A 57,317-nucleotide genomic window follows, 5' to 3' on the forward strand; every position below is an offset into this window, starting at 1 on the left:
TAAAGTAATTCTAGCTCAAGGCCCAAAAAAAGTGTTGGTTAAACATTTGAGTAAAGTTGGACAAGATCCGACTAAATTTGAAATGCTACTCGCCAATCAAGAAGGCATTTGGCACATTAGTCGCCCGTTACATACTTTTGCTAAAGATCCCGTTGGCGTGGGCGATTTAACTGCCGGATTGTTTATGGCGAATTTGTTAAACGGAAAATCCGATATTGAAGCTTTTGAACATACCGCCAATGCAGTGAATGAAGTGATGCAAATAACTCATGATTCTGGGCTTTACGAGCTACAAATTATCGCGGCTAGAGAATTTATCGTTAATCCGCGCAGCCATTATCAAGCGGTAAAAATTGCTTAATATAGCATGGATATTTTTGCAAAATTTGAGCATATCGTTAGCCAACATCAACCGACACAAACACATTTTCTCGTCGGTTTTAGCGGTGGACTTGATTCCACCGCATTGCTCTCTTTATTGACAAAATTCTGTCAAAAACGACCGCACTTTTCCCTCAGTGCCATCCATATTCATCACGGTTTAAGCCCAAACGCCGATCATTGGATGACACATTGTCAACACCTTTGTCGCCAATTGTCCGTTCCACTGATCGTGGAAAAAGTCCAAGTCGATCGACGTTTAGGCGTTGAAGCGGGTGCTCGCGAAGCGCGTTACCAAGCCATTCGTCGTTATATGCGTGCAGATCATATTTTGACGACCGCCCATCATCAGCAAGATCAAACAGAAACCTTTTTTTCTCGCACTAAAACGTGGCAGCGGCGTGCAAGGCTTGTCCGCTATGCCGATGCAAAGTGCGGTCTTTTCTGTGCCGATTTTTCGCCCACTGCTCCAATTCACGCGTACCGAACTGGAAGAATATGTTAATAGCGAAAATTTGCCTTGGATCGAAGATGAAAGCAATCAAGATAACCGTTATGACCGCAACTTCTTGCGCCATCAAATTTTGCCCCACTTGTGACAACGCTGGGCACATTTTGACCAAGCCGTACAGCACAGCACGCAACATTGCTTAGAACAACAGCAATTGTTAAACGAATTACTGGCACAAGAATTACAAAAATATCAAAAAAATGACCACACTTTTGACATTAGCCAATTTGCGCATTTTTCTATACCAAAACAAAAAGCGTTACTGCGTTTGTGGTTGGCCAATTGCGATTTACCCATGCCCTCAAGCAAACAATTGGCACAAATTATTCAGGATGTGATCTTCGCCCAAGCCGATCGTTATCCAGAATTTAAATTGGGCGACAAGCTGATTCGTCGCTATCGCCAGCACTTACACATCACACCAATTTATCAAGATATCAGCCATCTTGTTTTGCCGATATACTTAAACCAATCCATTGATTTACTGGATAATTTGGGCAAATTTATAATTAAAACGCAATCTAATGAATGGATTGCAAAATGGCAAGATTACATAGTTCTCCTTCCGCCAACACAAAAACCTATCCATCTTGCTTTTCGCTATTCGGGAACGGTTCTCCACCATGGTATTCATCAAGACATCAAAAAACTGTGGCAACAACATAACGTCCCCTATTGGTTACGCCAACGCACGCCTTTAATTTTTTATGGCGATGAACTTCAATGTGTAGTGGTACACTAATCCCGCAGTCCTCAATAAGTGGTAAAATTTAACCAAACATGAGGATATAAAAATGCGAAGACCTAGAAGAACCTTTAGCGCGGAATTTAAAGCCGAAGCGGTAAAATTGATTACCGAGCGTAAATATTCTATTACACAAGCTTGCAAAGAGCTAGACATCGGTGAAACAGCGTTGCGTCGCCGGCTAAGTCAAGTTCAAGCTGAATGTCAGGGCTATGTGTTGCTGGGTTCAAAGCCAATCAGTCCTGAACAACAACGCATTCGAGAGTTAGAAAACCGTATCAAAGAGCTGGAAGAGGATAAAGAAATCCTAAAAAAGGCTACGGCGATTTTAATGTCTCTCGAGAGCAATGATACCAAGCGGTCACGACGTTAAAATCGCACGGCATTAAGCGTTTATGTGCCTTATTTGGTGTGTCAGAAAGTGCCTATTATGCGCGTTTGAAACGGCGACAAGCGGTCGAAAAACACACCGCACTTGCGATTGAAATCAAGGTCATTTTTGAGGCAAGTCGTCAATCTGCCGGCAAGCGAACTGTTCAATCAGGTTTGAGACAAAAGGGAATTCGAGCTAGTTTGCGGTTGATTCGCAACCTAATGATTCAACAGGGATTATTTAGCAAACAACCACAAAAATGGCATAACCGAAATAAAGAAATAGGGCAAGTTTTTGCTAATCACTTGAACCGAGAATTTACGCCTGATGCACAAACGACGGTGCTTTGTGGCGATACGACGTACATTAAAGTCAATGGTGTTTGGTGCTATTTAGCGGTAGTGATTAACCTGTTAAACCGTCAAGTTGTTGGTTGGAAATTGAGTCGACACCACGATGCACAATTGGTTGTCGATGCGTTAAATCACGCGATGTTGCAGACTAAACGTACGAAAACAATGCTGTTTCACTCAGACCAAGGCAGTATTTATGGGAGTAAGCAATTTACCCAGTGTGTGCAAAAACACAAGCTAACGCAAAGTATGAGCCGACGGGGCAACTGCTGGGATAATGCACCGATGGAGCGTTGGTTTAGAAGTTTTAAATATGAGTGGATGACATATGGTGGTTATGTTGATTTTGAAAGTGCGGTCAACGATGTAAAAGATTATGTGATGTACTACAACCACATTCGCCCACATAGCTATAATCAAGGTTTGCTCCCGATTTCAGCTGAAAAAACTTATCGGGGACTGTTGAATTAGTTGATCACTACAAATTGATGAGCGTTACTACCGTAAGCTGAAAGTGAGTGATTGGCTGAGCAAAGCGGAGGAATGGAAGGGGATAAAATCGGTGTTGGAGGTGTGTCGCAAGCGGTCAGATAATGGCAAAGAATCGCAAGAAAAAGTCTTTTATATCAGTAGTTTGGATGTTGATATTCAAATATTGGCGAAGTGTGTGCGAGGGCATTGGGAAGTGGAAAACAAAGCCCATTGGGTGCTAGATGTGGTCTATAAAGAAGACGAATGTGCTGTGACCGATGAATGGGGTGCGGAAAATCTGGCAATTTTGCGTCGATTAGCGTTGAACTTGGCTCGATTACACCCGAAAAAGCAGAGTATGAAAGGGAAATTGACCACTGCTGGTTGGTCAGATGAATTTCGAGATGAGCTGTTGCTCGGCGTGTAGGTTGAAAAATGGACAACATATGCGGTTGCCCTGCCTATTACACTAAAATTGATATCCTAAGGTTGCTAAAATATTTCTTGTTTTTTGATTTGGCGTAAGCGCACTCTCTAATGCCAGCTGAGCAAAAAAGCCATTGCTAAAATTTACTTGTGAGCTTAAACCTAAGGTCAAAAGAGATGGATTTAGTCTATATGTTTGCGTGAAGTGGCTGTTTGCTATCTCGCTAAATTTGGCGTTGTTACGATAATTTCTACCGCTTAATCTATGTTGATAGATCGCATACGAATTGAACTGAATTTGGGCATTGTCTAATGTGGTTGCATAGTTTAATAAAAGCCCTGCCCCCATAGCCGTTGAGTGATAATTCACGCTGTCGTATGATTTTGTAAAAATCCGACCGCTTTCATTAAATGCATTTTGATGTACAAAATCATAGTTGAAATAAGTCAGTGGCAATAGCGTAAAGTTCTCTCGTTTATAGGATTTGGCAACGCCTAACTGTGCACTCGCAAAGCGGTTTTGATAAGAGCCTGCGATATTTTCTCTTTCTCCCACAATCTGTTTTTCGTAGCGGTTTTGCGAGCCACCCCAATTTATACCACTTAGTAGTTTGAAATGGTCAAAATGCGATACATAATTCAATGCGACATTAAATACCTTTGAACGAGCATTCGCAGAATGGAAAGTGCCTTTGCCCCTTTCATAATTTAGGCTCATTGCAAGCTGTTGTTTATTGTCGATATTTGTCGCTACCCCCATACGCAATCCGTGTGAATTAGCTCTAAACTTATCCGCTTGGGTGATGTGATAGCTTGGTGTCAGGTAGAACATATATTTTTCCTGTGCCAAATTATTTTTGGCTAATTTAGACAAAAACAGATCTTCGCCACCCACTAATTTTTTTATTCCGTTGGTATTGAAACGCTGAACAAAATAGTTTGGGGTTAAGCTAAACAGTAGATTTTGTTGAGCAAAGTGGGTGGTTTTGATAGTGCTGTCGTTGAGCATATCAGGCAAATGATCTTCAGCAATGCTGTTTAACACGGCTTGTCTATTTGCGGTATTATCCAGTTTCACAAAGAAATCTTGATACGCTTGGCTGAGTTCTGTAGATGTTCTTGCAGTATAAACCGCTTCACCGACATCACTATTTGGAATATGAAAAGCCTCTTTTTTAACCTTAACTTCAGCGATAAGTGTCCCTTCTTGAGCAGGTATTGCTTCAGCTTTTTCCTTCTCTTTTTCTATGTTGTTCAGCTGTTCTGTTGATACGGTTTCAGAGCTACTTTCTTCTTTTGCCGTATCATTAGGCTTAACTTCCGTATTTGGTTGTTCCGTTGAAGCTGTTTCAGAAGTACTTTCTTCCGTTACGTTATCACTAGGCTGAACTTCCGTATTTGGTTGCTCCGTTGAAACTGTTTCAGAAGTGCTTTCTTCCGTTACGTTATCACTAGGCTGAGCTTCTGTGTTTAGTTGCTCCGTTGAAGCTGCTTCAGAAGAGCTTTCTTCTTTGGCGGTATCGCTAGGCTGAGGTTCAGTAACAGGCTTTTCTTCAATCGTATCATCATTAATTACCGTGTGATTTGAAGCGAGTTTAAAATCCGCTATTTTAAATTCCGTTGAGCCATTACTTAGAATTTCCACGCTCTCAAAACGATTAAGGCTATTTGCTAATGAGCCTAAATCAATTTGCACTTTCTGCCCTGCGGCATAAAACTGACCGCTTAAAGGACGATAAAGTAATTTTCCGCCTTTAATGTCGTAATTTTGTGCAACTAGCTTTGAATTTCCTTGAGTGTTGAAATTTAACACCAGTTTAGCTGTGCCGTGATGAGTATAGTTTTTTCCGACCGTTAATGTCGCAATATCATCACTGCCAGCAATAACAGTGCCTTTATTGTCTAAATTGTTGGCAATCGTACCGCTTCCGCTTAGAGTCCCGTCTTGTTCCACAAATACTGAACTTTCGCTAAGTGCTGAGCCACTGTTTAGGCGTAGCTCTCCACCACGTACCAAGGTTGCCCCTTTATAGCTGTTGCTACCGCTGAAGGAAAGCTGTCCTTGCCCTTGTTTGATAAATCCAACATTCAATCCTCGCATTTGTTCTGCCGGGGAATTTTTTGCTGTGGCAAGATGTAGGTTGTCGTCCCACATTTTTTGCTCGATATTGTTAGTAAATTCGCCATTTTTCCCTTGGGTATCAATCACATAATAGGCTTCAGTTTTCCCTGTTGGGCTTTGAATATCACCTAAATTTAGGCGGTTTGCATCAAGTGTCGCTACGCCGTTTAAGGCTTTTTGTACATCAAGTATGCCTTGCCCCATTAAATCTTCGCGTTTTAGGCTATAGAGCGTTTTGTTGGTTAAGATTTTATTGAGTGTAACTTTATCTTTATCAGGCGTATCGCTATATCCAAGTTCCGCTATATCTTGCCTGATTTGAGCCTCGTCTTTCGGTATATCCTGATCAATATAGATGACACTAAATGCATCATAGTTTGGTTTCTGTTTGATAATCACCTTAGGCAAGGTGTAATTTTGATTTGCGGTAGATAACAGCACATCGGCGATCTGTTTGCCATTTAAGAATGGGAATTTTTGAGCGACAAGAGCAGCTGCACCGCTAACCATCGGAGCGGCTTGGCTTGTGCCAGTTAAAGGAATAAATTCCTCTTGCTGTTGTCGACCTAACTTATTATGCACATCAAAAAGGGCATTTGCCGAATCAATTTTACTACCAGGTGCCATTAGGGAATAAGCCTGAGAACCTAAAAAGCCGTTGGAATATTTGTGGATACCTTGTAAAGTCAAGGTCCTTTCTCCACCTGAAGAAAGCTGATTTACTCGTTTTTCTTTGATAATAATTTTGCCGTCAGAGGCAATATCTATACCATCAGCATCTAACATTCCCACTGCAATAAATGAGCGAATATCTTCATCATAACGAGGTAAAAGTTCAAACAAAGACGCACTATTTTTCCCATCATTGCCTGAACCAAACACATTTAATACTTTGCGTTCTTTGGCAAGTTTAACTATCCGCTCTACTTCATTTTTGTTGTTATAACCATTGTAAGGATCATTGCTTTCTACGGTTTTTAAGGCTTGTTCATAGTTAGAGATATTTTGTTCATAAGGAAAAACCTTATAGCCCCAACTATGATTGACGATGTGTAATTTTGGATCTTTACTGAAAAAATCAAATAGATTTAAGCCCCAATAATTAAAATTTGAGCTTTCTTTAAACGCAGCTCCATAAAATTTTGCATTAGGGGCAACACCATAAGGATCGCCATCACCTTCAATACTGAAAGTTCTACCCAAATTCTTACCAAGCAAAATCCCTGCAACGTGTGTGCCGTGTCGAAATGTGGCGTTATCTTTTTGTGCTGAACCGATACTACCTGCATCATTTTTATAAATATCATCAAAATTTTTATAACCACCGATTTCAATGGCTTTTCCCTGTAAGCTAGGGTGTTCTGGATTGAATAAAGAATCAACAACACCAACCACCACATTACTACCATCAATAGCAGGGTTCTGCTCTTTGGCTTTTTGTAAGTTTATGATGTTATACGATTTTTCAAGGGTCACAAAAAGATCACTGGCAAAAAGGCTAGGGCTTGATAACACAGCACAGCATTGCAAAGGAAAAAGAAACTTTTTCATATTTGTCTCCTAAAAAATGAATATTGTTTTATGTAGGGCACACTGCGTGTACTCGACCCAACAAAAATCTTAATTCGTATCGGCGGATACCTACATTCACTCTGTTTCGTTATTTATAATGTTGACAATCCTACTCTCAACTCACTTGAAAACATAGAAAAGTCTGTCAACTGGCTAATACCTATTAATATTTAACATATTGTATTCGTATATTGTGTAATCTTTTTCTTGCTAAATCAAATATTGGATGATTATTCTAAAAATTTAGTCAAAAACAAAAATGACGACATTAAGACGTAATGATACTTATACATCTATTTGTCTACTGTGGCAGGTTCTGCATCTCAATTTCGTAACCTCATAAAAATCGAGATGCATTGTATCTATGTTGGAAATTAGAACGGCTGTTATTGGTTAATCCGTCCTTTTAAGAAATCCAACAACTGATCTTTGGCAATCATCTGTTTCTCACCTGTACGGCGGTTTTTATACTCAATTTCTCCATTTTCAAGATTTTTCTCACCGATGACCAGCATATGTGGCACACCGATCAGTTCCATATCGGCAAACATCACACCTGGGCGTTCTTTACGGTCGTCGAAAATCACATCAACGCCTTGTGAACGTAAGGTTTTATACAGATCTTCTGCAAAGGTTTGGACACTTTCAGACTTGTGCATATTCATCGGTACAACCGCAACAGTGAACGGGGCAATCGCATCGGTCGGCCAAATAATTCCGCGTTCATCGTGGTGCTGTTCAATGGCTGCGGCAACAACACGAGTAACACCGATACCATAACAGCCCATAATCATTGTTTGCGGACGACCATCTTCCCCTTGCACTGTCGCTTTCATCGCTTCAGAATATTTTGTGCCAAGTTGGAAAATATGCCCTACTTCAATACCACGTTTGATTAACAGCGTACCTTTACCGTCCGGGCTTGGATCGCCTTCTACCACATTACGCAAATCCGCAATTTTTGGTAAAGCAACATCACGTTCCCAGTTGATATTGAAGTAGTGTTTACCGTCAATATTTGCCCCTGCACCAAAGTCGCTCATTAATGCCACACTTCTGTCGATAATCACTGGAATTGGCATATTCACAGGGCCTAACGAACCGATGCCCGCACCGATTTTCGCTTTAATTTCTGCTTCATCAGCAAATTCAAACGGCTCCGCCACTTCTTCGCATTTCACCGCTTTGATTTCATTGAGTTCGTGATCGCCACGGATCACTAATGCCACTAACGGCTGTTCTTCGCTTGCACCTTTAACAATCAAGGTTTTCACCGTTTTTTCAATCGGTAGATTGAACTGTTCAACGAGTTCTGCAATGGTTTTTGCATTTGGCGTATCTACAAGGGTCATCTCTGCCGTTGGGGCTTGACGCTCGCCGACAGCAATCGCTTCTGCAAGCTCGATATTTGCCGCATAATCTGACTCGGTTGAGAACACCACATCATCTTCACCGCTTTGAGCTAACACCTGAAATTCGTGTGATGCCGAACCGCCGATAGACCCCGTGTCCGCTGCAACAGGACGGAAATCCAAGCCTAAACGAGTGAAAATATTGCTATAGGTTTGGTGCATCACATCGTAGGTTTCTTGAAGCGACTCTTTGCTGGTATGGAACGAGTAAGCGTCTTTCATTAAAAACTCACGCCCACGCATTACCCCAAAACGTGGACGCACTTCATCACGGAATTTGGTTTGGATTTGATATAGATTTAACGGAAGTTGTTTATATGAACTCACTTCACGACGCACTAAATCCGTAATCACCTCTTCGTGGGTCGGGCCTAATACAAACGGGCGATCGCCACGATCTTTAAAACGCAGTAACTCAGGGCCATAATCTTCCCAACGTTCAGACTCAACCCACAAATCCGCTGGTTGCACCACGGGCATTTCCACTTCTAAAGCACCGCTTTTATTCATCTCTTCACGAATAATATTTTCCACTTTTTTCAACACACGCAACCCAGTCGGCAACCAGTTATACATACCTGATGCAAGCGGTCGGATCATACCAGCACGCAACATTAACTGATGGCTAACGACTTGAGCGTCGTTCGGGGTTTCTTTCAAGGTTGAAAAGAGATATTGACTTGTACGCATTTATTTATCCTATTTGTATCAATTCTATAAAACGAAACGGGAGGTATTTTAAATCAAAAAGCGGTCAGATCGGCAAAGAATTTTGCAAATTGTAAAAAAATCCTAAAATCTGACCGCTTGTTTTAGGTAATTTCAGAGAAATGCCGACTCGATCAAAAATCCACTATGGATAATCCCTGAGCATAATGTTAGAATTACCTAAATTTTTCGCTAACCGATAGCGAAACTTAGTTCTGGTGTTGTGGAAAACAAAGGCTGGTTCGACTTGTATTAAAAGGCTTGAATTTAGCAAATTTTCCTTTACACTATTCAACTCTCGCACTTAGCAAATTTATACACATAGGAAACAAAAAATGAGCATTGAAGAACGCGTAAAAAAAATTATCGTTGATCAACTTGGTGCAAAAGCAGAAGATGTAAAACCAGAAGCTTCTTTCATTGAAGATTTAGGTGCAGACTCTCTTGACACTGTTGAGTTAGTGATGGCTTTAGAAGAAGAATTCGATATCGAAATTCCAGATGAAGAAGCAGAAAAAATCACTACTGTTCAATCTGCGATTGATTACGTTCAAAACAATCAATAATCTCCATTTAGAAAAAGCGACTTTTACAAGTCGCTTTTTTTTCTGCCTCTTATTTTTTCTCTAAATATATCCGTTCTTAAATTGCAAAACTAAACCGTTTTAGCTACTATGCACAAGATTATTTTTAGACTTTGAAAGGTTAATTTATGAGCAGAATTTGGGTGTTAGGTGATGCCGTTGTCGATTTAATTCCGGATGGCGACAATCATTATTTGCGTTGTGCTGGCGGTGCGCCAGCGAATGTTGCAGTCGGTGTTTCTCGTTTAGGGGTTGAGGCTGGATTTATCGGGCGTGTGGGCAATGACCCACTGGGTAAGTTTATGCAACAAACCTTGCAAGCAGAAAAGGTTTCAACCGAGCAGATGATACTTGATCCACAACAACGTACTTCGACGGTAATCGTTGGGTTGGATCAAGGTGAGCGTAGTTTTACCTTTATGGTCAATCCGAGTGCAGATCAGTTCTTAGAGGTCAATGATCTGCCAAATTTCCAACAGGGCGAATGGTTACACTGCTGTTCGATTGCGTTAATCAATGATCCTTCACGTTCTACTACGATTGAAGCTATTCGTCGTGTCAAACAAGCGGGCGGATTTGTGTCGTTTGATCCAAATTTGCGTGAATCACTTTGGTCAAGCCTTGATGAAATGAAAAAAGTGGTGAATAGTGTCGTGGCAATGGCAGACGTGTTGAAATTCTCTGAAGAAGAATTGACCTTATTGACTAATACGACAAATCTTGAGGATGCAACGAAAGAGGTTACTTCACTTTATCCAGAGAAGCTGATTATTATCACTTTAGGTAAAGATGGGGCGATTTATCACTTAAACGGTAAGAGCCAAGTTGTTGCCAGTAAAGCCTTAAAACCAGTAGATACCACTGGGGCTGGCGATGCCTTTGTGAGCGGTTTGTTAGCTGGTTTATCGCAAGTGTCAAACTGGAAAGAGAGTGATGCGGTATTAGTTGAAGTGATCCGCAAGGCGAATGCGTCTGGTGCTTTAGCAACAACAGCAAAAGGGGCTATGTCTGCTCTGCCAAATAAGGCTGAGTTAGAGGCGTTTTTAAAATAATCGATTTGATTCTCCTATTGTACAACCCAAATATAATTTACCTTTACTGGGTTGTACCCCCAAAAGGTAGGCGAAGATATGATGAAGAGCCATTCTTACAAACCTTTAGCAAAGGTCTAATGCGCCAATAATGCAGGGGCTTTCTTTTGGCTCTTCCCCCACTACAACAACGATATATATTTCAAAATCCCTTTAATTTTTTGTGAATCGGCAATGTCTAACACATTATCCTGTGATGAAGTTCCCATTCTTGCCGAACTTATTGAATCCATTAGACTTTGACGTTGCCCTTTGGCTGAAAAATGAATTTCAGGCACCTTGGTTTGTTCAATGATTTGTTTAACATTATCTGCATTGACCCCACAGCCAGCCATTACTTGAATACGCCCATTCGCTTGTTTGACTAACTGCTGAATAACAGGAATCCCATCAAAAGCAGTTGCAGCCTGTCCTGATGTCAAAATACGATGACAACCTAAGTCGATAAGTTGTTCAAGAGCAGTAATGGGATCTTTACAGAGATCAAAGGCTCTGTGAAAGGTGATCTCCATACCTTGTGAAGCCTTAACTAATAGTTCTGTTGTTGCTAAATCAATCTCACCATTTGCAGATAACGCCCCAAAAACGACCGCTTGTATGCCAAGCTGCTTGGCAGTTGCAATATCGTTGAGCATTATCTGAATTTCATCTTCGCTATACAGAAAATCACCCGCACGGGGGCGGGTCATCAAGGCTAGGGGAATAGTCGAAATGTGTTGAGCCTGCTGAATAAAGCCTAGATTCGGTGTTAAGCCGCCAACCGCAAGAGCAGAACATAGTTCAATACGGTCAATCGGAAATTGATTTGCAGTGATGACCGACTCTAGATTATCGACACAGATCTCAACTTTCATTTATTCCCCCACGATAAAGCGATAATGAATATGATGTTGATAAGACTCGTTTGCTTTGCTGATTCCGCCATAGTGCCACCATTCTGGGTGGTTTGGAGTATCAGGGAAAAACTCAGGTTCTAGGGCGACCCCTGCATAATCAGGATAGCTTCCGCCCGTCAAATTAGGCTGTCCGCCCAGCCAGTTCCCTGTATAGACTTGCAATGCAGGTTTGCTGGTACTAAGTTCAAGGCGAAGATTATCATAAGTTAAAACAGCATCGGCCTGACAAGCGGTCAGATCTTGGCAAGATTTTGCAAGTAAAAAAGCGTGGTCATAACCTTTAACAGCTTGTTGATCGGTATCAGCCAGTAAATCTTGACCGATCATTTTTGCCGTGCGGAAATCAAAACTTGTTCCTTCAACAGCTTTTAATGGGGCGTTCGGAATGCCATTAGCACCGACAGGAAGGTATTTCTCCGCATTGAGTTGTAGGCTATGTTGATGAATGGTCGGTTCATTAGAAAGATTGAAATAGGCGTGGTTGGTAAAGCAGAGCGGTGTATCTTGAGAGCTTACCGCATTAAATTCAATCTCAAGTTGATTACCGTTCAAACGATAAACGATAGTTGCTGTTACTTCACCGCCAAAGCCTTCTTCACCATTGGCGAAAATTTTGTGAAAAGTGACCGCTTGTTCATCTGCCGATTGCACCTGCCACACACATTTATCCGCCCCGATTTCCCCTCCGTGTAAATTATTTTCGCCATTATTTTTTGCCAAAATAAACTTTTGCCCATTAAGCTCAAAGGTGCCATTTGCAATGCGGTTGGCATAACGCCCTACCGTTGCACCGAAATAGGCTGATTGCTCTTGCCAACGTTCAGACGTGGTGGTTACTAATACTTCTCGTTGTTCATTTGGCAATTTAACTACGCAAGAAAGCCAAGATGCACCAAAGTCAGATAGAGTGATTTTGAGATGATCGTTTTCAAGGGTATAAATTTTCATATTTGCTCTCTTTATGTTGCTTCCCCTCTCCCGCAAGCGGGCGAGAGAAATGATATTATGACTGCATAATTTAAACCACTCTCACCCCATCACTTGCTGTGCAAACATAGAAAGTTTCTTGAATGCCGGTTTGTTTTTGGTAGTTTTCTGCGATAAGTTTACGCAACGCTTCCACTTTTTCATTTGGAACTAAGCAGATAATACAACCGCCGAAGCCACCGCCTGTCATTCTTGCACCGCCATTTTTGCCGATAGCGACTTGAGCTAATTCAACTAAATAGTCAATTTCTGGGATAGTGATTTCAAAATCATCACGCATTGAGTCGTGGGATTCGCCCATTAATACACCTAATTTTTGCATATCGTTGGCTTTCAAGGCTTCAACCGCTTCTAGTACACGATGATTTTCGCTGATAACGTGTTTTGCACGTTTGTAGGCTAATTCATTAAGCTGTTGTAACTCTGCCGCTCGCTCAATAAATTGTTCAGGACTAACATCTCTTAAGGCTTTAACGCCAAAGAATTGTGCCGCAAATTCACACTCTTGACGGCGACTGTTATATTCCCCTGTGACTAAATCGTGTTTGACGTTAGAGTTAATGATCGCAATGAAATAGCCTTGTGGCACGGGGGTTGGGCTAATGTCTAAACTACGACAGTCGATCATCACAAGGTGATCTTTTTGTCCCAATGCCGAAGTAAGTTGATCCATATTGCCACAATTTGCACCGACAAATTTATTCTCGGCACGTTGTCCGATTAGGGCGATCTCCGCTAGACTAATCGGTAAATTACCTAACACTTGGCAAGTTTTACCGATAGAAATTTCAAGAGCAGCGGACGAACTTAACCCTGAAGACATCGGCACATCACTGGTCATTGCAATATCAGCCCCTTGAATAAATTCAGGGCAACGCTCTTGAATATATTTCACCACGCCACGCACATAGTTTTTCCATTTATCTTCACTTTGTGGAATTTCTTTTTTAATATCAAAGGCATCGGTTTCGTTAATATCAATCGCATAGACACGCCAAATGGAGTCGTCACGTTTCGCAAAACTCACGGACATACCGTAGTTGATCGCACAAGGCATCACAAAGCCATCGTTATAATCGGTATGTTCACCGATAATATTCACACGACCTGGAGCAAAAACGGTTTGCTGTGACGCATAACCAAAATGTTGTTCAAATTGAGTTTGAGAGAGTTCGATTGGGGGCATTGTTATCTTCCTTCTTAATTTGTTATTTCGGGGCGGGCACATCTGATCTGCCCCCAAAAAGTTAGACTGATTTAGTTCAAGGACTGAATTCTGTATTCCACAGGGCTTAGTCCTTTTAATCTTACTTGAATACGCTCATGATTGTAATAATGAATATATTCGTGAATAGCTTGTTCCAGTTGCTCAAAGGTCTCAAACCGTTTACCAAAGTAACATTCCGTTTTTAAACGCCCAAAGAAACTTTCCATTGCACTGTTATCCAAACAATTTCCCTTTCTCGACATACTTTGTACGATGCCGCTTTGCTTCAATATCGACTGATAACTTGCCATTTTATTGTCTTTTTCAGCAAGAACGTGCTCCGTTTTAAATCAACCAATTGCAATAAAATCTCAAACGGAAATTGGTGGCGTAGTTCCTTCACGAGGTGTGATTATACTGATTAATCCAATATCTTAATATGGTTTCCTTAACCTGAAAATGCTGACGAGTTAATGAGCGATTTTTATTATGTTGAAGATAAAATTCGATCACTTGTTGTTTAAAAGATTGGGTGTATTTAGCCATAAAAAATCTGCACCTTAATTAGTTGGTTGTTTAGTCCAACTTTTGGGGTGCAGATCACTACACCACGCAACAATTTGTCCGTCTAATTCATAAACCTAAATCGGATATTTAGCATGATTTAGATTGCTGATTAAACCACGTTTGGCGGCTTTCCTTCGTTGCTGGAACTAAATCTGCCGTCACTGTGCGTCTTTCAATCACCTGGTTATAAATTTCAAGAATTCGAGTTAAATCATCTTGTTGTGCTAGGCGGAACATCTCTATCCTTAAACTTGCTCGGTACTTAACTGCCAACCTAGTTGGCGATATTGTTTATAACGTTCCCTCGCTTGGACCTTTTCTGTTTCATCAACCGACACGAAATCAATAATTTGATTGAAGCTGTTAATAAAATTGGGTAATTCTGTTTGTAATGAAATCAATACATCTCGGCGTTGGGCATTGCGTTTGCCTTTCCACGAAATTTCAATCGGGGTCGCATAGGTGGTGACTTCGCCGGACAGATTATGTGGTACAAAATCATCCGCTTCTCTTGCCCAAAGTGCTTCATCAAGGCTGAATGCCTGTTCTTCGGTTTCACAAGCAATCAGCACTCGTTTACCTTGTCGCCACGCTTTTGCCGCTAAATCGCACGCTAGAGCTTCTTGAGCGGAAAGTTCGCCTGCTTGGGCTTGGCTTAATAGATAGAATTGTACTTGCTTCACTGACACACTCTTAGGAATATAGTTAGACGAATTATAACTTATATTTATAATAAAATAGATGTTTGAAAATCTTCAAACTACATTTAATGCAATGTAAATTGAAATTTAAGTTAATGAACGTTCATTATACATCTCCTCAATCTGCTCCCGATAGCGTTGCATAATCACTTTACGACGTAATTTCAGCGTAGGGGTGATTTCTTCCATTGCCGTACTAAAGGCTTGAGGTAAGAGAGTAAATTTCTTCACCTGCTCAAAGCTCGGGAGTTCTTTTTGCAACTCGTGGATACGTCTTTCAAACATCTGAATAATGTCAGAATGTTTAATCAGCTCGATCCTATCCTGATATTTGATATTAAGTTGCTTTGCATATTCCTCAAGGCTATCAAAACACGGCACAATCAAGGCAGAAACATACTTCTTCGCATCTGCAATCACAGCAATCTGCTCAATAAACTTATCTTTACCGATTTTGCCCTCAATGTATTGCGGAGCGATATATTTCCCATTTAAAGTTTTCATCAGCTCTTTCAAGCGGTCAGTAATGAATAAATTTCCGCAACTATCCATTTCGCCAACATCACCCGTGCGTAAGAAACCATCTTCAGTAAAAGCCTTTGCCGTTTCTTCAGGCTTCTTGTAGTAGCCTCGCATTACCATTCCACCACGCACCAGAATTTCATTTTCCTCACCGATTTTGACTTCCGCATTTGGCATTAATGTCCCGATAGAATTTGGGTTAAAGCCCTTATCTTGCCAGCAAGAAACCGTTGCAGTCGTTTCAGTCATTCCATAGCCCAATTTAATGTTGATCCCAATACTGTGGAAAAATGAACCAATAGAGGCTTCCAACTTTGCTCCACCGCAAGGCATCATTTTGATCCTACCGCCTAATAAAGCACGCAGTTTAGTCAGCACTAATTTGTCTGCCAGAGCATATTGCAAACGAAGCCACTGTGAGGGTTGTTCTGTTTGATAATGCTTTTCACCAACACGAATTGCCCAGTTGAACAAGGCTCGGCGATGTGCCGGGGCTTTTTCCACTTTATCCCATACCGCCGTATAAATTTTTTCATAGAAACGAGGCACCGCACACATCACCGTTGGTTTCAGTGTAGTCAAGGCATCACGGACGTGGTTGGTGTCTTCCAAGTAGCAATTTGTCGCACCACGATGAAAAACATAAGCAACCCACGCACGCTCAAAAATATGCGAAAGCGGTAGGAACGAAAGCGACACATCATCTTCATTCACATTTAAGGCAAGATCGTGAGCATTTAATTGATGGGCAAGGTTAGCATAATCCAGCATCACACCTTTTGGCTCACCCGTTGTTCCAGACGTATAAATCAGCGTAAAAAGATCGGACAACTGTTTAGAATTAAGGCGTTTCTCAAATTCCGCTTCATTTGGAACAACATCTAGAAAATCTTCCCAATAACACGCATTTGGCAGATCCCTCAAATCCATATTTGCCTTCATTGCCACAATTTTCATTAATTGTGGACAGTTGTTCGCTATTTGACAGACCTGATCAAGTTGTTCTTGATCACCGACAAAGAGAATTTTAATGTCAGCGTCATTCACAATATATTCCACTTGTTTAGCCGTGTTTGTCGCATAAATCGGCACAGCAACCGCCCTTGCCTGCATTGCCCCAAAATCAGCAATAGTCCAACGAGGCATATTATTTGCAAAAATACCGATTTTATCTTGGATATCAATATGTTGAGCAATTAAAGCATAAGAGAAACGGTCAATTTCCTGTTGAAAAGTTTGCCACGACATTTCCTGCCATTGAGCTTGTTCACGGAAACGCAAAGCGGTACGATTAAGCCATTTTTTTGCTTGCAGGCGAAATCTATTCACAAAATGGAAGTCGAGAGAAGCCATCTTTTTATCCTGTTTATTCAGCTTACAAATGTTCGCTAATATACTTTTTTCATTGAGAAAAAGCCAGAGAAATGCGAACAAATGTAAGCTGAAATATCGTTTGTCTGTATTCTTAAGTAATCGTAATCTGTGCCTTTTGTATCATTGACTGCCTTGCTGCATCTGCCACTTTTACACCAAATGGACAACAGGCTTATCTTCAGGCAATGTGCCAGATATGAGTACGGCTTTACTAAATCACGTCATTGAAATGATTAATTTCGGTGCATTGCAACCGATAGGCGATCTAATTGATAGTATCGGTCGTGATAAGTTTGCTGAAGGTGCAATTTATGAAGGTACAGTTAAAGGGCAAAATTATTCTATTCCGCTCTATTCTCACGCTCAAGTGATGTGGGTACGCAAAGATTTGTTAGCCGCAAATAATTTAAGCGTACCGAAAACGTGGGACGAACTTTACCATACCGCAAAAGCATTGACGAAAGATGGAGTGTATGGGCTTTCTGTTCCAATGGGAAGTAACGATTTAATGGCAACTCGCTTTTTAAATCTTTATGTGAGAAGTGCAGGGGAAAGTTTATTAACCAAAGATCTTAAAGTGAACTTAACCAGCCGTTCTTACAAACCTATAAAATCCTATAAATAGCTGTAAAAAGCTATAAATATAGGACCCTATCCCAAATTCTGTGTAAACACCCATTTCAACTTAACGGTGATCGTCTAAGCGATCACCAAAATCAATCATAAATCGATTCATCGCCAGTTTCCAGTTCTGAATCGGCATTGTCCATTTTTTTGATGCATCTTTACAAGCGGGTATTTTGCCTGCCATTTTTGCGAAAGTGCGGTCAGATTTTCGCGAGCCTGTGCTTCCGTCGGGGCTTGATAAACCTGCTTTAAATCTGCGGTGACGGCTTTGTAATCTTTCCACGAAACGAATTTCAAGCTGTTACGCACTAAATGCACAATGCAAAGCTGAATCTTCGTTTTAGATAACCAAGATGGTCGGTCAGTTCACCATTTAACGCAGCCTCGACGGTGATTTTCTTGAGCATCCGTGAAAATTGATTGAGGTCTTCTGGTGTTTTTAGGTTTTTGGCAAATTCCGCTGCCAAGGCGTGAAGTTGTTTTTCGTTCATAATAAAATACCTGTGTCTGAATGTATTATCTCAGAAACAGGTATTTACACAAATTGTGGGAGAGGCTCTCTATCCGCTTTTTTTGTTCACAGATTTTATCCCTCAGCCCCCATCCCCTTCGCTAACGCTCAGGGACTTCCCCCATAAATGGGGGAAGAATTTTCTCATAACACCGCTCTACAATACTTCCCCTACTTCTCCCCAATACTTCCCCCGCTTGCGGGGGAAGGTGCCCGAAGGGCGGATGGGGGCGAATATGGGGAGTAATTACATTAATCCGAAACAATAAATATCATTTTTCTTTTTATTCGTCCCACAAAACACTCAAAGTGGGCTTTATTGATATAGAGAATATCTCTTACCCAAACAACCTATCCATCTCTTCAATCAACTCCTGACTTGGTTTATCAAAATAAACACCACTATTTGGCTCGCCATTCATTCCTCGTAGGAATAAATAAGCCACGCCGCCAAAGTGTTGCTCGTAATTATAATTTTCCCCTAAGCGAGCGCTTAAGTAGCGGTGAACGGCAAGGGTATAGAGCAAATATTGCAAATCATAGCGGAATTGCCCCATTGTTTTGGCTAATTTTTCGGCTTGATAATCTTGTGGCAAATAGCCTAAAAAATTGGATTTATAGTCAATCACATAGAATTTGCCGTCAATTTGAGCAATACAATCGACAAAACCACGCACAAAGCCTTCTAAGTTATATAAGGTCAAATCAGGCAACTGTTTGGCTAACGGACTATGTTTTTTCAGTAGTTGATTAAGTCGATATAAGGCTTCTTTATTGGATAGGCGTAAATAAAATTGCCATTCGTTCAAGCGTTTATGGGTAAAAATCTGCGTTAAACTGACCGCTTGTTCACCAAATGGGGTTTGGATAACTTGCTCAAACCACGTTGTTAAAGGCTCAAGCCACGCTTCGTCTAAATTAAGTTGTTCACACAATGCCTGTAATTGTGTTTGATCCATCGCTTGTTGAAAATCCCAATGCTCAAAGAATTTATGCAACAGATTACCGACTTTCGTGCTATGTGGGAATTGGTAGCGACTATATGGCTGAGCGTTATCTTCAAGAAAGTCCGAGGCGATGAACTCTGTGCGGTCATAATCTTGAGCTTCGTCACCAAAAGTAGCAAGCGGTATGTTTTGCCCTTTATGTTGCAAACGTTCATTTTGAGCCTGTAATGCCGTGAAGCTGGTAATTTGCCCAACGGTGCGAATTTTGCCTGTAAAGGATTTCGCTTCAATATCAATAGGTTGCACGAGTGTTGGTTGCCAATTGTCTTCAGGCACATCATTATTAACCGTAATCAGCTCCGCTTTAATGCCTTTCTGTGCTAAATAATATTGAGTATTTTGGCTTGGGGCGATGCCACCTGTTCCAATCTCACCATTGCTTAACAAATAGCTTAGGCTATTCCATTTTTCATCAAATTGACTTGGTAAAATCAGGTTTAGCTGATACTTCGCCCGTGTGACCGCAACATAGAGCAATCGCAAATCTTCCGCAAATTCTGCTTTATCAATATATTTTTTGATTTCGTCGGATTGTGAGCCGAAGCTCCAGTGAGCCTTGCCTTCGTCATTTTGATAGATTGTTATTGGTTTACTTTTGGCAGGTTGGCTTGCTTTAGCCACAAACGGCAACCAAACTACAGGGTATTCCAACCCTTTTGAGCCGTGGATAGTCACCACTTTAACCAAACTCTCTTCGCTCTCTAAACGCTGTTTTTGTTCATCGGCGTAGCCATCTGGATTGTCTAATTGCTGTTCATACCAACGTAGCAAGGCGAACTCGTTCTCTAAATTTGGCATTGCCCCTTGTAGCAACTCGGCTAAATGCAACAGATCGGTAATACGACGTTCCGCATTCGGTAAGGCATTGATCCGTTGGATAATATTTTCTTTCACAAAAATTTGGTGCAACATCGGTAAAATCCCCTGATGTAGCCAAACTTGTTGATAGCCGACAAAGTTTTCCACCACATTATCCCACGCTTTTTCATCTTGTTTGATATTAAAAATGTCGGTCGATGTTAAGCCCCAAAGCGATGTGCCAATGGCTGAAAGCAAACTGGATTGACGGTAAGGGTTTAAACACGCAGAAAGAATAAAGCGTAAATCTTGTGCTTCTTGGGTTTCATAGACGCTGTTTCGTTCAGAGAAAAAGACCGATGGAATATGGCGTTTTAATAATTCTGCTCGGATTAAACTGGCTTGTTTATGGCTACGCACAAGGATCGTAATGTCTTTGGCTTCAAGCGGTCTATTCCCCTCCTCTTTTTGCACAAAGAGCAACCCTTGCTCACTTTTTTTCAGCTGTTGTTGAATTTGATAAGCACAATGAGCGGCCACAAGCTGTTCATCAAACTCTGTGCTGATTAATAGACATCTGGTCGCTTGTTCACCCACTAATGTATCTGAAGCCTCTTTAGCTTTAACGGGCTGAAAGGGAATACCGTGATATAAAAATGGAGGATTATCTCCTTCTGGGAACTGAAATAGACGATTACAACTCTCCACCACTTCAGGCACAGAGCGCCAGTTACGGTCAAGTGTTGCCTGTTCCTGAACCTCGTTCTTCGCTTTTAAATAGGTGAAAATATCAGCACCACGGAATTTATAGATCGACTGTTTTGGATCGCCAATCATAATAAAACCTTGCTCGCTGGTATTTTGATCCATAAAGATACGATGGAACACTTCATATTGCTGTTGGTTCGTATCTTGAAATTCATCAATCATCGCAAAGGGATACAAGGCTCTAATTTGCTGGGCTAACGTATCCCCACGCTCTGATTGCAAAGCGGAAAGCAAAAAGCTCAACATGTCGCCAAAACTTTTCTCTTTATGGGTTTGCTTATAATCGGCAAGTTTTTGACGTAGATGGCTGAAGAATTGATAGAGTAAAATCGCTTTTGATTTGCCTTCAAACTGTGTTTGGTAAGCGGTAAGATAATCTTGATTTTTTGCAAAAATAGTGTGGGTAAGCGGTTCTGCCCCTTCTTCCGCTTTTTCATTGATAAAATCCTGACAAAAGCGAGAGAGGCTGTTGGTTGGAAAATAATGGCTACCGCTTGTAGCCCATTCGTTCAGCTCTTTCAGCCAATTTTCAATCCAACGCATTTGATAAGCTCGGCGGCTGAGCGATTTCTTTTCGCCTTTTTTGTAGTTTTTATTGATTTCAGCCACAATCAGGCTTTCCGCTTCCGCCCCCACGGCAAGCCAATGTTGTTTAGCTTCTTGTAACAAGGCTTGATAATCGGCGAGATAGCTTGAAATGCCTTGTGTCAGCCATTGGTTTTCTGCCGCTAAATCTGGAAAATCGCCATAGAGATAACCTTTCACTGCGGTTAATGCGTCAGAAGGCGTTTTTAACTCTTCAGCAACGGCGACAGTTTCTGCAAGTCCCATTGGATAAAATAGTTCACGCCAAGTTTCTTCACTCAAACGAGTTAATAATTCATCTTCATTGCTCAATAAATCAATATCAAAACGAATGCCAGAGCTAAACGCAAACTGAAACAACATCTTTTGACAGAAGCTATCAATGGTGAAAATACTGGCTAAATCAATTTCGCGTTCAGCAATGCTTAAGCGTAAGAGGCATTCATTTAAACGTGGTTGAACTTCTTGATAAAGCGCCGCAAGGAATGGTTCTCGTAACGCATCTTGAGCCTCTTTAGAAGAGGGATCTCGAAACCATTTTCCCACATTGACCAATTTTTCCCTAATTCGATCTCGTAGCTCTTGGGTTGCGGCTTTGGTAAAGGTGACAACCAAGATTTGTTCAACTGTCAATGGGGAGGGACACCGAACACCTAAAATCAACCGCAAATACAAATTTGCCATCGTATAGGTTTTGCCTGTGCCTGCAGAGGCTTCAATAAGGCTAGATTGGTTTAAAGCTAATTGTAGCGAATTTAGTGGATTCATGATTATCAAGGCATGTAGTGATAAATGACACCATTCTACGCTATTTAGTTTTAACGAGAAATCTTTTTAGAACAATCGAAAAGCACCCATATTCGCCTCCATCCGCCCTTCGGGCACCTTCCCCCGCAAGCGGGGGAAGAATTGGATGGGGTGGGGGGCAGTGTTGTAGAGTGGCGTTATGAGAAAATACTTCCCCTCATTTATGGGGGAAGTATTGGGAAAGTGGGGGAGCGAAATGATCTGCACCCCAAAAGTTGGACTAAACAACCAACTAATTAAGGTGCAGATTTTTATGGCTAAATACACTCAATCTTTTAAACAACAAGTGATCGAATTTTATCTTCAACATAATAAAAATCGCTCATTAACTCGTCAGCATTTTCAGGTTAAGGAAACCATATTAAGATATTGGATTAATCAGTATAATCACACCTCGTGAAGGAACTACGCCACCAATTTCCGTTTGAGATTTTATTGCAATTGGTTGATTTAAAACGGAGTACGTTCTTTTATCATCTTGCTGAAAAAGACAATAAAATGGTAAGTTATCAGTCGATATTGAAGCAAAGTGGCATCGTACAAAGTATGTCGAGAAAGGGAAATTGTTTGGATAACAGTGCAATGGAAAGTTTCTTTGGGCGTTTAAAAACGGAATGTTACTTTGGTAAACGGTTTGAGACCTTTGAGCAACTGGAACAAGCTATTCACGAATATATTCATTATTACAATCATGAGCGTATTCAAGTAAAATTAAAAGGACTAAGCCCTGTGGAATACAGAACTCAGTCCTTGAACTAAATCAGTCTAACTTTTTGGGGGCAGATCATAGATTAGCCCCAAATATTATGTGTGAAAATAGCGAAAATACAGTCATATTTTCAACCGCTTGGGAAAAAATGGTAGAAATTCCATCACCTATTATTCTTGTAATGATTATTATAGAAAGATTTATTTTTCGGAATACTGTTGATAATTACGTAAAAACAGTACCATAAGTAATGGGAAAGCAGGAGTGCTAAATAAATAACCAAATTTAACTCTACCACGCTTTCCCTTCAAAATTCTCCAGCAAAAAATCAATTAGTTTTCTCACGGCAAGGGGGAGTTTATCCCTTGACGGATACATCGCATAAATGCTGAATGTCGGCAGTTGCCAGTCGGTTAAAACGGCTTGCAATTTGCCCTGTTGAAGTTCTGGTTCTAGCATATATTTTGGTAACATCGAAATGCCATAACCATCCAGTACTGAGTTAAGTAAAGTTTGGGTGTCGTTGGTGGTGAAACGGCTGTTTAGGTCGAGCAACACTTCCTGTTCCCCTTGCGTACATTTCCACGCTTTGCGGTTGATGTTATGGTGCGACAAATAGTGATGTTGATACAAATCTTCAGGCTGCGTTGGCGTACCGAACTTTGTCAAATATTCAGGCGTTGCCACCAACAATGAATGGCAATCAGCAAGTTTTCGGGCGATAAAATTCGGGTCGGGCGTGTTGGTAATCCGAATGGCAAGATCGATCCGTTCGCTGATTAAATCCATCGTCTGATCGTTAAGCAACAGCTGAATATTCAACTTCGGGTGTAACTGCAAAAAGCGATTGACCATTTGCACTAAATGATACGCCCCGAAAGTTTGGCTACTGGTGACACGCAACGCACCACGCAATTCACCCTGCTGTGCCATCATTTCTTGTTCCATCTCTGCGGTTAAGTTTGCAATTCTTTGGCAAAAAAGCACCGCTTGTTCGCCTGCATCTGTTAGGGCGACTTTACGGGTGGAACGCTGAAAAAGTCGGGCGTTCAGCCATTCCTCCATTAAAGCAACATAACGGCTGATCATCGGTTTGGAAATCTCTAACCGTTCTGCGGTAGCGGTAAAACTGCCTGTTTCGGCAACGGTCAGAAAGACTTTGATTGCGGTGAGTTTGTCCATAGTTATCCTTTTTGTTTCTTAATCGGAAATAATTATATTCTAAAATCGCACTTTTTCTCTCTTTTTATTTCATTAAAATGCACACCATCAATAGCAATCAAGCTGAATGTATAATCCAACAAAAGGAAAACAAAATGAAAAAATTACTTTTACTTTTAACTGCACTTTTCTCATCAACCGTTGCAATGGCACAAACTACGCCAGAGCAAAATAAAGCGAATGCGTTGGCGTTCTATGAAGTGGCGTTTAACCAACATCAATTACAAGACGCAGTGGATAAATATATCGGCAAAGAGTATTTGCAACACAACCCAAGTGTAGCCGATGGTGGTCAAGCCTTTATTGATGCTTTTGCTCCGTTTTTGAAAGAACACCCAACTTCGCGAGCAACAGTTAAACGTGTATTAGCGGACGGCGATTTAGTAGCATTACACGTTCACAGCCAGCTCAATGAAAAAGATAAAGGCGAAGCGGTGGTGGATATTTTCCGTTTCGATGAAAACGGCAAAATTGTAGAACATTGGGACGTAATCCAAGCGGTACCAGAAAAAACAGAAAGCGGACGTGGAATGTTTTAATGAAAATTTATTATTTATTCGATCCCCTTTGCGGCTGGTGTTATGGTGCGTCAGCAACATTGCAAAAACTCAATGAAATCTATCCGCTTGCACTTGCGCCAACGGGGCTGTTTTACCAAAGCGCTCGTAAAATGGACGCCGATTTCGCCCGCTATGCGTGGGATAACGATCAACGGTTGCATATTGTGCCGAGCCAGTTGTTGTATGGGGAAGTTCAAGGGTTGGAAGATTATTTAAAACAGTTGTCATAGAACTTGTAGAAGAGCGGTGGGATTTTCATAAGTTTTGTATTTGCAAAATTTCCTGAAAACCCCACCGCTCTTTTATTTTTCCGCTAAATAGCTTTCCCGAAAGCCTTTTGGCGTACATCGTTCGTATTTTTTGAAGAATTTATTAAAGTGAGTAGCTTCTTCAAAACCGAGTTGTAACGCAATGTGTTTCACGGATTTTTGGGTATGCACCAGTAGGCGTTTGGCTTCAAGTAGCAAACGTTGGTTGATAACCATTTTGGCAGGCAGCCCCGTATGTGCTAAACAGGTTGAGCCGAGCGTTTTTTCTGTGCAACCGAGTTGTTCCGCATAAAATTGGACTTGATGTTGCGTGCAAAAATGTTGTTCCAATAGCTGAGAAAAACCTTGCCAACGTTGATTTTGGTGGTCTTCTTGTGGCTGATTTGCAGCATAAAGGGTGTTGAGCAAGGTCAGAAAGGTGTGTAACTGCGTTTGTAATAAGGGCTGATAATTTTGCCCTTGCCATTCAAAGTAGCGATATTGTTTGAGCTGTTGTAACGCCAGTTGCAGCAAAGGGGCTTGCTCGGCGGTTACAGATTGCTTTTGTGGCAGCTGTTGCCAAATTGAGGCTAAATCAGCAGAAACCCATTCGGCTGGAAAAGATAATCCCCAACCGTCCCAACCTTCCATTGTTTGAAAATGGTGAACTTGCTGTGGGCGGATCAGCAACCATTCGCCTGTGCGTTGCGTAACGCTTTGGAAATCAAGCAAATTCTGACATTCCCCTTCTGTTACCCACAGCCAAACATAAAAATCAAAGCGATGTTGCTCAGCGAGCATTTCCCGTGTTAATTCATCAGCGTGCAAATTGCTTTGGTTAAATTCACTAAATAGACAAATTTCAAGTGCCGATTGCGGTGTCGGGATTGCTTGTGTATTTCCTATTTTTGCCATTATTAAGCCCTTTTTTACCTTTTTCATACTGGTATTTTACGGAATAATACACTTCATCGAAAGCAAAGACAATGAAGGATAAAAAATGAAACAAACAGCATTGATTACAGGTGCATCAAATGGTATCGGTTTGGAACTAGCAAAAATTCACGCCAAAAAAGGCGGCGATGTGGTGTTGGTGGCACGTTCAAAAGAGAAATTGGCCGAACTAGCACACGACTTAGCTAACACATACGGTATTAAAGCCACCGTTATCGCCCAAGATTTATCAGAACCTAATGCGGCACAAGCGATTTTTGCACAGACGGAAGCACAGGGCATTACCGTTGATATTCTAATCAATAATGCAGGTTTTGGCGGACACGGTCGCTTTTTTGAGCGTGATTTAGCCAAAGAACAACAAATGATCCAAGTAAACATCACCACTTTAACCGAGTTAAGCCATTTTTACTTAAAAGGTATGGTGGAACGCCGCTGTGGTAAAATTCTAAACGTTTCTTCAACGGCAGGCTTTTTACCTGGTCCATTACAAGCGGTTTATTATGCAACAAAAGCCTATGTCACGTCTTTCAGCCAAGCCATTGCCGAAGAAGTGGCAGAATTTGGCGTAACTGTAACCGCACTTTGTCCAGGGGCTGTGACAACAGGTTTTGTAAAAAATCTTCATTTTATTTCCTTTTATTTCAGTTGGTTAATAAGTTCGGTGTACGTCTTAGCCTATTTTGCAAAGCGATAGCAACACCATTGTTAAAAAAGCGAGTAGCGACAAGCTGTAAAACGCGAACCCTTTTGGGGTGCGAATGTTTTTTTGTGCCACAACACCGAAAACGATATAGACCACGACAAGTAACAACTTTATCGCTAACCAAGTTTCTGTAAATGGCGACCAAGAGCCGAGTATTTGCATTGTGGTAAATGGCGAGCGTGAAGCGCGGTTGGGAGAGCAATATTTTGGGGGCTGACGTAGATTAGCTAGTATGCTAACCTACAAAAATGAAGATAACTCATTGTAAATTAAAGAAATCTATACAAAAAAATCTCCTTGAATTTTTTGTATTAGAAGTCACTGTCCGTTCTGCGGCAAATTTGTTAGAGATAAATGCTAACTCTGCTGCACTGTTTTACCGCAAAATCCGCGAGGTTATCAGCTATAATTTAGCACTTGAAGCAGATGAAGTATCTGACGGACAAATTGAGCTGGATGAAAGCTATTTTGGTGGACATCGTGAAGGAAAACGAGGTCGTGGGCGGTGGAAAAGTGGCTGTTTTTGGGATATTGAAACGGCAAGGAAAAGTATTTACTGTGGTAGTCAATGATACGCAGACAACAACGCTAATGCCTGTTATATCAAGGAAAATCAAGCCCGACAGCTGGGTTTATACAGATACTTATCGTAGTTATGATGCCCTTGATGTAAGCGAATTTCACCACGAACGAATTAACCATTCGGAGCTGTTTACAGTGAAACAAAATCACATCAACGGCATTGAGAATTTTTGGAGTCAATCCAAGCGGATACTCCGAAAATATAATGGGACTGACCGAAAACGTTTCCCTTTATTCTTGAAAGAATGTGAATTTCGGTTTCACTTTGGAACACCAAAAGAGCAACTTAAAACGTTGAGAAAATGGTGTGAAATTTAGGGCTAATCTACGTCAGCCCCAAAAGTAATATCAAACTTTATAAATGTAATATTTATCCTACTCTAATAAAGATTGGGAATGACTATCTAATAGCGTTCAAAAAAACTCTATTGATGATTACATTCTTGATATGTAAAACACTAAATCGTTTTTTAACATTTATTTAGGCAAATGAAGAAAAATTATTTCATCACGCAAAAACAATAAGATACATAACACTATATTTATAAAGGATTCTTTAAATAAAAATATAGTTGCTAAGAATAATTAAAGTATTCATCAGCAACTATTTTATTTTCTGAACCTAACTTTTAAGGCTAAGCGTAATACATCTCAAATTCCACAGGATGTGGGGTCATATTCAAACGCTCAACTTCTTTACGTTTCATTGCAATAAAGGCATCGATAAACTCTTTAGTGAACACACCGCCTTGGGTTAAAAATTCATAATCTTTTTCCAAGTTATCTAACGCTTCACCTAATGAACTTGACACTGCTGGGATCTCTTTTAACTCCTCTGGTGGTAAGTCATAGAGGTTTTTATCCATTGCATCGCCTGGGTGGATTTTGTTAATCACACCATCAAGACCAGCCATTAACAACGCCGCAAAACATAAGTATGGGTTTGCCATTGGATCTGGGAAACGTGCTTCAATACGGGTTGCTTTCGGGCTAGTTACTGCAGGAATACGGATAGACGCAGAGCGGTTACTTGCAGAGTAAGCTAATAATACAGGTGCTTCAAAACCCGGTACTAAACGTTTGTATGAGTTTGTGGTTGGGTTAGTAAACGCATTTAATGCTTTAGCGTGTTTGATGATACCGCCGATATAGTAAAGGGCAGTTTCAGACAAGCCTGCATATTTATCGCCCATAAAGACGTTTTTGCCATCTTTGCTTAACGACATATTACAGTGCATACCTGAGCCGTTATCGCCTGCGAATGGTTTTGGCATAAAGCAAGCGGTTTTGCCGTGTTCAAGGGCAACGTTTTGAACCACATATTTATAGATTTGGGTTTCGTCTGCTTTTAAAGTTAAGCTATTGAAACGGCTTGCAATTTCATTTTGACCTGCTGTCGCCACTTCGTGATGGTGAGCTTCAATCACTAAGCCCATCTCTTCTAAAATTAAGCACATTTCAGAACGAATATCGTGAGCGGTGTCGATTGGTGCTACTGCACAGTAGCCGCCTTTTTTGAGCGGACGATACGCATTGTTGCCGTCTTCATATTTACGGTTGGTGTTCCACGCCGCTTCAATATCATCAATATGATAAGACACATTGTTCATCTCAGTGCTAAAACGAACATCATCAAAGAGGAAGAACTCAGGCTCTGGACCAAACATTACGCTGTCAGCAATACCTGTTGATTTTAGATAGTTTTCAGCACGAATAGCTATTGAACGTGGGTCACGGTCATAGCTTTGCATTGTGTTTGGGTCGAAGATACTGCAGCGGATAGTGAGGGTTGGGATACGGGCGAAAGGGTCAACAACGGCGGTTTCAGGAATTGGCATTAACAGCATATCGGCTTTGTTAATCGCTCGCCAACCTTCAACCGAGGAACCGTCGAACATTCGCCCCTCTTCAAAAAGGTCTTCGAGGTCATCGGCAACAAGGGAAACAGGCATTGACACCCCGTGTTCTTTACCTTTAATGTCGGTAAATTTCAGTAAGACAAATTTAATATCATTCTCTCGAATGAGTTTTGCAACGTTTGCAATGGCGTTGGTGTTTGACATTGGCTAATCCTCTTAAAATAATAACTACAAATAAAAAAGTGTCTGAGACGCTGTTTAAAATACCATAAGAAAAAGAAATATCAATAAAAATTTTTATGACCTTCATTATTTTTTCTAATATCTTTGTTTGCAAAACAACTTTGTTCTCTATCGACACTATATTGTGATTAAAAATGCTCGTCAATGTATTTCAATAGAGAGATAAAATTAACGTTATACCTAACAAATCGTAGCCGCTCGACTCGTTAAGTACAAATATCAAACCGCATTGTCATTCACAAACTGCCAGTTAAGAAAAACTCCAACATAGTAGTTTAAGTTACATTGAAAATAATAAGAGCGCCTCAATCTCCTCGCGTCTAGGAATTGCTGTCTGTGCCCCCATTCTTGTGACCGAAATTGCCGCTGCTGCATGAGCAAAACGAATAGATTCTTTAGGTGATTTTCCTTCTAATAATGCCGTCACAAAAGCTCCGTTAAATGTATCTCCTGCGGCTGTTGTATCCACTGCATCGACACGGAACCCTGGAATAATTTCACCTTGTCCTTTTTCGCTATAAAACAAACCTTTTGAGCCTAGGGTAATTAAGACCGTTTCGATCCCAAGTTGATGAAAATGGTTGGCGGCTACAGCTGCAGTTTGCTCATTGGTCACTTTAATTCCAGTCAGTATTTCCGCTTCTGTTTCATTTGGGGTGATAATGTCAATTTGTGATAATAAACTGTCCGGTAAAGGTTGAGCGGGAGCGGGATTTAACACCACTTTTACCCCTGCTTTTTTGGCAATTTTTGCAGCCTTAGCCACCGCTTGTAACGGACTTTCCAACTGCATTAGCAAAATATCCGCTTGTTCAATATGTGATTTATGTTGTTCAACTAAAGCCTCTGAAAGATCCGCATTTGCGCCAGCGGAAATTACAATACTGTTTTCACCCGAATCGGCAACCTGAATCATCGCCAACCCTGTTGATTGGTTTTCCATAACAGAAATTGCTTCTGTATTGATCCCGTCTTGTTCAAAGGCTTGCTTCATTGTTTTCCCAATTTGATCATCACCAATTGCACCAATAAAGTGTACATTTGCACCACATCTTGCCGCTGCAACCGCTTGATTTGCCCCTTTTCCACCATAAGCAATTTGATAACCGTAACCTGTTAAGGTTTCTCCTGCTTTGGGGAAGTAAGGTACTCGAATAACGTGATCGACATTGATACTACCGAGAACACAAAGTTTGTTTTTCATTTTGACCACCTATAAAACAACAAGCGGTCAGATTTTGCAAAATTTTTGCTAAAAGTGACCGCTTATTTAAGATTATTTCGTTACAACTTTTAACGGAACTGGGATTTGTGCATCAACTTTTTCACCTTTTAACACTTTATCCGCAGCTTCTACACCTAACTCTCCTATTTTATCAGGTTGTTGAGCAATAGTTGCCGCAAGTTGTCCGCCATTAACTGCTTTTACCGCATCATCTGTACCATCAAAACCAACGACTAAAATATTTTTGCCTGAAGCTTTAATTGCACGCAACGCCCCTAATGCCATCTCATCATTTTGAGCAAATACTGCTTTAGCAGAACCATGGCTGGCAAGCAAGTTTTCCATCACATTTAAACCTTTAGTGCGGTCGAAATCCGCTGGTTGGCTGGCAAGCAGTTCAAATTGGTTAGCTTCCACCGCTTGTTTAAAGCCTTCACCACGTTTACGCGCCGCAGAGGTGCCCGCAATGCCTTCTAATTGAATTACTTTTGCATTTTTACCGACTTTTTCAGCGATAAAGTCACTGGCCATTTTTCCGCCTGCCACGTTATCAGAGGCGATATGACTCACAACATTACCTTTATTTGCACCACGGTCTAAGGTGATAACTGGAATATTCTTCTTATTGGCTACAGCAACGGCTGTACCTACCGCTTCAGAATCGGTTGGGTTAATCAGTAACACTTTTGCACCACGTACCGTCACATCTTCGACATTAGACAACTCTTTCGCTGGATCATTTTGTGAATCCAACACAACTAAGTTATAGCCTAATTCTTTGGCTTTTTTCTCTGCACCTTCTTTCAAGGTCACAAAGAATGGATTATCTAAGGTTGAAATTGCCAGAGCGATAGTTTCCTTTGCCATTGCTGATGTACTGAATGCTAAACCTAATGCAATCCCTAATGAAGTTAATTTTTTCATAAAAATCTCCTATGTAATGAAGAATAATGTCTTAGAACAACTAGACTTTTTTACGACCAATGAAGTTATCTAAGATAACCGCAGCTAAGATTACCAGTGCTTTCGCAACCAGTTGATAGTAAGAGTCAATGTCTAATAAATTCAAGGCATTGCTCAAGAAACCAATAATTAATGCACCGATTAACGTACCGATAATACGACCTTTACCGCCCATAAGACTGGTACCACCCACTACAACAGCCGCTATCGCATCTAATTCATAGCCTGTTCCTGCGGTTGGTTGGGCGGAGCCTAAACGAGAGGTGACGATCAAACCAGCAAGGGCAGCTAATACACCACTGACTACAAACACAAAGAGTTTCACCTTATTCACATTAATGCCTGAAAGTACGGTTGCCGATTCGTTGCCCCCTAAGGCATAAATATAGCGCCCCATACGCGTCTGGGTGAGAACAAACCAACCTAATGCAAATAAGGCAAACATCAGCCAAACAGGAACTGGAATACCGAGCCAAATCCCTGTGCCGATTTCGGCGAAAGCATCAGCATTATCGGAAAAACCTGTGCTAATCGGGCGACCGCCCATATAAATCATCGTTACACCACGCAATAACAGCATCGTAATCAAAGTTGCCATAAAGGCTTGAACTTTACCAAATGCCACCAGCGATCCATTAAGTAAACCGATTAAACAACCAAAAATCAGTACGGTGGGAATCACGACATAAACGGGTAAATCTATTCCAACTAATGTTGCAGCCACAGCTCCCGTCAGAGCAAGTACTGAACCAACAGATAAATCAATACCAGCAATCAAAATCACAAAGGTCATACCAATCGCAATAATGGCGTTCACAGAGGTTTGACGCAAAATGTTGAGCAAGTTATCTGTGGTAAAAAAATCCGGATTTAGAAATGACACCACGACAATCATCGTGATTAATGCAATGATCGACCGTTGGTCGATTAAAAATTTAGTGAAGTTAAACGATTTATTCATTTGCAAATTTCCTATGAGATCTGACCGCTTGTTTTACCGATTGCAGCCGCCAATAATTTCTCTTGCGTCGCTTCTTGACGGCTAAATTCACCGCTGATTCGACCTTCTCGCATCACTAAAATACGGTCGGACATGCCTAAAACTTCTGGCATATCGGACGATACTAAAATAATACTAAGCCCTTCCGCTTTAAATTTATTGATAAGTTGATAGATTTCTTTTTTTGCTCCAACATCTACGCCTCTTGTTGGTTCATCTAAAATCAGCACATTTGGACGGGTCATTAATCCTTTGGCTATCGCTACTTTTTGCTGATTACCTCCAGATAACTCACCAATAATTTTATCGGCATTGGGGGTTTTAATATTAAACAGTTCAATAAAATCCGTGACGACCATATTCTCTCGAACTTTATCAATTCTTCCGTAATGAGAAAGATGGGCTAATGCGGTCAAAGACATATTTTCCTTCATCGACATACCTAGCACTAAACCATCCCCCTTGCGGTCTTCGGAAATATACACGATGCCATTATCTAATCCATCTTGGGCGGTACGGTTATGAATGTCTTTGCCATCTAATCTGACTGAACCCGATGTACGAGGCAATGCCCCGTAAAGCACTTTCATTAACTCGGTTCGCCCTGCGCCCATTAACCCAGAAACACCGAGAATTTCGCCTTTTTTCAAGTTAAATGAAATTTGATGAACACCACTTCCCGTCAAATTATTGACTTCAAGACGTACACTATTTTGATCGGTGTCGATATGCGGATATTGCTCTTCCAATTTTCGTCCGACCATCATTTCAATTAACTGATCTTCGTTTAAATCAGCAACGGCTTTTTCACCAATAAATTGCCCATCACGCAAAACAGTCACATCATCACAAATTTGGAAAATCTCTTTAATGCGGTGGGAAATATAGACAATACCATGACCTTCCGCTTTCAACTCACGAATCACTGCAAATAGAGCTTCAGTTTCCGTATCCGTCAGCGCATCCGTTGGTTCATCCATCACAATCACTTTCGATTCAAAACTCAACGCTTTAGCAATCTCTACCATTTGTCGTTCGCCGATAGAAAGCTCACCAGCAGGAAGTTTACTGGAATGACGAACACCAAGGCGAGCTAACAAGCGGTCGGATTCCGCATACATTTTACGCCAATCAATACCGCCCCAAGGGTGCGTAAATTCACGTCCTAAAAAGATGTTTTCAGCAATGGAGAGATTACCGAGTATATTTAGCTCTTGGTGAATAATACTCAATCCAGCTTCTTGAGAGGCTTTCGGATTAGCAAATTTCACTGCTTGCCCCAGATATTCAATCGTACCGGCATCACGTTGATAAATTCCAGTGAGAATTTTCATTAAGGTGGATTTACCCGCACCATTTTCCCCCATTAACGCCATCGCTCTACCCGCATAGACATTTAAGCAAGCATTTTTAAGAGCCTGAACACCGGAAAGGCTTTATCTATTCCACTAATTTTGAGTAAGTTTTTCATCATATCCACCTAAAATGGTACGCCCGAATAAAGAATAACATTTGCATACGGGCTACATTCTCCCGTTCTAACGACGGCTTTGGCTTGATTACTTTGATGTTTAAATTCGTTATGTGGGATATATTCAATCTTAATGGTATTTTTTTGTTGCACCTCTATTTGTTGAATAACCATTAATAACTGTTGTTCAATTTGAGGATTAATATTCTTGATTTCTTCAGCTAATACAATTTTTTCAATAAATAATTCACTTGATACCGCTTGTAAGACTGAAAGAAAATCGGGGATACCTTTGGTTAAAGCAAGGTCAATGCAATGCTGCTCTGTTGGAATTGGTAAACCAGCATCACAAATTGTGAGTCCATCGGTATGTCCCATTGTTGCAATTACATGTGAAAGTTGAGCATTTAAGATTGTTGTCTTTTTCATCACAAACCGTCCTTTAAAAACCATCGAAACGTTTCGATGACTAAAAGATAGACAAAAAATAATAAAAAAACAACTATGTTATTTTGAAAATGTGAACTACTTCAAAAAATAAGTTTAAAAAGATTCCCGTATGATTAATTCAGGGGTTAGCTTGATCGTTTCTATTTCCGTTTGTGGTTGCTGAATACGTAGAATTAATTTCTCAACAGCAGCTTTAGCTAATCGGGCTTTAGGTTGATGAATAGTAGAAAGAGGGGGATAAAGATATTGAGCAAGTTCGATATTATCGTAACCGATAATCGCAATATCTTGCGGAATCCGTAATCCTGCTCGTTGAATCATTTGATATGCACCAATCGCAATACTGTCACTCATCGCAAAAACAGCTTTAGGACGTGAAGGTAAAGCTAACAATTTTGTCATTGCTTCAATCCCCCCATCATAATGGAAATGGCTTTCAATAATCCATTCGGGGCGAATTTGCAAATTATTCTCTAAAAGTACCCGCTTGTAGCCAGCTAAACGGTTTTGAGCCAACGGTTTTGAAAGTTCACCGGTAATAATGGCTATATCATGATAACCAGCATCAATTAATGCTTTTGTCGCAAGATAACCGCCTAGTTCTGAATTTTCGTGAATGATATCGGCATTTAAAGGTTGTTGCCACCAGTCAATCACAACCATCGGGAGTGTTAAATGGGTAATCGCACTTAAGTCAAAATTTTGAGGTTCTGCACACATCAGCAATAAGCCATCAACTTGCTTTAATAACAACCTCTCTAGATGTTGCTGTAAATTTTGGCTGTTGCCGTCGGTATTGACTAGAATTAGATGATAATGATGGCGTTCGCAATAACGTTCCACATGACGAACTACTTCTGCAAAAAAAGGGTTATTACTTGTGGTAACAATCATTCCTATCGTATTGGTTTCCTTGATCTTCAAACTTCTTGCTACCAAAGAAGGGCGATAATTTAGCTCCTCAATAACTTTTTTGACTTTTAAAGTAATTTCTTCACTGACAAAACGGGAATTGTTTACGACGTGAGAAACGGTCGAAAGTGAAACCCCTGCAATTCGAGCTATATCTTTCATTGTTGCCATAGTGAGCCTTTATAAATTGCTGAGAAATAAAAACGCCCTAATATAAACATATTAAGGCGTTTCTGTATATAAAATTAACGTCTATTCGCTAATTTCGTTTTAGTGAGTTCGTAAACATGCAGTTTAGCAATTTCGCGAGCTAATTTGGCGGTCATATCCGCTTCATTTGTTTTGCTTATTGTTTCTTCTGCTTTGCGTTTTGCTGCAAGGATACGTTGTTCATCGAGTTCTTCACCACGAATTGCAACGTCTGCAAGCACGGTCACAACCGTTGGTTGAACTTCAAGGAATCCGCCTGAAACATAGATATATTCTTCTTTGTTATCTTCCAAAGTGAATTTGACCATGCCGGGTTTAATGGCGGTTAATAGTGGGGTGTGTCCTGCATAGACACCTAATTCCCCATCTACCCCTGAAACTCGAACACTAGTTACTTGACCTTCAAAGATTTTACGCTCTGCACTAACGACTGTGAGTTCAAATGATGTCATTTTGTTCTCCTTAGTTCAAAGAACAATTACATCTTGTTGGCTCTTTCAACCACTTCGTCAATTGAACCTGCCATATAGAACGCTTGTTCTGGGATATGGTCGTATTCGCCTGCTAAAATGCCTTTGAAACCACGAATTGTTTCTTTTAATGGTACAAATTTACCTGGTACGCTGTTGAACACTTCTGCCACGTGGAATGGTTGTGATAAGAAACGTTCAATTTTACGTGCACGAGCAACCACTAATTTGTCATCTTCTGATAACTCATCCATACCAAGAATTGCGATGATGTCTTTCAACTCTTTATAACGTTGAAGCGTTTTTTGTACGCCACGTGCAACATCATAGTGCTCTTGACCAACAACAAGAGGGTCTAATTGACGTGATGTTGAATCAAGCGGATCGATCGCTGGGTAAATACCCAATGATGCGATATTACGGCTTAATACAACCGTTGAGTCTAAGTGAGCAAAGGTTGTTGCTGGTGATGGGTCTGTTAAGTCATCCGCAGGAACGTAAACCGCTTGAACCGAGGTGATAGAACCTGTTTTGGTTGAAGTAATACGTTCTTGTAGTACACCCATTTCTTCTGCAAGCGTTGGTTGGTAACCTACTGCAGATGGCATACGACCTAATAACGCTGATACTTCTGTACCTGCAAGGGTATAACGATAAATATTATCTACGAAGAATAATACGTCACGACCTTCATCACGGAATTTTTCCGCCATGGTTAAACCGGTTAACGCAACACGTAAACGGTTACCTGGTGGCTCATTCATCTGACCATAAACCAGTGATACTTTGTCTAATACGTTAGAGTCTTTCATCTCGTGGTAGAAGTCGTTACCTTCACGAGTACGCTCACCAACACCTGCGAACACAGAGTAACCTGAGTGTTCGATTGCGATGTTACGGATTAACTCCATCATATTTACCGTTTTACCTACGCCAGCACCACCGAATAAACCAACTTTACCCCCTTTAGCAAACGGTGCGATCAAATCGATAACTTTGATCCCTGTTTCTAAAAGTTCTGTGCTGTTAGCTTGATCTTCATAACTTGGTGCTGCACGATGAATCGTCCAGCGCTCTTCTTCACCGATAGGGCCTGCTTCATCAATAGGCTCACCTAATACGTTCATAATACGACCAAGTGTTTTTGTACCCACTGGTACTTCAATCGCTTTATTCGTATTTTCAACTTTTAAGCCACGTTTTAAACCATCAGATGTACCAAGAGCGATACAGCGTACTACGCCACCGCCTAATTGTTGTTGAACTTCAAGGGTTAAACCTGTTTCAACTTTTAATGCATCATAAACTTTTGGTACTGCATCTTGTGGAAACTCAACATCGATTACCGCACCGATGATTTGTACAATTTTTCCCGTTGCCATTACCGTTCCTCTATTCATTGTTAAATTGCTGCGGCACCCGCGACAATTTCATTTAATTCATTCGTAATACTTGCTTGACGAGCTTTGTTATACACCAACTGTAACTCATTGATTAAATTACCTGCGTTATCCGTTGCTGCTTTCATTGCTACCATTCGAGCTGCCTGTTCAGATGCAAGATTATCTACGATCGCTTGATAAACTTGAGATTCTAAATAGCGAACAAGTAAGCTATCTAGCAACACTTTTGGATTAGGCTCATAGATATAATCCCACGAACCTTTATTTTCCAAATCGTCATCTTCAAGTTCTGGCAATGGAAGTAATTTTTGAACCGTTGGTTTTTGCGACATCGTATTCACGAAGCGGTTATAAATAATATAGACTTCATCAACTTCGCCATTACGGTAGTTTTCAATCATACCATTTACAATACCAACTAAATCTTCCATTGCAGGTGTATCACCTAAGCCCGTTACTTGAGCTTTGATTTCCACCCCCATTGATTGGAAAAATGAAACTGCTTTGTTTCCAACCAATCCTAAGACTGAATCCACCCCTTTATCTTTACGTGTTTTTAACTCATTTAAAACGGTTTTAAATAAATTAATGTTTAAGCCACCGCATAGACCACGGTCCGTTGAAACAACAATAAATCCAACTTTTTTGACTTCACGTTCGGTTAAGAAAGGATGTTTATAATCAATACTTCCTTTGGCAATATGGCTAATTACCTTACGAATGGCATCTGAGTATGGACGTGATGCAGACATTCTTTCTTGCGTTTTACGCATTTTAGATGCAGCAACCATCTCCATCGCTTTGGTAATTTTTTGTGTATTACGAACACTTGCAATTTTGGTTCTTATCTCTTTAGCACCTGCCATATTCTTTCTCCGCTAAAGTAGATTACCAAGCACTATTCTTTTTGAAACTATCTAAAATCTCGATTAATTTCGCTTTGATAGTGTCATTGAAATCGCCTGATTTACTTAAATCTTTCATAAACTCAGCATAATTTGCATTTGCATAAGCTAAAAGATTTGATTCAAATGAACCTACACGCTCAACTTCAACATCATCTAAATAACCAAATTCAGCTGCTGCAAGTGATAAACCTAATTGTGCCACAGACATTGGTTCGAATTGTTTCTGTTTAAGTAACTCTGTTACTTTTTGACCGTGTGAAAGTTGCTTACGTGTTGCATCATCAAGATCTGAAGCAAACTGAGCAAAGGCTGCTAATTCACGGTACTGAGCAAGTGCAGTACGGATACCACCCGCTAATTTCTTAACAAGTTTAGTTTGTGCAGAACCACCAACACGAGATACCGAAATACCTGGGTTCACCGCTGGACGAATACCTGCGTTAAAGAAGCTGGTTTCTAAGAAGATCTGACCATCGGTAATCGAAATTACGTTTGTTGGAACGAATGCTGAAACGTCACCTGCTTGGGTTTCAATAATTGGTAATGCGGTTAAAGAACCAGTTTGACCTTTTACTGCACCATTGGTGAAACGTTCTACATAATCTGCATTTACACGCGCAGCACGCTCAAGTAAACGAGAGTGTAGGTAGAATACGTCACCTGGGTAGGCTTCACGACCTGGTGGACGACGTAATAACAATGAAATTTGACGGTAAGCAACTGCTTGCTTAGATAAATCATCGTAAACGATTAACGCATCTTCACCACGGTCACGGAAATATTCACCCATCGCACAACCTGCATAAGGTGCTAAATATTGTAATGCAGCAGATTCTGATGCACTTGCTACTACCACGATAGTATTTTGTAATGCACCATGCTCTTCTAATTTACGTACCACGTTTGAAATTGTAGATGCTTTTTGACCGATAGCCACATAGATACATTTAATACCTGAATCACGTTGGTTAATGATCGCATCAATCGCTAATGCTGTTTTACCTGTTTGACGGTCACCGATGATTAACTCACGCTGACCACGACCGATTGGCACCATTGAGTCAACGGCTTTATAACCAGTTTGAACAGGTTGATCAACAGATTGACGGTCGATAACGCCCGGTGCAATCACTTCGATAGGAGAGAAACCGTCATTGTCGATTTCACCTTTACCATCGATTGGCTGACCTAATGTGTTTACTACACGACCTAATAAACCACGACCAACAGGTACTTCTAAAATACGGCCAGTACATTTCACTTCCATACCTTCTGCTAAATCTGCGTATGGACCCATTACTACTGCACCAACTGAATCTCTTTCTAAGTTTAAAGCAATCGCATAACGATTGCCTGGTAATGCAATCATCTCACCTTGCATTACATCAGCGAGACCGTGGATACGAATAACCCCGTCGCTGACTGAAACGATTGTACCAGTACTTTGTGCTTCACTGACCACATTGAACTGTGCAATACGTTTTTTAATCAATTCACTAATTTCTGTAGAATTTAGTTGCATTTTCTATTCCTCTTACAAGCACAACTCTTGGCTCAAACGATTTAACTGACCACGACTACTACCATCAACGACAATATCATCGTAACGAATAATAACGCCTGCAATTAATGACGCATCGATACTTGTCGTAATTCGAACTTCACTATTTAGCTTTTGTTTCATCGCGTTAGCGATTTTATCTTCCTGTGCTTTTGTTAAAGATGTTGCTGATGTAACAAACACATCTTTAACGGACTCATACTCGGCACGGATTTGATTAAAACTAGCAAATACTGAAGGTAACGCCGAAAGACGCTTATTCTCAGCCATAACTCGAATGAAATTTTGCCCATATTGATCGAGTTGATCACCGCAAATTGCGATAAAGGTATCGGCAACTTGAGTGGCTGCAGAAGATGAATGAATAAAATGTTGCACATCTTCATTTTCAGCAACCAATGCAGAAAACTGTAACATTTCCTGCCATTTATCTAACTGACCTTGTTCTAAAGCAAAATCAAAAGCTGCTTTAGCATAGGGGCGAGCTACTGTTGTTAATTGTGACATCTGCCCCCCTTAATTATAATTCTGCAACTAGCTTATCAATGATGTCATTGTTTGCCGCTGCATCAACAGAACGACCCACAATTTTCTCAGCACCAGCAACCGCCAATGCAGCTACTTTTTGACGAAGTTCTTCTTGAACACGGCGACGCTCATTTTCCACTTCTGCGTAACCTTGCTCAATAATTTTCGCTTTCTCTGCTTCAGCTTCTGCTTGAACAGATTCTAAAATTTCATTGCGACGTTTTGTTGCTAAATCAATGATATGTTGCGCTTCTTCACGAGCTTTAGCGAGCTCTTGCTCAACTAAAACTTTAGTATCAGCTTGTTCTTGCTTCGCTTTCTCAGCACTTGCAAGAGCGTCTGCAATATTTGCTTGACGCGTTTCAATCGCTTTAATAAGCGGTGGCCATACAAACTTCATACAGAACCACACAAACAGTGCGAATGCAATCAGTTGGCCTATTAGTGTTGCATTTAAGTTCACAACGCCCTCCTTAAGTCGGCTAAGTTACTCTTGAGTAACTACGGTTAAAAACAAATCCGACTTATTTCAATAAATCAATGAACGGGTTTGCGAAGATGAAAAGTAAAGAAATACCTACTGCAATCATTGCAATCGCATCAAGAAGACCTGCAACGATAAACATTTTAGTTTGTAAGCTACTTGCTAATTCTGGTTGACGAGCAGAAGACTCTAAGAATTTACCACCTAAGATAGCGAAGCCAATTGCAGTACCTAATGCTGCGAAAGCAAGTAGGATTGATGCACCAATAATAGTTGCTGTAATTACAGTTTCCATAATGTTCTCCATAAAAGTAAGGAAAGTAGCCTTACGGCTAGGGTTAATAAAAAAGTTTCAATAAATATGATCGGGTTTCACAAGCGGTCTAATCTTTGCAAAATTTTGCATAAAAGTGACCGCTCACCAATCCAGTTTGTTTAGTGATCCGCTTTATTATAAGCAATACTCAAGTAAACAATCGTTAGCATCATAAAGATAAAGGCTTGTAACGTAATAACCAAAATATGGAAAATCGCCCAAGCTAAGTGTAACGGCAAACCTAATGCTTGAAGCAAGAAGTTATCCGCCATATACATTACTGCAATCAGGATAAAAATTAACTCACCTGCATACATATTACCGAATAAACGGAATGCAAGAGAAATCGGTTTCGCCAATAACGTTACGATCTCAAGTACAAAGTTTACAGGAATAAATGCCCAGTGGTTAAATGGGTGAAGCGTATATTCTTTAACAAAACCAGAAAAACCTTTCGATTTAATGGTGTAAAAAATAATTAAACAGAACACACAAATCGCCATACCTAAGGTTGCACTAATGTCTGCTGTTGGAACAGCACGCAAATAGTCAATCCCTAATAACTCTGCAAATTGTGGTGGATAATCCACAGGAATTAAGTCGATAGCATTCATCACGAACACCCAGCAGAACACAGTTAAAGCTAAAGGTGCAACCACCTCACGACTACCGTGGAAGTTATCTTTAACCAAACCATCAACCCACTCGACAATCATTTCAACAAAACATTGAAATTTACCTGGTACGCCATCTGTTGCATTCTTCGCCACACGAGAGAAGAAAAAGAGGAAAATTGCACCTGCTACTAATGAGAAAAACAGAGTATCTAAATGCACATTCCAAAAACCGTCCCCTGTTTTCAAGAACGATAAGTGGTGACCAATATAGTCAGCCGTTGTTTGACCAGCCATAGTTTATCCTTTTGAAATTAAAAGAAATTTATTTTGAATGCCACTTCAATGCAATAGGCAGAAGACTATTACAAAGAATTATAAAAAAGAACCCACAAAAAAACGAAACATAGTGCATAGCACCATAACTTTTAAATGCCACTACAATCACAACAATCGTCGTAAGCCATTTCAGCCCTTCCCCACGATAAAAAGCGGTCATATTTTGGGGATTTATTACCGACTGACGAAAAAACACCCAATACACAAACACACAATGCGGAAGCAACGCCGCAATTTCCCCTAATAATAACGAAATAAAGCGATTTAAGCCCAACCCAATCCCCACTACTCCTGCTATGCAGAACAGCAGAATTAACTCGATACCGAGTGCTTTTTGATAAAGTTGTTTCGTTTGTCGAAGAACCGCAGACATTTTTAACTAAAACCTAATAAAAAAGTAAACGATTTCTTTGTGTAAACTAATCTAAAGTTACGCAATCAAAATCTTCCGAATTATACGCAGATTGACCAAAATTGCCAACCTGTAAACCCTGCAAAAATTTCGGTTACTTAACATTTTTATAAAAAAATTAACATTCTTATGCTTTTAGAAATAAATATCCCTGATATTATTTGCGACATAATGTATTTTCATATGCTATTAAGAAAAAGTTAATAATTTTGTTGGTAAAAGCCCAAAGGGCTCTTGTGAACACTTCAATATAACCAATTAAATTCTAGCGAGAGCACCTAATAGAGATATGCCAAATTTTTTAGTGGAATTTGAGAAAACTCCCTGTTAATTTTCTGAAAATCGGTATAATCAAACTGTTGTTCAACTTCCTTGATAATGCTTATGCAACCGATACTTTATTCCCTCCCTGATTTTCTCTTATCGCCACTGTTTTGGGTGCTTGCCTTATTGGTATTTGCAATTTGGCAGTTCATTCGCAATAAATTACGAATGGATATTGTTGCCTTACTCGTTATTGCCTTTTTTAGTCTAAGTGGCATTCTTTCGGTCAATGAGGTGTTTGCTGGATTAAGTGATCCGAATGTGATTTTGATTGCTTTGCTCTTTATTGTGGGTGAGGGACTGGTAAGAACAGGGATTGCCTATCAGGTGAGTGAGTGGCTAATGCGTGTTGCAGGGGCAAGCGAAGTTAAGGTTTTAGTGTTGTTGATGTTATCTATTGCCGGGCTTGGCTCTTTTATGAGTTCAACGGGGATTGTGGCTATTTTTATTCCTGTGGTGTTGGCAATTTGTTCGGGTATGGGGATTTCTCCGAAACGCTTAATGATGCCACTGAGTTTTGCTGGGCTTATTAGCGGTATGATGACCTTAATTGCGACACCGCCCAACCTTGTGGCTAACTCTGAATTAGTTAAAGCAGGACATCAAGGTTTTGGTTTCTTCAGTTTTACACCGATTGGCGTTTCGGTCTTGGTGCTGGGGATTGTTTATATGCTTTTTGCTCGCCGTTGGTTAGATAATGGCGAAACAGTCCGCACTGAAAATAAAAATGGTTCATCAATGCAACAGCTTATTGCGGAATATAATTTAACTGGGCGGGCAAAAATGGTGGTGATCGATGCTGGTTCATCATTGATTGGAAAAACGATCAATGAATTAAATCTCCGCCGCGAGTATGGGCTAAATATCGTTGCTATTCAACGTGTTAAACGTTTAAGAACGCTTTCTATTGCCGCCTATGGTACGGAAACTTTGCAAGAAAAAGATATTCTGTTGATGGATATTAATATTGATTTAGACCGCTTTTTGCAACGGTGTGAGGACTTTGGTTTACGCATAATTGAGTTGAAAGGGGACTATTTCTCAGAACACGCAAAATCTGTTGGAATGGCGGAATTTTCGATTATGCCTGAAGCAGGAAGTATCGGAAAAAGTATTAGTGAACTTAAATTGCGTTCTACCTATGGCTTAAGTGTCGTCGGGTTAAAACGTGGGGATACATTGATTGAAGATAATCTGATTTCAACCCCGTTAGAATTTGGTGATACCTTGCTGATTATGGGGGTATGGAATAATTTGCTCAAACTCGATCACAATAACCGTGACTTCTTCCTACTCAAAGCTCCCGAAGAGAGCAAACACGCAGCACCAGCGATTAGCCAAGCACCTCACGCAATTTTTTCGATTGTCACAATGGTGGTGTTGATGATTACAGGGTTAGTGCCGAATGTGATTGCGGCTTTGATTGCCTGTTTGATGTTGGGCAAATTCCGTTGTGTTGATATGAAAAGTGCTTACGAATCAATCCATTGGCCGAGTATTGTTTTAATTGTCGGTATGATGCCATTTTCCATTGCATTACAAAAAACAGGCGGGATCGATCTGATTGTTCAAATGCTCACTGAGATTATGCAAGGCTTAGGGGTGCATTTTGTGTTGATGGTGTTATTTATTTTTACCGCCATCATCAATGCCTTTATCTCAAATACAGCCACTGCAATTTTAGTAATGCCGATTGCCATTGCTATCGCACAACAGCTAAATTTTTCGCCAGTACCATTTGCAATGATTGTCGCTATTTCAGCCTCAGCCTCTTTTATTACCCCCGTTTCATCTCCTGTGAATACGATGGTACTTGCACCAAGTGGCTATAGTTTTATGGATTTTGTGAAAGTAGGATTACCGTTTACGCTTTTGGTAATGCTGTTAGCAGTATTTTTGGTGCCGATGTTGTTTCCGCTTTGATTATTTTATATTCATTGTTTGATCTTCCAATGATTCACGCTCCCCAAGAGAGCCTCTCCCACAATTTGTGTAAATACCTGTTTCTGAGATAATACATTCAGACACAGGTATTTTATTATGAACGAAAAACAACTTCACGCCTTGGAAGCGGAATTTGCCAAAAATCTAAAAACACCAGAAGACCTCAATCAATTTTCACGGATGCTCAAGAAAATTACCGTCGAGGCCGCGTTAAATAGTGAACTGACCGACCATCTTGGTTATCTAAAACGAAAATTCAGCTTTGCATTGTGCATTTAGTGCGTAACAGCTTGAAATTCGTTTCGTGGAAAGATTACAAAGCCGTCACCGCAGATTTAAAGCAGGTTTATCAGGCCCCGACGGATGATTCAGTTTTCAAAGTGATTTGGCTTGCGATTAAAGATGCATCAAAAAAATGGACAATGCCGATTCAGAACTGGAAACTGGCGATGAATCGATTTATGATTGATTTTGGTGATCGCTTAGACGATCACCGTTAAGTTGAAATGGGTGTTTACACAGAATTTGGGATAGGGTCTAGTTACCAAGTATAACTGATATCTACACCTAAATTTACATTAGAATATTGACTACCATATTTTTGCAATTCTAATGTTGAACCTACTTTCAATCCATTTGAAAAAGCTTTATTAATACTAGTTGCCAATCCATAAATTGTATTATGTGAACTAATTTTATATACATTACTCTTATCATTAGATTGAGATAGTTTCAGACTGTCATTGATGAATGCAATATTTGGTCGGATATTTACATTAATATCATTTATCTTATACATAAGATTCACACCAACATCTCCAGCATAAACTGTTCTCTTATTAACAGCGACATCCTGATCTAACAATGTTCTATTGGAACGAGAAATATAGGCACCAAACGAAGGACTCACACTCAGATCTTCACTCAATCTAAGTTGATAAGCATAGTTCAAATAAAGATCAACATTGTTATTACGTTCAATAAAGTCTTGGTGTTTTACGCCACGGTAACGAATAAAACCAGCAATCTGATGATTATCCAGTTGATATTTTGCTCTCATACCAACATGATAACTTTTTTGATGTTTATTGCCATATTCAAAAAACAATCCAGCCTGAACTTTTTCACTAACCGTCTTATTTCCACCTAAAGAGAGCTTATTATATTTTGAACCTCCACTATAATGAGCAAAAACATCATCAAAGGAGCGATACAAAATATCATGGTTGTATTCATTTAAATGCTTAGCCTGCTCAATATATTTGGTAAAGTCCAATGGATTATTCAAAGCTAAAAACATGGTATACAAGCTATCATATAAATCATGAACACCTAAATAATTGACATTTGTTGTATTCTTAGATTCTGAAATAGTATTAATAGATGCTAATGCATCTTGGAAATTCTTAAGATTGGATGGTAAAGCCTTTTCAAAAGAAACCGCTTGTTGACTTAATGCAAAGCTTTTGAGTTTTAATTCTGACATAGCTTGATCAAGAGCGTTAGACTGTGCTATTGCATTATCATTTGCCCTACGAAGTTTAGCAATCAATTCGTCTTTTTGCCCCTGATTCAAATGCATTAAAGCATTAATTTTTTCAACATCAGGTTCAATTTCATCAGGAAGATTCCATTCAAGGGCTTTAGCTTGAATATCTGTCATATATTGTGTCAAATTTTTTACAGTAATATTTCCATCATCCTCATAAGCAACAAATAAATTTCCCTCTTTATAAGCCAAAGATGAATAACCAGCACCCGCTGCATTTCCAGAACCAGGTCTGATAATAGCCACCTCATATACATGTGATGGATCTTTTGCATCTAGCATCCAAAGAGCAAGGTTACCCCTAGCCCAGTTATCATTATTACCATTAGGTTTTGAAACGAGCAATACTCTCCTACCGTTTGGCAAGGTAACATAAATTGATGAGCCTTGAGTTGGTTGGGCTGTACTAGAACCAAAACTCGCAGGTTCATAAGCATGCCAACTCTTACCCATATCTTCTGTATAGTATGCCCATCGTTTATCTGCTTGAGTTCCTCTTACTCTCTTCTCCCTTCCAACCATAATTAATTTATTCCCCATCTCAAAAACCATATTCTCTAAAGAGCTTTGATTCGGTGCTGGAAGATCCGTTGTTTCTGGCATTTCCCAAGTTTTTCCATTATCTTTAGAATACATAATGGTTGCTGCAATACCATTATTATGAGCAGTTTGTATTGGAAATACTAATGTTCCATTACGCATCACAATACCAGAACCAACACCTCCTAAAAAACTAACTACTGGGTTATTTGGACCTTTACTTACTTTAGAAAAAACATCGGGGTTACTTAATTTACTAAATTCAGCATTTTTCTCCCAAGTTTTCCCTCCATCTATAGACTTATAAATGGTTGTAGCCCAAATATTATTTTGAAAATAGTTGAAACGATCTTGATACCAATTTCTATTACCTGTAGCCCAAGTCCCATGCATAGCATAGATACTACCATCTATACTGTTATACAAAATTGTAGGATCCATAGCTCTTCGCAAAGGCATTTTAGAATCATTAAATGTCCAAGCTGTTTTACTTAACCAAGTATTTCCTCCATCTTCTGAAATGGATACTCCTGGATCGATTCTATCTTGATCATATGCTCTGTTCCATCTTAAATCATACATAACAACCATTTTATTATCATCTGTAATGGTCATTGCTGGAATACGGCTATAATATAGAGGTACTGTTCCAGGAGCCTCTCCATTAGGACCTATACCAGGCCATAATCGTCCTTCTTCAGCTACCGTAAAATTATCCTGACCTACTCGTTTAGTTATATGAGTTAGATTCTCGTTTAAATCGCTTTTCCAGAACGTAGTAGCATGCAAATTAGATGCTAATGCTAGAAAAATCAATGAAGGTACAAAACTGCATTTAACATTTTTAGATAATCTTCTTTTCATTTTTTCGTCTTTGCTTTAAATAATTAAAATTTACGGATACAGCAAAAAAACAACATAGGAATATATGAAAATTAGCTGTACCCCCTCCATATTTTCACAAACGCATTAAACTACTAAATACACTAAAAATCTGTGATATAGTTAACATTTTTGAAATAATTCTCTATATTAATATAAAAATATGTAGCTTTGCTACAAGTTTACTTTATTAAGGAAAACACATAAATGTAAAGAAAAGATACATTTAGCAATCGTGAAAAAAAACAAAAAACCCCAGCATTTCTGCTAGGGGTTTTAATTTTTATTGTTGATTAAGCTACTGCTTTTTCAACAACACGAACTAAAGTATGAGATTTAGTTTTAGAGAGTGGGCGACACTCTTTAACTTCAACTACATCGCCTAATTTAGCTTCGTTATTTTCATCGTGTACGTGTAATTTTGTTGTACGACGGATAAACTTACCATAAATTGGGTGTTTAACTGTGCGTTCGATAGCAACTACAAATGATTTGTCCATTTTGTCGCTAACAACTTTACCTTGTACTGTACGAATTTTATCAGTCATTACTCACCCGCCTTTTCGGTTAATACAGTTTTAACTTGTGCAATGCTACGACGCACTTGTTTTAACTGGTGGGTTTGTTGAAGCTGACCGGTGGCTGCTTGCATACGCAATTTGAACTGTTCACCTAAAAGGTTCACTAATTCACCATTCAGCTCTTCAACACTTTTGTTACGTAGTTCTTGAGCTTTCATTACATCACCGTCTTAGTTACAAATGTGGTTTTGAACGGAAGTTTAGCTGCTGCTAATGCGAATGCATTGCGTGCAACTTCTTCAGATACACCATCCATTTCATAGAGAACTTTACCCGGCTGGATTAAGGCTACCCAGTACTCTACGTTACCTTTACCTTTACCCATACGGACTTCTAATGGTTTTTCAGTAATTGGTTTGTCTGGGAACACACGGATCCAGATTTTACCTTGACGTTTTACTGCACGGCTCATCGCACGACGCGCTGCTTCGATTTGACGAGCTGTTAAACGACCACGACCAATTGCTTTTAAGCCGAATGAACCGAAGCTCACTTCTGTACCGCCCGCGATACCACGGTTACGGCCTTTGTGTACTTTACGGAATTTTGTACGTTTTGGTTGTAACATTCAGTGATCTCCTTATTTACGACCTTTGCGAGCTGGCTTTTTAGGCTGTGCCGCTGGTTCTTTCTCAGATTCAATCACTGCAGCCATTCCACCAAGAATTTCACCTTTGAAGATCCACACTTTAACGCCGATTACGCCGTAAGTTGTGTGAGCTTCAGCTGTGTTATAGTCGATGTCAGCACGAAGAGTATGTAGAGGCACGCGACCTTCACGATACCATTCTGAACGTGCGATTTCTGCACCACCTAAACGACCGCTTACTTCAACTTTGATACCTTTAGCACCTAAACGCATTGCGTTTTGTACCGCACGTTTCATTGCACGACGGAACATTACACGACGCTCAAGTTGAGCAGCAATGCTATCTGCAACTAATTTTGCATCTAGCTCTGGTTTTTTCACTTCAGAAATGTTGATTTGTGCAGGAACGCCAGCAATTTTAGATACTGCGTTTCTTAATTTTTCAACATCTTCGCCTTTTTTACCGATAACGATACCTGGGCGAGCTGTGTGAATAGTTACACGAATGCTTTTTGCTGGACGCTCGATAGTAATACGAGATACAGACGCGTTCGCTAACTCTTTGTTTAAAAATTGACGTACTTTGAAATCGCCTTCTAAGTTATCAGCGAAATCTTGTGTATTCGCGAACCAAGTAGAGCTCCAAGGCTTAACAATACCAAGGCGAATACCATGTGGATGTACTTTCTGACCCATTGCTATTCTCCTACTGATTAACGATCTGACACTACCACAGTGATGTGGCTAGTACGTTTTAAAATACGATCTGCACGACCTTTAGCACGTGGCATAACACGTTTCATGCTTGGACCTTCATCAACGAAAATCTTCGCAACTTTAAGATCATCGACATCTGCACCGTCATTGTGCTCTGCGTTTGCGATAGCTGACTCTAAAACTTTCTTCACTAAAGCTGCTGCTTTTTTGTTAGTGAAAGTTAAGATTTCTAATGCTGCAGAAACTTTCTTACCACGGATTAAATCAGCAACTAAGCGAGCTTTTTGTGCAGAAGTACGAGCGTAACGATGTTTTGCAATAGTTTCCATCTTTTACCTCTTATTTCTTAGCTTTCTTATCTGCGGCGTGACCGCGGTATGTACGAGTCGGTGCAAATTCACCTAATTTATGACCGATCATTTCATCAGAAACATAAACTGGAACATGCTGACGACCATTATGGACTGCGATGGTCAATCCGATCATTGATGGAATGATCATTGAACGACGGGACCAAGTTTTGATTGGTTTTTTATCCCCGCTTTCCACCGCCTTCTCTACCTTCTTCAACAAGTGTAGGTCAAGGAAAGGACCCTTCTTGAGAGAACGTGGCATGGCTTATCCTCTTTAATTAATTAAAAAATTATTTGCCACGACGACGTACGATGAATTTATCAGTACGTTTGTTGTGACGAGTTTTCTTACCTTTGGTTTGAACGCCCCAAGGTGTAACAGGGTGTTTACCGAAGTTACGACCTTCACCACCACCGTGTGGGTGGTCTACTGGGTTCATCGCAGTACCACGAACGGTTGGACGAATACCTCTCCAACGGTTTGCACCTGCTTTACCAAGTACGCGAAGCATATGCTCTGAGTTACCTACTTCACCGATGGTTGCAGAACACTCAGCTAATACTTTACGCATTTCGCCTGAACGAAGACGTAAAGTTACATAGTTACCTTCACGTGCGATAATTTGCACATATGCACCAGCAGAACGAGCGATTTGACCGCCTTTACCTGGTTTTAATTCTACGTTATGAACAGTAGAACCTACTGGGATATTACGCATTGGTAATGAGTTACCTACTTTAATTGGCGCTGAAGCACCCGCTTGGATCGTATCACCTGCAGCTAAGCCTTTTGGTGCTAAGATGTAACGGCGTTCACCATCTTTATAAAGTACTAATGCGATATTCGCAGAACGGTTTGGATCGTATTCTAAACGCTCAACAACAGCTGGAATGTCTAATTTGTTACGTTTGAAGTCAATTAAACGGTAGTGTTGTTTGTGTCCGCCACCGATGTGACGAGTAGTGATACGACCTAAGTTGTTACGACCACCTGTTTTAGATTTAGTATCTAAAAGTGCTGCAAAAGGTTTACCTTTGTGAAGCTCAGTATTAACAACTTTAACTACATGACGACGACCAGCGGAGGTCGGCTTACATTTAACGATAGCCATAGTTTTCTATTCCTCCGAAATTACTCTGCCGCACCTTCAACGAAGTCAAGTGATTGACCTTCTTGAAGAGTTACATAAGCTTTTTTCCAGTCACTACGACGACCTGATTTTGCACCGTGACGTTTAGTTTTACCTTTAACAACCACTGTACGAACAGAATCTACTTTAACTTCGAAAAGTTGCTCAACCGCGTTCGCAATTTCCACTTTGTTAGCGTCTAATGCTACTTTGAATACGATTGTGTTGCCTTTTTCTGCGTTATTTGTCGCTTTCTCAGAGATATGTGGTGCTTTAAGCACTTTTAGCAAACGTTCTTGTTGAATCATGCTAACATCTCCTCAATTTGTTTTACTGCATCAACAGTGATAACCACTTTATCGAAAGCGATTAAGCTTACTGGATCGATACCTTGTACATCACGTACATCAACTTTGTATAAGTTACGTGCTGCTAAGAATAGGTTTTCATCTAAGCTTGCAGTGATGATAAGAGCGTCAGTTAACGCCATATCTTTTAATTTTTGTACTAAAACTTTGGTTTTTGGTGCATCGATTTCGAATTTATCAACAACCACTAAACGGTCTTGACGAACTAATTCAGAAAGAATGCTTTTAATTGCACCACGGTACATTTTCTTGTTCACTTTTTGGCTGTGATCTTGTGGTTTCGCTGCGAAAGTTACACCACCTGAACGCCAGATTGGTGATTTGATATCACCTGAACGAGCGCGATCTGTACCTTTTTGACGCCAAGGTTTTTTGCCTGAACCAGACACTTCAGCACGAGTTTTTTGTGCGCGTGTACCTTGACGAGCACCTGCTGCATAAGCAACAACTACTTGGTGGATTAACGCTTCGTTAAACTCACGTCCGAAGGTAGTTTCAGAAACGCTGAGTGCTGTCGCACCTACAACTTGTAATTCCATCTCTATCTCCTAGACTTATGCTTTAACTGCTGGTTTAACAATAACATCACTATTAGTTGCACCAGGTACAGAACCTTTAACTAATAATAATTTACGCTCAGCATCTACACGAACAACTTCAAGTGATTGAACGGTTACACGCTCAGCACCTAAGTGCCCAGCCATTTTTTTACCTTTAAACACACGGCCTGGAGTTTGGTTTTGACCAATAGAACCAAGTACACGGTGTGATAAAGAGTTACCGTGAGTAGCATCTTGAGTACGGAAGTTCCAACGTTTAACACCACCTTGGAAACCTTTACCTTTTGATGTACCAGTAACATCTACTTTTTTAACATCTGTGAAGATGTCTACGTTGATTTCTTGACCTAAAGTGAATTCTTCACCTTCAGTACGAAATTCCCATAAACCGCGACCAGCTTCAACACCTGCTTTAACGAAATGACCTGCTTCAGGCTTAGTTACACGACTTGCTTTTTTAGAGCCAGTAGTAACTTGAACTGCAGTATAGCCATCGTTTTCAAGAGTTTTAACTTGAGTCACACGGTTGGCTTCGATTTCGATAACGGTAACTGGAATTGACACGCCATCTTCATTGAAGATACGGGTCATACCAACTTTACGACCGACTAAACCAATCATTGTAATAACCTCTTAATTAACCTAGGCTGATCTGCACGTCAACGCCGGCAGCCAAATCTAAACGCATTAATGCATCAACAGTTTTTTCTGTTGGCTCTACGATATCTACTAAACGTTTGTGTGTACGAATTTCGTATTGGTCACGCGCGTCTTTGTTTACGTGTGGAGAAATCAACACGGTGAAACGTTCTTTACGAGTTGGTAAAGGAATCGGACCACGAACTTGTGCACCAGTACGTTTAGCTGTTTCTACGATCTCCGCAGTAGATTGATCAATTAAACGATGATCAAATGCTTTTAAGCGGATACGGATTCTTTGGTTCTGCATTAGACCAGAGCTCCATTAAAATTTAGCTAATAAAAAACTGAACCACCGCTTAACAAATTAAATTAAGGGGGGCACAGTCATACCTTGTTATAGTTTCCAAATCGGAAACATTGTTACGTACTACCTTATCGGTAATACCACTTGATAAATGATTACACCAAGCGACTTAGACTACAATGTCAAAAGTGGCGAGATTCTACCTAACTCTTTTATCTTTTGCAAGTGAAATTTGCCCAACAGCCTTAAATAACCATAAATTTACAAACACGAAAAGCTCAAAATTCAAACAAATAGGTGTTTTTTTATTCTAAATATTGGTTTTTTTTCTGATTTTTCGACGAGTGTCACAAAAATATTCTTGTTATTTCATTGCATTATTTGGCTGAAAAGCGATTATCTTATTTGAGTGTAAATAACGCTCATTTCCTAATCAAGATGTATAATTAATTGAGGTGTATATGAAATACATTGATGCAAAAACACAACATATCCGTAATCTTCTTTACCCAATCATTGGCGAAACGAAAGCAAAAACCTATTTTTCCTATTATGGAATAATGAAAGATAAAGCTATGTTTGCTTTATACAAAGATGATAAATTCTATCTACACATACCAAATCATTGCTTAGAGGAAAACATAGCTAAAAATTTATCTCTTCTTCTCGACTCTCAGACTGGCATTAATCTAAAATCCTTCTATTTAATCCCTCCCGATCTACTTAATGACTTACAACAAGTTTCACATTGGGTCGTCGAAAGTGTGAAAGATATTCTCCATACGAAACAAAATCAGTATATGGAAAAGAAAAAATGTATTCGGACGCTGCCGAATATGACAATACAACTCGAAAGGACATTAAAAAAACTAGGTGTCTACTCTATTGATGATTTAGTAGATAGAGGCGAGATTGATATTTTCGTCAACCTCCTTAAAATAGGTGTTGATGCTGATCAAGCTTTATTATTTCGACTTCATGGAGCAATAAATCGACAATATATCTATACGATTTCAGACAAAACAAAGCAGAATTTACTCAATGATGCAGATAATGCCTTGTATGCTGCTGGACTCCGAAAGCGATTTAATACTAGATAAAATATAATTCCATATTGGATTTATGATCCATATCACAAAAACTAAAAAAACGGACAAGGAATGGAGCAATTTCCATTCCTTTCTTTTTCCTAGAATGCTAGGATTTACTCATTGATTTTATTATTTTATTCCACTAGGAGAAAACAATGACATTCCGTATTGAAAAAGACACCATGGGCGAAGTGCAAGTACCAGCTGATAAATATTGGGCTGCGCAAACAGAACGTTCACGTAACAACTTCAAAATCGGCCCAGAAGCATCAATGCCGAAAGAAATCATTGAAGCATTCGGTTATTTGAAAAAAGCAGCCGCTTACGCAAACCATGATTTAGGCGTACTTTCTGCTGAAAAACGTGATTTAATCGCTCAAGCCTGCGATGAAATCCTAGCAAACAAATTAGATAATCAATTCCCGCTAGTAATCTGGCAAACAGGTTCAGGTACGCAATCTAATATGAACGTGAATGAAGTGGTTTCAAACCGTGCGCACGTTTTAAACGGTGGTAAACTTGGCGAGAAATCGATTATTCACCCAAATGATGATGTGAATAAATCACAATCTTCAAACGACACTTACCCAACAGCGATGCACATTGCTGCATACAAAAAAGTGGTTGAACATACCCTTCCTTGCGTAAAACGTTTACAAAAAACTTTAGCTGACAAAGCAGCAGCATTCCAAGATGTGGTGAAAATCGGTCGTACTCACTTAATGGACGCAACACCATTAACATTAGGTCAAGAGTTCTCTGCTTATGCAGCACAATTAGCTTTTGGTATCAAAGCGTTAGAAAATACGTTACCGCACTTAGCAGAATTAGCATTAGGTGGTACAGCGGTAGGTACAGGCTTAAATACACCAAAAGGCTACGATGTGAAAGTTGCAGATTATATTGCGAAATTCACAGGTTTACCGTTCGTGACTGCACAAAACAAATTTGAAGCACTCGCAACACACGATGCAATCGTTGAAACTCACGGTGCATTAAAACAATTAGCAGTTTCACTTTATAAAATCGCTAACGATGTACGTTTATTAGCATCTGGCCCACGTTCAGGTATCGGCGAAATCTTAATCCCTGAAAATGAACCAGGTTCATCAATTATGCCGGGTAAAGTAAACCCAACTCAATGTGAAGCAATGACAATGGTTTGCGCACAAGTGTTAGGTAACGATGTAACAATTTCATTTGCTGGTACACAAGGTCACTTCCAATTAAACGTGTATAAACCAGTAATGGCGTACAACTTCTTACAATCTGCGCAATTATTAGGCGATGCGTGCGTATCATTCGATGAACACTGTGCAATCGGTATTGAACCGAACTATCCACGCATTAAACAGCAATTAGATCAATCTCTAATGCTTGTAACTGCATTGAATACCCATATCGGTTATGAAAATGCAGCGAAAATTGCGAAAACTGCACACAAAAACGGTACAACACTCAAAGAAGAAGCGATCAACTTAGGTTTAGTAACAGCTGAACAATTTGATGAGTGGGTACGCCCTGAAGATATGGTTGGAAGTTTGAAATAACTGCTTCCATAGCATGGGTTTGATTTTAAAGCAAATTTATATTTAAAACATTTTTAAAGGCATTTTTATATTAATTCCAATATAGAAATGCCATTTATTCTATCAATATTTCCAAATTTCGATTAGAATCTCACCGCTTACACATTCTTATTATAATTTGTTCAAATTTAGAGGAAGAACTATGTCCAAACCAATGAACTTTGTGATGATTTCCCCTCACTTTCCAACCAATTTTGAAACCTTTGCAGTAAGATTGCGTGAAAGTCGGTTTAATACTTTGGGAATTGCAGACACACCTTACGAGCAATTAAGCGAAGGCTTACGCAACTCACTGACTGAGTATTATCGTGTGGATAATATGGAAGACTATGAGCAAGTTTACCGTGCGGTCGGTTATTTTGCGCATAAATACGGTCGTATTGACCGTGTTGAGTCGCACAACGAATACTGGCTTGAGTTAGACGCAAAATTGCGTACCGATTTCAACGTACCTGGCTATAAAAATGAAGATATGTTGGCAATCAAAACTAAAGATCAGATGAAAGAAGTGTTCCGCAAAGCTGGCTTAAAAGTGGCGAAAGGCCGTGTATTTAAAGATGATGAAGATGCACGCAAACTGGCTAAAGAACTCAAATTCCCTGTGATCATCAAACCAAACTCAGGTGTTGGGGCGAGCGATACCTACAAAATCAAATCTGCAGACGAATTAGAAGCTTTCTTCGGCTATAAAAATGCTCACGTTGAATACATTATGGAAGAGTTTATCGAAGGCGATATCGTGACTTTTGACGGTTTAACCGATAAAGACGGCAATATCGTGTTCTACTCAAGCCTTGAGTATTCTGAAGTGGTATTAGAAACGGTCGAAAAAGATAACGATATGTTCTACTACATTCCACGCGAAATCAAAGAAGATTTAGTTAAACTCGGACAGAAATGTGTGGACGCATTCAAAGTTCGTGAACGTTTCTTCCACTTTGAATATTTCCGTGTGAAGAAAACTGGCGAATTAATGCCACTTGAAATCAACTGCCGTCCACCAGGTGGTTTAACTATTGATATGTGGAACTATGCAAACGATTTTGACGTATTCAGAGAGTACGCGAATATCGTTAAAGAGAACAAATTCTACTCAAACATTACACACCCTTGGAATGTGGTTTATATCGCACGTAAAGCGAATAAAAACTACAAACACACCATTGATGAAGTATGCCAAAAATACGCAGGTAATATTATCAGCGTTCAAACTGTACCAGGTGTTTTCGCTAAAATTATGGGTGAACACGGTATTTTGGCTCGCACTGAAACAATGGAACAAATGCGTGAAATTGCACGCTTTGCTCAAGAGAAGCAGTAATTTATCTCATATTTTCCTTTCCTAAGGAAAATTATCAAGTAGCAACTGTGTTTACACACAAAAAAGTTATTCAATTTTGACCCACAGATTCTGTGGATAAGTAGCGTGTAGCGTCCCATTTTTCATTGCGTCTAACCAACGCATTCATAATGGTTAGCAGTTTACGCATACACGCCATAATAGCGACTTTCTTCGCTTTGCCTTTTGCAACCAATCGGGTGTAAAAGGCTTTAAAAACAGGTTCAAAGCGAATTGCCGATAGTGCTGCCATATATAAGGCATTACGAACAATCGCTCGACCACCATAGCAAAAGGATTTTCCTTTCCATTGACCGCTTTCCTGTGGATGCGGAATAACGCCAACGAGTGAGGCAATTCT

57 protein-coding genes and 8 pseudogenes (2 of these 65 only partly in view) are annotated in these 57,317 nt (G+C 40.1%); 20 read left to right on the top strand and 45 right to left on the bottom strand.

What is annotated here, in order from left to right:
- The 5 genes and pseudogenes from pdxY to J1G47_RS11070 all read left to right on the top strand — a co-directional run.
- Nucleotides 1-361 carry the end of a pyridoxal kinase PdxY gene (gene pdxY / locus J1G47_RS11050; protein WP_005713507.1) on the top strand. 500 nt of this gene lie to the left of the window's left edge, so only the last 361 of its 861 coding nucleotides appear in the window; its start codon lies beyond the left edge, outside the window; the stop codon is at nt 359-361.
- Nucleotides 362-367: 6 nt separating this feature from the next.
- A pseudogene (gene tilS, locus J1G47_RS11055) lies at nt 368-1,634 on the top strand (tRNA lysidine(34) synthetase TilS).
- A gap of 52 nt (nt 1,635-1,686) precedes the next feature.
- A complete protein-coding gene (locus J1G47_RS11060; protein ID WP_075592781.1) occupies nt 1,687-2,010 on the top strand; it encodes a transposase in 324 nt (107 codons plus the stop codon).
- 38 nt (nt 2,011-2,048) lie between these two features.
- Nucleotides 2,049-2,834 (top strand): IS3 family transposase, encoded by a 786-nt coding sequence (locus J1G47_RS11065; RefSeq protein ID WP_081378211.1) that lies wholly within the window; start codon nt 2,049-2,051, stop codon nt 2,832-2,834.
- Nucleotides 2,835-2,877: 43 nt separating this feature from the next.
- The gene (locus J1G47_RS11070; protein ID WP_234923272.1) at nt 2,878-3,261 is read left to right on the top strand and encodes an ISAs1 family transposase; all 384 of its coding nucleotides are present in this window, start codon (nt 2,878-2,880) and stop codon (nt 3,259-3,261) included.
- Nucleotides 3,262-3,303: 42 nt separating this feature from the next.
- Here the strand turns inward: J1G47_RS11070 and J1G47_RS11075 are convergent, their stop codons facing one another.
- Both J1G47_RS11075 and proS read right to left on the bottom strand, forming a co-directional pair.
- A complete protein-coding gene (locus J1G47_RS11075; protein ID WP_207326640.1) occupies nt 3,304-6,933 on the bottom strand; it encodes a S8 family serine peptidase in 3,630 nt (1,209 codons plus the stop codon).
- A 407-nt stretch (nt 6,934-7,340) separates the two neighbouring features.
- The gene (gene proS / locus J1G47_RS11080) at nt 7,341-9,056 is read right to left on the bottom strand and encodes a proline--tRNA ligase (protein ID WP_005713523.1); all 1,716 of its coding nucleotides are present in this window, start codon (nt 9,054-9,056) and stop codon (nt 7,341-7,343) included.
- A 353-nt stretch (nt 9,057-9,409) separates the two neighbouring features.
- Between proS and acpP the strand changes: the two genes are divergently transcribed.
- Both acpP and J1G47_RS11090 read left to right on the top strand, forming a co-directional pair.
- Nucleotides 9,410-9,640 carry an acyl carrier protein gene (gene acpP, locus J1G47_RS11085; protein ID WP_006249478.1) on the top strand — a complete coding sequence of 77 codons (231 nt, stop codon included), beginning with the start codon at nt 9,410-9,412 and terminating at the stop codon, nt 9,638-9,640.
- Between the two features lie 146 nt (nt 9,641-9,786).
- Nucleotides 9,787-10,710, top strand: a complete 924-nt coding sequence (locus J1G47_RS11090; protein WP_010786521.1) for an aminoimidazole riboside kinase — start codon at nt 9,787-9,789, stop codon at nt 10,708-10,710.
- Between the two features lie 161 nt (nt 10,711-10,871).
- Here J1G47_RS11090 and J1G47_RS11095 read toward each other — a convergent pair whose 3' ends face one another.
- From J1G47_RS11095 to J1G47_RS11130, 8 genes and pseudogenes are all read right to left on the bottom strand, one after another.
- On the bottom strand, nt 10,872-11,603 hold the full coding sequence (locus J1G47_RS11095) for a copper homeostasis protein CutC (RefSeq protein WP_207326641.1): 732 nt from the start codon (nt 11,601-11,603) through the stop codon (nt 10,872-10,874).
- Nucleotides 11,604-12,593 (bottom strand): galactose-1-epimerase, encoded by a 990-nt coding sequence (locus J1G47_RS11100; protein ID WP_075592726.1) that lies wholly within the window; start codon nt 12,591-12,593, stop codon nt 11,604-11,606.
- Nucleotides 12,594-12,663: 70 nt separating this feature from the next.
- Nucleotides 12,664-13,818, bottom strand: coding sequence for a galactokinase (gene galK, locus J1G47_RS11105; RefSeq protein ID WP_005713533.1), 1,155 nt, complete (start codon nt 13,816-13,818; stop codon nt 12,664-12,666).
- A gap of 71 nt (nt 13,819-13,889) precedes the next feature.
- A pseudogene (locus J1G47_RS11110) lies at nt 13,890-14,153 on the bottom strand (transposase); the annotation flags it as partial.
- Nucleotides 14,154-14,238: 85 nt separating this feature from the next.
- On the bottom strand, nt 14,239-14,385 hold the full coding sequence (locus J1G47_RS11115) for a helix-turn-helix domain-containing protein (protein ID WP_010786526.1): 147 nt from the start codon (nt 14,383-14,385) through the stop codon (nt 14,239-14,241).
- Between the two features lie 108 nt (nt 14,386-14,493).
- Nucleotides 14,494-14,643, bottom strand: a complete 150-nt coding sequence (locus tag J1G47_RS11120; RefSeq protein ID WP_010786527.1) for a GNAT family N-acetyltransferase — start codon at nt 14,641-14,643, stop codon at nt 14,494-14,496.
- An 8-nt stretch (nt 14,644-14,651) separates the two neighbouring features.
- A complete protein-coding gene (locus tag J1G47_RS11125; protein ID WP_005713539.1) occupies nt 14,652-15,089 on the bottom strand; it encodes a DNA polymerase III subunit chi in 438 nt (145 codons plus the stop codon).
- Between the two features lie 105 nt (nt 15,090-15,194).
- Entirely contained in the window at nt 15,195-16,982 is a 1,788-nt protein-coding gene (locus J1G47_RS11130) for an AMP-dependent synthetase/ligase (RefSeq protein ID WP_005713540.1), read from the bottom strand.
- 217 nt (nt 16,983-17,199) lie between these two features.
- Here J1G47_RS11130 and J1G47_RS11135 point away from each other — a divergent pair, with 217 nt between their 5' ends.
- Nucleotides 17,200-17,628, top strand: a complete 429-nt coding sequence (locus J1G47_RS11135; RefSeq protein ID WP_005713541.1) for an ABC transporter substrate-binding protein — start codon at nt 17,200-17,202, stop codon at nt 17,626-17,628.
- A gap of 60 nt (nt 17,629-17,688) precedes the next feature.
- Here J1G47_RS11135 and J1G47_RS11140 read toward each other — a convergent pair.
- From J1G47_RS11140 to recB, 3 genes and pseudogenes are all read right to left on the bottom strand, one after another.
- Nucleotides 17,689-17,972, bottom strand: a pseudogene (locus J1G47_RS11140) (transposase); the annotation flags it as partial.
- Nucleotides 17,963-18,121: pseudogene (locus J1G47_RS11145) on the bottom strand (IS256 family transposase); the annotation flags it as partial. The pseudogenes J1G47_RS11140 and J1G47_RS11145, both read right to left, overlap by 10 nt.
- 358 nt (nt 18,122-18,479) lie before the next feature.
- Nucleotides 18,480-22,067: an exodeoxyribonuclease V subunit beta gene (recB, locus tag J1G47_RS11150; RefSeq protein ID WP_207326642.1), complete on the bottom strand. Its 3,588-nt coding sequence runs from the start codon at nt 22,065-22,067 to the stop codon at nt 18,480-18,482.
- Nucleotides 22,068-22,359: 292 nt separating this feature from the next.
- Between recB and J1G47_RS11980 the strand changes: the two genes are divergently transcribed.
- Both J1G47_RS11980 and J1G47_RS11985 read left to right on the top strand, forming a co-directional pair.
- Nucleotides 22,360-22,506, top strand: a complete 147-nt coding sequence (locus tag J1G47_RS11980) for a helix-turn-helix domain-containing protein (protein WP_010786526.1) — start codon at nt 22,360-22,362, stop codon at nt 22,504-22,506.
- A gap of 95 nt (nt 22,507-22,601) precedes the next feature.
- Nucleotides 22,602-22,865 (top strand): annotated as a pseudogene (locus tag J1G47_RS11985) (transposase); the annotation flags it as partial.
- Nucleotides 22,866-23,106: 241 nt separating this feature from the next.
- Here the strand turns inward: J1G47_RS11985 and J1G47_RS11160 are convergent.
- The gene (locus tag J1G47_RS11160; RefSeq protein ID WP_207326643.1) at nt 23,107-23,997 is read right to left on the bottom strand and encodes a LysR family transcriptional regulator; all 891 of its coding nucleotides are present in this window, start codon (nt 23,995-23,997) and stop codon (nt 23,107-23,109) included.
- Between the two features lie 134 nt (nt 23,998-24,131).
- Here J1G47_RS11160 and J1G47_RS11165 point away from each other — a divergent pair, with 134 nt between their 5' ends.
- Together J1G47_RS11165 and J1G47_RS11170 are read left to right on the top strand one after the other, a co-directional pair.
- Nucleotides 24,132-24,575: a nuclear transport factor 2 family protein gene (locus J1G47_RS11165; RefSeq protein ID WP_015939865.1), complete on the top strand. Its 444-nt coding sequence runs from the start codon at nt 24,132-24,134 to the stop codon at nt 24,573-24,575.
- On the top strand, nt 24,575-24,826 hold the full coding sequence (locus J1G47_RS11170) for a hypothetical protein (protein ID WP_041603170.1): 252 nt from the start codon (nt 24,575-24,577) through the stop codon (nt 24,824-24,826). Before J1G47_RS11165 ends, J1G47_RS11170 begins: the two co-directional genes overlap by 1 nt.
- Nucleotides 24,827-24,898: 72 nt before the next feature.
- Here the strand turns inward: J1G47_RS11170 and J1G47_RS11175 are convergent, their stop codons facing one another.
- A complete protein-coding gene (locus J1G47_RS11175; RefSeq protein ID WP_160405218.1) occupies nt 24,899-25,759 on the bottom strand; it encodes an AraC family transcriptional regulator in 861 nt (286 codons plus the stop codon).
- 85 nt (nt 25,760-25,844) lie between these two features.
- Here J1G47_RS11175 and J1G47_RS11180 point away from each other — a divergent pair, with 85 nt between their 5' ends.
- The gene (locus J1G47_RS11180) at nt 25,845-26,495 is read left to right on the top strand and encodes an SDR family NAD(P)-dependent oxidoreductase (protein WP_015939864.1); all 651 of its coding nucleotides are present in this window, start codon (nt 25,845-25,847) and stop codon (nt 26,493-26,495) included.
- On the opposite strand, the gene J1G47_RS11185 is transcribed toward J1G47_RS11180, so the two are convergent.
- Complete coding sequence (locus tag J1G47_RS11185; RefSeq protein ID WP_015939863.1) at nt 26,472-26,666, bottom strand: SirB2 family protein; 195 nt, start codon at nt 26,664-26,666, stop codon at nt 26,472-26,474. The two genes, J1G47_RS11180 and J1G47_RS11185, sit on opposite strands and share 24 nt — an antisense overlap.
- 86 nt (nt 26,667-26,752) lie before the next feature.
- Between J1G47_RS11185 and J1G47_RS11190 the strand changes: the two are divergent.
- Nucleotides 26,753-27,404, top strand: a pseudogene (locus J1G47_RS11190) (IS1595 family transposase).
- A 317-nt stretch (nt 27,405-27,721) separates the two neighbouring features.
- Here J1G47_RS11190 and glnA read toward each other — a convergent pair.
- The 16 genes and pseudogenes from glnA to J1G47_RS11270 all read right to left on the bottom strand — a co-directional run bounded on the left by glnA (nt 27,722) and on the right by J1G47_RS11270 (nt 42,415).
- A complete protein-coding gene (gene glnA, locus J1G47_RS11195) occupies nt 27,722-29,149 on the bottom strand; it encodes a type I glutamate--ammonia ligase (RefSeq protein WP_020457503.1) in 1,428 nt (475 codons plus the stop codon).
- A 319-nt stretch (nt 29,150-29,468) separates the two neighbouring features.
- Nucleotides 29,469-30,392: a ribokinase gene (gene rbsK, locus J1G47_RS11200; protein ID WP_207326644.1), complete on the bottom strand. Its 924-nt coding sequence runs from the start codon at nt 30,390-30,392 to the stop codon at nt 29,469-29,471.
- A gap of 72 nt (nt 30,393-30,464) precedes the next feature.
- The gene (gene rbsB / locus J1G47_RS11205) at nt 30,465-31,337 is read right to left on the bottom strand and encodes a ribose ABC transporter substrate-binding protein RbsB (protein WP_207326645.1); all 873 of its coding nucleotides are present in this window, start codon (nt 31,335-31,337) and stop codon (nt 30,465-30,467) included.
- A gap of 40 nt (nt 31,338-31,377) precedes the next feature.
- Nucleotides 31,378-32,337, bottom strand: a complete 960-nt coding sequence (rbsC, locus tag J1G47_RS11210) for a ribose ABC transporter permease (protein ID WP_207326646.1) — start codon at nt 32,335-32,337, stop codon at nt 31,378-31,380.
- Between the two features lie 11 nt (nt 32,338-32,348).
- Nucleotides 32,349-33,847 (bottom strand): annotated as a pseudogene (gene rbsA, locus J1G47_RS11215) (ribose ABC transporter ATP-binding protein RbsA).
- 9 nt (nt 33,848-33,856) lie between these two features.
- Nucleotides 33,857-34,276 carry a D-ribose pyranase gene (gene rbsD / locus J1G47_RS11220; protein WP_005713620.1) on the bottom strand — a complete coding sequence of 140 codons (420 nt, stop codon included), beginning with the start codon at nt 34,274-34,276 and terminating at the stop codon, nt 33,857-33,859.
- Nucleotides 34,277-34,390: 114 nt separating this feature from the next.
- Nucleotides 34,391-35,380 (bottom strand): substrate-binding domain-containing protein, encoded by a 990-nt coding sequence (locus tag J1G47_RS11225; protein WP_005713622.1) that lies wholly within the window; start codon nt 35,378-35,380, stop codon nt 34,391-34,393.
- Between the two features lie 74 nt (nt 35,381-35,454).
- Nucleotides 35,455-35,871, bottom strand: coding sequence for a F0F1 ATP synthase subunit epsilon (locus J1G47_RS11230; RefSeq protein ID WP_005713627.1), 417 nt, complete (start codon nt 35,869-35,871; stop codon nt 35,455-35,457).
- Nucleotides 35,872-35,897: 26 nt separating this feature from the next.
- Entirely contained in the window at nt 35,898-37,271 is a 1,374-nt protein-coding gene (gene atpD, locus J1G47_RS11235) for a F0F1 ATP synthase subunit beta (protein WP_005713629.1), read from the bottom strand.
- 20 nt (nt 37,272-37,291) lie between these two features.
- Nucleotides 37,292-38,158, bottom strand: coding sequence for a F0F1 ATP synthase subunit gamma (gene atpG / locus J1G47_RS11240; protein WP_015939855.1), 867 nt, complete (start codon nt 38,156-38,158; stop codon nt 37,292-37,294).
- A gap of 22 nt (nt 38,159-38,180) precedes the next feature.
- The gene (atpA, locus tag J1G47_RS11245) at nt 38,181-39,722 is read right to left on the bottom strand and encodes a F0F1 ATP synthase subunit alpha (RefSeq protein WP_005713634.1); all 1,542 of its coding nucleotides are present in this window, start codon (nt 39,720-39,722) and stop codon (nt 38,181-38,183) included.
- Between the two features lie 12 nt (nt 39,723-39,734).
- Entirely contained in the window at nt 39,735-40,268 is a 534-nt protein-coding gene (gene atpH, locus J1G47_RS11250) for a F0F1 ATP synthase subunit delta (RefSeq protein ID WP_075592653.1), read from the bottom strand.
- Between the two features lie 13 nt (nt 40,269-40,281).
- Nucleotides 40,282-40,752, bottom strand: coding sequence for a F0F1 ATP synthase subunit B (atpF, locus tag J1G47_RS11255; protein WP_005713636.1), 471 nt, complete (start codon nt 40,750-40,752; stop codon nt 40,282-40,284).
- 61 nt (nt 40,753-40,813) lie between these two features.
- Nucleotides 40,814-41,068 carry a F0F1 ATP synthase subunit C gene (gene atpE / locus J1G47_RS11260; protein WP_005713637.1) on the bottom strand — a complete coding sequence of 85 codons (255 nt, stop codon included), beginning with the start codon at nt 41,066-41,068 and terminating at the stop codon, nt 40,814-40,816.
- Nucleotides 41,069-41,208: 140 nt separating this feature from the next.
- Nucleotides 41,209-42,000, bottom strand: a complete 792-nt coding sequence (gene atpB / locus J1G47_RS11265; RefSeq protein WP_021114372.1) for a F0F1 ATP synthase subunit A — start codon at nt 41,998-42,000, stop codon at nt 41,209-41,211.
- Between the two features lie 28 nt (nt 42,001-42,028).
- Entirely contained in the window at nt 42,029-42,415 is a 387-nt protein-coding gene (locus tag J1G47_RS11270) for an ATP synthase subunit I (protein ID WP_010786470.1), read from the bottom strand.
- A gap of 423 nt (nt 42,416-42,838) precedes the next feature.
- Here J1G47_RS11270 and J1G47_RS11275 point away from each other — a divergent pair, with 423 nt between their 5' ends.
- The 3 genes and pseudogenes from J1G47_RS11275 to J1G47_RS11285 form a co-directional block, all read left to right on the top strand.
- Nucleotides 42,839-44,701, top strand: a complete 1,863-nt coding sequence (locus tag J1G47_RS11275) for an SLC13 family permease (RefSeq protein ID WP_041603168.1) — start codon at nt 42,839-42,841, stop codon at nt 44,699-44,701.
- A gap of 117 nt (nt 44,702-44,818) precedes the next feature.
- Nucleotides 44,819-45,001 carry a hypothetical protein gene (locus J1G47_RS11280; RefSeq protein ID WP_041603167.1) on the top strand — a complete coding sequence of 61 codons (183 nt, stop codon included), beginning with the start codon at nt 44,819-44,821 and terminating at the stop codon, nt 44,999-45,001.
- Nucleotides 44,968-45,222, top strand: a pseudogene (locus tag J1G47_RS11285) (transposase); the annotation flags it as partial. The gene J1G47_RS11280 and the pseudogene J1G47_RS11285, both read left to right, overlap by 34 nt.
- Before the next feature lie 41 nt (nt 45,223-45,263).
- On the opposite strand, the gene J1G47_RS11290 reads toward J1G47_RS11285, so the two are convergent.
- The 12 genes from J1G47_RS11290 to rpsJ all read right to left on the bottom strand — a co-directional run bounded on the left by J1G47_RS11290 (nt 45,264) and on the right by rpsJ (nt 52,940).
- Nucleotides 45,264-47,675, bottom strand: a complete 2,412-nt coding sequence (locus J1G47_RS11290) for a sialidase family protein (protein ID WP_075592262.1) — start codon at nt 47,673-47,675, stop codon at nt 45,264-45,266.
- 311 nt (nt 47,676-47,986) lie between these two features.
- Nucleotides 47,987-48,241 carry a 30S ribosomal protein S17 gene (gene rpsQ, locus J1G47_RS11295; protein WP_005711180.1) on the bottom strand — a complete coding sequence of 85 codons (255 nt, stop codon included), beginning with the start codon at nt 48,239-48,241 and terminating at the stop codon, nt 47,987-47,989.
- Nucleotides 48,241-48,432: a 50S ribosomal protein L29 gene (gene rpmC, locus J1G47_RS11300; protein ID WP_005711179.1), complete on the bottom strand. Its 192-nt coding sequence runs from the start codon at nt 48,430-48,432 to the stop codon at nt 48,241-48,243. The genes rpsQ and rpmC overlap by 1 nt, the downstream gene beginning before the upstream one ends.
- Nucleotides 48,432-48,842, bottom strand: a complete 411-nt coding sequence (rplP, locus tag J1G47_RS11305; RefSeq protein ID WP_006249357.1) for a 50S ribosomal protein L16 — start codon at nt 48,840-48,842, stop codon at nt 48,432-48,434. The genes rpmC and rplP overlap by 1 nt, the downstream gene beginning before the upstream one ends.
- A gap of 12 nt (nt 48,843-48,854) precedes the next feature.
- Nucleotides 48,855-49,559, bottom strand: a complete 705-nt coding sequence (gene rpsC / locus J1G47_RS11310; protein WP_010786465.1) for a 30S ribosomal protein S3 — start codon at nt 49,557-49,559, stop codon at nt 48,855-48,857.
- Between the two features lie 17 nt (nt 49,560-49,576).
- Nucleotides 49,577-49,909, bottom strand: coding sequence for a 50S ribosomal protein L22 (gene rplV / locus J1G47_RS11315; protein ID WP_005706427.1), 333 nt, complete (start codon nt 49,907-49,909; stop codon nt 49,577-49,579).
- Between the two features lie 10 nt (nt 49,910-49,919).
- Entirely contained in the window at nt 49,920-50,195 is a 276-nt protein-coding gene (rpsS, locus tag J1G47_RS11320; protein ID WP_005539416.1) for a 30S ribosomal protein S19, read from the bottom strand.
- A gap of 28 nt (nt 50,196-50,223) precedes the next feature.
- Nucleotides 50,224-51,045: a 50S ribosomal protein L2 gene (gene rplB / locus J1G47_RS11325; RefSeq protein WP_005711173.1), complete on the bottom strand. Its 822-nt coding sequence runs from the start codon at nt 51,043-51,045 to the stop codon at nt 50,224-50,226.
- 20 nt (nt 51,046-51,065) lie between these two features.
- Nucleotides 51,066-51,371: a 50S ribosomal protein L23 gene (gene rplW, locus J1G47_RS11330; RefSeq protein ID WP_005599290.1), complete on the bottom strand. Its 306-nt coding sequence runs from the start codon at nt 51,369-51,371 to the stop codon at nt 51,066-51,068.
- Nucleotides 51,368-51,970, bottom strand: coding sequence for a 50S ribosomal protein L4 (gene rplD, locus J1G47_RS11335; protein ID WP_207326647.1), 603 nt, complete (start codon nt 51,968-51,970; stop codon nt 51,368-51,370). Before rplD ends, rplW begins: the two co-directional genes overlap by 4 nt.
- A 15-nt stretch (nt 51,971-51,985) precedes the next feature.
- On the bottom strand, nt 51,986-52,612 hold the full coding sequence (gene rplC / locus J1G47_RS11340) for a 50S ribosomal protein L3 (protein WP_010786462.1): 627 nt from the start codon (nt 52,610-52,612) through the stop codon (nt 51,986-51,988).
- A gap of 16 nt (nt 52,613-52,628) precedes the next feature.
- Nucleotides 52,629-52,940 carry a 30S ribosomal protein S10 gene (gene rpsJ / locus J1G47_RS11345; protein ID WP_001181005.1) on the bottom strand — a complete coding sequence of 104 codons (312 nt, stop codon included), beginning with the start codon at nt 52,938-52,940 and terminating at the stop codon, nt 52,629-52,631.
- Between the two features lie 458 nt (nt 52,941-53,398).
- On the opposite strand from rpsJ, the gene J1G47_RS11350 reads away from it, so the two are divergent.
- The 3 genes from J1G47_RS11350 to J1G47_RS11360 all read left to right on the top strand — a co-directional run bounded on the left by J1G47_RS11350 (nt 53,399) and on the right by J1G47_RS11360 (nt 56,938).
- Nucleotides 53,399-54,037, top strand: a complete 639-nt coding sequence (locus tag J1G47_RS11350; RefSeq protein ID WP_005711167.1) for a TfoX/Sxy family protein — start codon at nt 53,399-53,401, stop codon at nt 54,035-54,037.
- A gap of 146 nt (nt 54,038-54,183) precedes the next feature.
- A complete protein-coding gene (gene fumC / locus J1G47_RS11355) occupies nt 54,184-55,578 on the top strand; it encodes a class II fumarate hydratase (protein ID WP_010786461.1) in 1,395 nt (464 codons plus the stop codon).
- Nucleotides 55,579-55,759: 181 nt separating this feature from the next.
- Nucleotides 55,760-56,938, top strand: coding sequence for an ATP-grasp domain-containing protein (locus tag J1G47_RS11360; protein WP_021119276.1), 1,179 nt, complete (start codon nt 55,760-55,762; stop codon nt 56,936-56,938).
- Nucleotides 56,939-57,008: 70 nt separating this feature from the next.
- On the opposite strand, the gene J1G47_RS11365 is transcribed toward J1G47_RS11360, so the two are convergent.
- Nucleotides 57,009-57,317 carry the final stretch of an IS110 family transposase gene (locus J1G47_RS11365; protein WP_012621529.1) on the bottom strand. Its footprint extends 663 nt past the window's final position, so the window shows 309 of its 972 coding nt (coding positions 664-972); the start codon falls outside the window, past its right edge; it ends in the stop codon at nt 57,009-57,011.

This window comes from Glaesserella parasuis (assembly GCF_017352235.1).
GTDB classification, from domain to species: domain Bacteria; phylum Pseudomonadota; class Gammaproteobacteria; order Enterobacterales; family Pasteurellaceae; genus Glaesserella; species Glaesserella parasuis.

What these genes read in the sequence shown, in the direction of transcription:
- J1G47_RS11115 (WP_010786526.1), bottom strand. Translation starts at nt 14,385, where the DNA reads ATGGCTAAATACACCCAATCTTTTAAACAACAAGTGATCGAATTTTAT.
- proS (WP_005713523.1), bottom strand. Translation starts at nt 9,056, where the DNA reads ATGCGTACAAGTCAATATCTCTTTTCAACCTTGAAAGAAACCCCGAAC.
- rpsQ (WP_005711180.1), bottom strand. Translation starts at nt 48,241, where the DNA reads ATGACTGATAAAATTCGTACAGTACAAGGTAAAGTTGTTAGCGACAAA.
- rbsK (WP_207326644.1), bottom strand. Translation starts at nt 30,392, where the DNA reads ATGAAAAACAAACTTTGTGTTCTCGGTAGTATCAATGTCGATCACGTT.
- J1G47_RS11185 (WP_015939863.1), bottom strand. Translation starts at nt 26,666, where the DNA reads ATGCAAATACTCGGCTCTTGGTCGCCATTTACAGAAACTTGGTTAGCG.
- glnA (WP_020457503.1), bottom strand. Translation starts at nt 29,149, where the DNA reads ATGTCAAACACCAACGCCATTGCAAACGTTGCAAAACTCATTCGAGAG.
- J1G47_RS11135 (WP_005713541.1), top strand. Translation starts at nt 17,200, where the DNA reads ATGAGTACGGCTTTACTAAATCACGTCATTGAAATGATTAATTTCGGT.
- atpD (WP_005713629.1), bottom strand. Translation starts at nt 37,271, where the DNA reads ATGGCAACGGGAAAAATTGTACAAATCATCGGTGCGGTAATCGATGTT.
- J1G47_RS11075 (WP_207326640.1), bottom strand. Translation starts at nt 6,933, where the DNA reads ATGAAAAAGTTTCTTTTTCCTTTGCAATGCTGTGCTGTGTTATCAAGC.
- rplW (WP_005599290.1), bottom strand. Translation starts at nt 51,371, where the DNA reads ATGATTCAACAAGAACGTTTGCTAAAAGTGCTTAAAGCACCACATATC.
- J1G47_RS11275 (WP_041603168.1), top strand. Translation starts at nt 42,839, where the DNA reads ATGCAACCGATACTTTATTCCCTCCCTGATTTTCTCTTATCGCCACTG.
- rpsS (WP_005539416.1), bottom strand. Translation starts at nt 50,195, where the DNA reads ATGCCACGTTCTCTCAAGAAGGGTCCTTTCCTTGACCTACACTTGTTG.
- atpH (WP_075592653.1), bottom strand. Translation starts at nt 40,268, where the DNA reads ATGTCACAATTAACAACAGTAGCTCGCCCCTATGCTAAAGCAGCTTTT.
- rbsD (WP_005713620.1), bottom strand. Translation starts at nt 34,276, where the DNA reads ATGAAAAAGACAACAATCTTAAATGCTCAACTTTCACATGTAATTGCA.
- J1G47_RS11090 (WP_010786521.1), top strand. Translation starts at nt 9,787, where the DNA reads ATGAGCAGAATTTGGGTGTTAGGTGATGCCGTTGTCGATTTAATTCCG.
- rbsB (WP_207326645.1), bottom strand. Translation starts at nt 31,337, where the DNA reads ATGAAAAAATTAACTTCATTAGGGATTGCATTAGGTTTAGCATTCAGT.
- recB (WP_207326642.1), bottom strand. Translation starts at nt 22,067, where the DNA reads ATGAATCCACTAAATTCGCTACAATTAGCTTTAAACCAATCTAGCCTT.
- rplV (WP_005706427.1), bottom strand. Translation starts at nt 49,909, where the DNA reads ATGGAAACTATTGCAAAACATCGTTACGCTCGTACTTCTGCACAAAAA.
- rplB (WP_005711173.1), bottom strand. Translation starts at nt 51,045, where the DNA reads ATGGCTATCGTTAAATGTAAGCCGACCTCCGCTGGTCGTCGTCATGTA.
- atpG (WP_015939855.1), bottom strand. Translation starts at nt 38,158, where the DNA reads ATGGCAGGTGCTAAAGAGATAAGAACCAAAATTGCAAGTGTTCGTAAT.
- J1G47_RS11100 (WP_075592726.1), bottom strand. Translation starts at nt 12,593, where the DNA reads ATGAAAATTTATACCCTTGAAAACGATCATCTCAAAATCACTCTATCT.
- J1G47_RS11350 (WP_005711167.1), top strand. Translation starts at nt 53,399, where the DNA reads ATGAAATACATTGATGCAAAAACACAACATATCCGTAATCTTCTTTAC.
- atpA (WP_005713634.1), bottom strand. Translation starts at nt 39,722, where the DNA reads ATGCAACTAAATTCTACAGAAATTAGTGAATTGATTAAAAAACGTATT.
- rplC (WP_010786462.1), bottom strand. Translation starts at nt 52,612, where the DNA reads ATGATTGGTTTAGTCGGTCGTAAAGTTGGTATGACCCGTATCTTCAAT.
- atpE (WP_005713637.1), bottom strand. Translation starts at nt 41,068, where the DNA reads ATGGAAACTGTAATTACAGCAACTATTATTGGTGCATCAATCCTACTT.
- J1G47_RS11360 (WP_021119276.1), top strand. Translation starts at nt 55,760, where the DNA reads ATGTCCAAACCAATGAACTTTGTGATGATTTCCCCTCACTTTCCAACC.
- J1G47_RS11225 (WP_005713622.1), bottom strand. Translation starts at nt 35,380, where the DNA reads ATGGCAACAATGAAAGATATAGCTCGAATTGCAGGGGTTTCACTTTCG.
- rbsC (WP_207326646.1), bottom strand. Translation starts at nt 32,337, where the DNA reads ATGAATAAATCGTTTAACTTCACTAAATTTTTAATCGACCAACGGTCG.
- J1G47_RS11980 (WP_010786526.1), top strand. Translation starts at nt 22,360, where the DNA reads ATGGCTAAATACACTCAATCTTTTAAACAACAAGTGATCGAATTTTAT.
- J1G47_RS11130 (WP_005713540.1), bottom strand. Translation starts at nt 16,982, where the DNA reads ATGGCTTCTCTCGACTTCCATTTTGTGAATAGATTTCGCCTGCAAGCA.
- rpsJ (WP_001181005.1), bottom strand. Translation starts at nt 52,940, where the DNA reads ATGCAGAACCAAAGAATCCGTATCCGCTTAAAAGCATTTGATCATCGT.
- J1G47_RS11270 (WP_010786470.1), bottom strand. Translation starts at nt 42,415, where the DNA reads ATGTCTGCGGTTCTTCGACAAACGAAACAACTTTATCAAAAAGCACTC.
- galK (WP_005713533.1), bottom strand. Translation starts at nt 13,818, where the DNA reads ATGCCCCCAATCGAACTCTCTCAAACTCAATTTGAACAACATTTTGGT.
- J1G47_RS11060 (WP_075592781.1), top strand. Translation starts at nt 1,687, where the DNA reads ATGCGAAGACCTAGAAGAACCTTTAGCGCGGAATTTAAAGCCGAAGCG.
- fumC (WP_010786461.1), top strand. Translation starts at nt 54,184, where the DNA reads ATGACATTCCGTATTGAAAAAGACACCATGGGCGAAGTGCAAGTACCA.
- J1G47_RS11170 (WP_041603170.1), top strand. Translation starts at nt 24,575, where the DNA reads ATGAAAATTTATTATTTATTCGATCCCCTTTGCGGCTGGTGTTATGGT.
- J1G47_RS11290 (WP_075592262.1), bottom strand. Translation starts at nt 47,675, where the DNA reads ATGAAAAGAAGATTATCTAAAAATGTTAAATGCAGTTTTGTACCTTCA.
- rplP (WP_006249357.1), bottom strand. Translation starts at nt 48,842, where the DNA reads ATGTTACAACCAAAACGTACAAAATTCCGTAAAGTACACAAAGGCCGT.
- J1G47_RS11175 (WP_160405218.1), bottom strand. Translation starts at nt 25,759, where the DNA reads ATGGCAAAAATAGGAAATACACAAGCAATCCCGACACCGCAATCGGCA.
- J1G47_RS11180 (WP_015939864.1), top strand. Translation starts at nt 25,845, where the DNA reads ATGAAACAAACAGCATTGATTACAGGTGCATCAAATGGTATCGGTTTG.
- rpsC (WP_010786465.1), bottom strand. Translation starts at nt 49,559, where the DNA reads ATGGGTCAGAAAGTACATCCACATGGTATTCGCCTTGGTATTGTTAAG.
- rpmC (WP_005711179.1), bottom strand. Translation starts at nt 48,432, where the DNA reads ATGAAAGCTCAAGAACTACGTAACAAAAGTGTTGAAGAGCTGAATGGT.
- acpP (WP_006249478.1), top strand. Translation starts at nt 9,410, where the DNA reads ATGAGCATTGAAGAACGCGTAAAAAAAATTATCGTTGATCAACTTGGT.
- atpB (WP_021114372.1), bottom strand. Translation starts at nt 42,000, where the DNA reads ATGGCTGGTCAAACAACGGCTGACTATATTGGTCACCACTTATCGTTC.
- J1G47_RS11120 (WP_010786527.1), bottom strand. Translation starts at nt 14,643, where the DNA reads ATGTTCCGCCTAGCACAACAAGATGATTTAACTCGAATTCTTGAAATT.
- rplD (WP_207326647.1), bottom strand. Translation starts at nt 51,970, where the DNA reads ATGGAATTACAAGTTGTAGGTGCGACAGCACTCAGCGTTTCTGAAACT.
- J1G47_RS11230 (WP_005713627.1), bottom strand. Translation starts at nt 35,871, where the DNA reads ATGACATCATTTGAACTCACAGTCGTTAGTGCAGAGCGTAAAATCTTT.
- J1G47_RS11160 (WP_207326643.1), bottom strand. Translation starts at nt 23,997, where the DNA reads ATGGACAAACTCACCGCAATCAAAGTCTTTCTGACCGTTGCCGAAACA.
- J1G47_RS11280 (WP_041603167.1), top strand. Translation starts at nt 44,819, where the DNA reads ATGAACGAAAAACAACTTCACGCCTTGGAAGCGGAATTTGCCAAAAAT.
- J1G47_RS11165 (WP_015939865.1), top strand. Translation starts at nt 24,132, where the DNA reads ATGAAAAAATTACTTTTACTTTTAACTGCACTTTTCTCATCAACCGTT.
- J1G47_RS11095 (WP_207326641.1), bottom strand. Translation starts at nt 11,603, where the DNA reads ATGAAAGTTGAGATCTGTGTCGATAATCTAGAGTCGGTCATCACTGCA.